The following is a 57,671-nucleotide window of genomic DNA, read 5'->3' as shown; positions in this document are numbered from 1 at the left end:
TGCGAAAAATGCGGCGCCACCTACGCCCCGACCGAGCTGAAGAACCCCAAGTCGGCAATCTCCGGCGCCACCCCGGTGCTGCGTGACTCGCAGCACTTCTTCTTCAAGCTGCCCGACTTCCAGGCGATGCTGCAACAGTGGACCCGCAGCGGCACCCTGCAGGACGCCGTGGCCAACAAGCTCGCCGAGTGGCTGGACTCCGGCCTGCAGGAGTGGGACATCTCCCGCGACGCCCCGTACTTCGGTTTCGAGATCCCGGGCGAGCCTGGCAAGTACTTCTACGTCTGGCTGGACGCGCCGATCGGTTACATGGCCAGCTTCAAGAACCTCTGCGCGCGCCGGCCGGAACTGGACTTCGACGCGTTCTGGAAAGAAGACTCCACGGCCGAGCTGTACCACTTCATCGGCAAGGACATCGTCAACTTCCACGCCCTGTTCTGGCCGGCCATGCTCGAAGGCGCGGGCCTGCGCAAACCGACCGCGGTCAACGTGCACGGCTACCTGACCGTCAACGGCGCGAAGATGTCCAAGTCGCGCGGCACCTTCATCAAGGCGCGCACCTATCTCGACCATCTGCAGCCGGAGTACCTGCGCTACTACTACGCAGCCAAACTGGGCCGCGGCGTCGACGACCTCGACCTGAACCTCGAGGACTTCGTGCAGAAGGTCAACTCCGACCTGGTCGGCAAGGTGGTCAACATCGCCAGCCGCTGCGCCGGCTTCATCCACAAGGGCAATGACGGCGTGATGGTCGCCGGTGATGCCGCGCCAGAGCTGACCGAAGCCTTCCTCGCGGCCGCCCCGTCGATTGCCGAGGCCTATGAAGCCCGTGACTTCGGGCGCGCCATGCGCGAGATCATGGCCCTGGCGGATCGCGCCAACGCCTGGATCGCCGACAAGGCCCCGTGGTCGCTGGCCAAGCAGGAAGGCAAGCAGGACGAGGTGCAGGCCATCTGCGCCCAGGGCGTCAACCTGTTCCGCCAGTTGGTGATCTTCCTCAAGCCGGTACTGCCGCTGCTGGCAGCAGACGCCGAGGCCTTCCTCAATATCGCGCCGCTGACCTGGAACGACCACCAGTCGCGCCTGGAAAACCACCCGCTCAACCCGTTCAAGGCGTTGATGAGCCGCATCGAACCGGCCAAGGTCGAAGCCATGATCGCCGCCAGCAAGGAAGACCTGCTGGCCGCCGAGGCCAAGACCGCCCCGGCGGGCAATGGCGAGCTGGCCAAGGACCCGCTGTCGGCCGAGATCGAGTTCGACACCTTCGCCGCAGTCGACCTGCGCGTGGCGCTGATCGTCAAGGCCGAAGCCGTGCCGGGTGCCGACAAGCTGCTGCAATTGACCCTGGACATCGGTGACGAGCGTCGCAATGTGTTCTCGGGCATCAAGTCGGCCTACCCGGATCCGGCCCAGCTGGAAGGCCGCCTGACCATGATGGTGGCCAACCTCAAGCCACGGAAGATGCGCTTCGGCGTTTCCGAGGGCATGGTCATGGCCGCCGGCCCTGGCGGTGAAGAGATCTACCTGCTCAGCCCTGACAGCGGTGCCAAGCCAGGCCAGCGCATCAAGTAACCGCCTCAAGTAACTACCATGCCCCGGCCCATTGGCCGGGGCATTTGCATCTGCCGCCCGCTGCCCGATAATGAGGGCATCCTCCCGCTTTCGACATTGCCATGAGTGACTACGTCCTGATCCTGGTCTGCGCCGCGCTGGTCAATCACCTGGCCTTGCAGGCCGAGCCGGTCGAGCGCGCGCGCCTGCATGCATTGGGCCTGTGCTGCGCGCTGTTGATCCTTGTGGCATTGCCTATCGGTATCGGGCTGCGACAACACCTGCTACTCCCCCTGGGGTTGCAGGACCTGCAACTGTTCATTTTCCTGCCCTTGCTGGCGGCATTGGCCTGGACACTGCCAAACCTGCTCCGACGCTTTCGGCCAGACTGGCCCGTGCACGAACTGCCACCTCTGCTGAGCGCAAACGCCGTGGTGCTAGGCTTGCTGTTACAGCTTGCCAACGACGGTGTGGACGGTTGGGCAATGCTGGCGTGGGCCATCGTTGCCGGGTTGGGGTTCTGGCTGGCCCTGGTGCTGTATGCCGACCTTGACGCCCGCTGCCGCCATGCCGAGATACCCGCAGCCCTGCGCGGCCTGCCTGTCCAGTTGATCGGCGCCGGGGTGATGGCCATGGCGTTTTCGGGATTCAACGGACTCTTCACCCAATGAACCTGACTCTACCCATGGACGTCCTGCCCCGGTCAGCGCAAGCCATTGCCGTGCAGCACCTCGAGGACCTGCAAGCCCATGCCGACCACTGATCCACGCCTGCGCAGCACCATGCAACTGGTGCTGTTGGCCTGCACTCCTGGCCTGCTGGTGCTGTTGTGGCTACATGGCTGGGGGGTGCTGATCAACCTGCTGTTGAGCAGTTGCGCAGCACTGGCCACTGAGGCAGCGCTGCTGCGCTGGCGGAGAATGCCGGTCGCCTGCGCCCTTGGCGACGGCAGTGCGCTGGTCACCGCCGTGCTGCTGGCCGCGGCCCTGCCCAGTCAGGCGCCCTGGTGGCTGCCCGTGATGGCGGCCTGCGTCGCCATCGGCCTTGGCAAACAGGCCTTCGGCGGGGTCGGGCGCAACCTGTTCAACCCCGCCATGGTCGGTTATGTGTTCGTCCTGCTGAGCTTCCCTTTACAGATGAACCACTGGCCCGGCCAGGCACCCGGGCTCGTGGAAAGTCTGAGCCTGAGCTTCGGCGCCAGCGAGCGGATCGACGCCTGGGCCAGCCCTACGGTGCTCGATGTCCTGCGTCACAACCGCAGCCTGACCATCGACGAACTGTTCGCCAGCCACCCGGCGTTCGGCCATCTGGGTGGGCGTGGCACCGAGTGGGTCAACCTCGCCTTCCTGCTCGGCGGGGTGCTCCTGCTGCAGCGCAAGGTCTTCGGCTGGCAGGTCCCCGTCGGTCTGCTCGGCGCCTTGTTCCTGTCCAGCCTGCTGGGCTGGAATGGCTCCGGCTCCGACTCCAATGGCTCGCCACTGCTGCACCTGCTGTCCGGCTCGACCATGCTGGCCGCCTTCTTCATCGCCACCGAACCGGTGTCCGGTTGCAAGCAACCGCTGGCCCGCCTGCTGTTTGGTATCGGCACCGGCCTGCTGATCTACCTGATCCGCACCTGGGGCAGCTTCGCCGACGGCACGGCGTTCGCCGTCCTGCTGATGAACCTCGCCGCCCCCACCCTCGATCGCTGGGCGGACCGCCGCCAACAGGCCTGCCCATGACTGCCCGCTGGCGCAGTGCCACAACGCTGCTACTGGTGGCAGGCCTGGCGATTGCCGCGACGCTGGTCTGGCATCGCTTCACCGCCGGGCCGATTGCCGAGGCCTCGCGCCAGTGGCAGGAGCAGCAATGGCTCAAGGTGCTGCCACCGGGCAGCTACGACAACCGGCCACTGCAATCCCCTGTGGCCCTGAAGGATGCCAAGCTGAGCCATAGCCACCTGCTGGCCGCCTACCGCGCCAAGCTGGCGGGCGCCACCAGCGCTGTGCTGCTGCACAGCCGCGTCCAAGGCTACGGCGGAGCCATCGAACTGCTGATCGCCATCGCCCCCCAGGGTCGACTGGTGGGCGTACGCGTGCTCGAACAGCAGGAAAGCCCCGGCCTGGGCGATCAACTGGTCGACCCGGCGCGCCATTGGCTGGACCAGTTCATCGGCAGGACACTCCGCGATACGCCGGAGCAGGCCTGGGCGATCAAACGTGACCAGGGTGCGTTCGACCAACTGGCCGGGGCGACAGTAACCTCGCGGGCAGTCATCGAGGCGATCCAGGATGCGCTGCGCTATTTCGACCAGCATCGCCCCTCACTGCTTGGGGAAACGCCCCCATGAACCGTTCCTGGCTCCTGCCCATCAGCCTGGTGCCATTGCTCGGCGCGACCGGCACCCTCGTCCAGGCACTCGCGATCAGCCTTTGCACAGCGCTGCTGATAGGCCTGCACCAGGCCTTGATGACCCCTCTGCGCCGTCACCTGGAACAAGGCCCACGCCTGTGGGCGAGCACTTTGTTTGCCGCAGCCCTGGCGACTTGCCTGCACCTCGGCCTGCAAGCCTGGGCAATGCCCCTGGCCCATCAGCTTGCCCTCTATCCACTGCTGCTGGCCCTGCCCTGTTTGGGCAGCGAGACACTGCCAGCACAGCCTGGCCGAAATCGTCACTTGGGGCTTGGCTTGCTCGGTTTCCTGGCTGCCGCCCTGGCCTTGGGCAGCTGCCGCCAACTGCTGGTCGATGGCCTCGGTCTGCACCTTGCCGCGCTGGCCCCTGGCGCACTGGTACTGCTCGGCCTGCTGCTGGGTCTGTACAATCACCTGCGTCCATCGAATACCGCCTCACGCCGTCAAGGAACCCGTTGACCCCATGAATGCCGCCAAACGCCTGGAGATCTTTCGCAGGCTGCATGAAGACAACCCCGAACCCAAGACCGAACTGGCCTACTCCACTTCCTTCGAACTGTTGATCGCGGTGATCCTCTCGGCCCAGGCGACCGACATCGGCGTCAACAAGGCTACCGCGCGCCTGTTCCCGGTCGCCAACACGCCGCAGGCCATCCACGCCCTGGGTGTCGAAGGCCTGAGCGAATACATCAAGACCATCGGGCTGTACAACAGCAAGGCCAAGAATGTCATCGAGACCTGCCGCCTGCTGGTCGAATTGCACGGTGGTGAAGTCCCGCAGAGCCGCGAAGCACTGGAAGCCCTGCCCGGCGTCGGCCGCAAGACCGCCAACGTGGTGCTCAACACCGCCTTTCGCCAACTGGCCATGGCCGTCGACACGCATATCTTCCGGGTCAGCAACCGCACGGGTATCGCGCCGGGCAAGACCGTTCTGGAAGTCGAAAAGAAATTGCTCAAGTTCGTGCCAAAGGACTATCTGCTCGATGCCCACCACTGGCTGATCCTGCATGGCCGCTACGTTTGCCAAGCCCGAAAACCCCGCTGTGGCAGCTGCCGAATCGAGGACCTGTGCGAATACAAGCTCAAGACCTCGGACGATTGAAGCAATAGCTGACAACAGCACAAGGCGATTGAAAAAATCTTTTTTACCCGCTCTGCGATTCCCGTTATAAGGACGGCCAATGGCCCTTTGGCTTGGAGTGACGCATGAGCACCGATAAAGAAGACCTGGCGAACGACGACGACTTCCAAAGTACGGACGACGACGTGGAGCCGCAGGCCGAACCGGCCAAGACCAACCTGAGCAAGCGCCGCACCATCGACAACATGCTCGAGGAGCGACGCCTGAAAAAACAATTGGCCGACTTCGACTACGATCTGTAGCGCAGACATGCGAAAGCCTCCTGAACGGAGGCTTTTCAATAGGGCTCAGGCCAGCCCATGGCGCTGGGCAAGTTCGATCAGGTCCACCAACGAGCGGGCATTCAATTTGAGGAGCAAGCGAGTCTTGTAGGTACTGACCGTCTTGTTGCTGAGGAACATGCTGTCGGCGATCTCCTTGTTGCTCTTGCCCCGTGCCAGTTGCTGCAGCACCATCATCTCTCGGCCGGAAAGCCGCTCGACCATCTCCATTTCCGTGGCGCCTCCCGTGCCCGAGCGCCCCTTGTGCAAAGCCTGATTAGGGAAATAGCTGTAGCCGGACAGCACGGCCTTGATGGCACTGAGCAGCTCGGTCAACTCCTGTTGCTTGCAGACATAACCTGCCGCCCCCGCTTGCATGCAGCGCATCGAGAAGTGCCCCGGGGCCTGTGAAGTCAGTACCAGCACCTTGCTCGCCGGGCTCACCAACGTCATCCGCGCGATTACTTCAAGCCCATCCAGTTTGGGGATCCCGATATCCAGAATGACAATATCCGGCAGATACTCCCGCGTCAGTTGCAGGGCATCCACACCATTGTCACTCTCCGCCACCACTTCGTAGCCATGCCGTTCCATCAGCATGCGTACGGCCAGGCGAATGACCGGGTGATCATCCACGATCAGCACTTTATTCATGCGATTCCCATTGATACGTTATTTTTAGTTCGATAGACCACCACACCCGAGCATAACGATTATTTATGCAGCGGTTTCCCTGGTAAATTCACCGAAAGAAGCGGCCTACAATTAATGGAGATTCTTCCTACACACTGCCACTTTCACAAAATGTAATAGATATAGGTTCGTCGCAACGATTCAGAAAGTAACAGCCGACAGAATTGGATCCAAGTGTCATTGAGTCACACTTCATGCGGGAAAATTCGACTGTACACACTGGATAAAGGTAGGCATCGAGCACTGCGACTTGCCCAGGGAGGGAAACAAGGCACGCTTAATACGCTGGGTAAACCACGCTACAGATGGGCAAAGCATCACCAGGCCCTCATCATGAACCGCGACCCCATCAGTCCATTGACCCTTATCGCTGTCTTTGCCGGCGTAATCGAAGCGTCTGCCCTGGCATCACTCCCGTTCCTCAGCGAAGACAGCCAGACCCTGTACACCTGGTTCCTGGTGGGCTTCCCGTTCTTCCTTACCGTGCTGTTCTTTCTCACCCTCAACTTCAACACTCGCTCGCTGTTTGCACCGGACAGGGATCCCAGCTGCGCCCGCAAGCCTGTACACACATCTGTCTCAGGGAGCAAAGGCGCGATGATCATCGCCATTTCCGGAGCCGACAGTCAGAAGATCATCGAAAATCATGTCCTGCGAATGCTCGACCGACCCCACGGTCGACAGCGACGCTGGGTGCTGTACAACCTGGATACGCGCACCTGCATCCATCTCTCAGCCGCGCCCATGCAGGATGACGAGAGCCCGCCCACCACCCAGGCAGAATCCCAGGCATGAAAAAACCCGGCCTAGGCCGGGTTTCTTCTTACGCTCAAGAAAGCTTACAGCAGCGAACGGCCTTTGTTGGCCGCGATACGCATACGCAACGCATTGAGCTTGATGAAGCCTGCGGCATCGGCCTGGTTGTAAGCCCCGCCGTCTTCCTCGAAGGTCGCGATATTGGCATCGAACAGCGAATCGTCCGACTTGCGGCCCACGACAGTGACGTTGCCCTTGTACAGCTTCAGGCGGACAACACCATTCACGTTGACCTGGGAGGCGTCGATCATCTGCTGCAGCATCAGACGCTCCGGGCTCCACCAGTAGCCGGTGTAGATCAGGCTGGCATACTTGGGCATCAGCTCATCCTTCAGGTGAGCGACTTCGCGGTCCAGGGTGATCGACTCGATGGCGCGGTGAGCCTTGAGCATGATGGTGCCGCCCGGGGTCTCGTAGCAGCCACGCGACTTCATGCCGACATAGCGGTTCTCGACGATGTCCAGGCGACCGATGCCGTTGGCGCCGCCAATGCGGTTGAGGTCGGCCAGCACGGTGGCCGGGGTCTTCTCGACGCCGTCGATGGCGACGATGTCACCGTTGCGGTAGGTCAGCTCGAGATAGGTGGCCTGGTCCGGTGCGTTCTCCGGGGAGACGCTCCATTTCCACATGTCTTCCTCGTGCTCGGTCCAGGTATCTTCCAGGACACCACCTTCGTAGGAGATGTGCAGCAGGTTGGCGTCCATCGAGTACGGCGACTTCTTCTTGCCGTGGCGCTCGATCGGGATACCGTGCTTCTCGGCGTAGTCCATCAGCTTCTCGCGGGACAGCAGGTCCCACTCACGCCATGGCGCGATGACCTTGACGCCAGGCTTGAGCGCGTAGGCACCCAGCTCGAAACGCACCTGGTCGTTGCCCTTGCCGGTGGCACCGTGGGAAATGGCGTCGGCGCCGGTTTCGTTGGCGATCTCGATCAGGCGCTTGGCGATCAGCGGGCGGGCGATGGAAGTACCCAGCAGGTACTCGCCTTCGTAGACGGTGTTGGCGCGGAACATCGGGAAGACGAAATCACGCACGAACTCTTCGCGCAGGTCGTCGATGTAGATTTCTTTCACGCCCATCGCCTGGGCCTTGGCGCGGGCCGGCTCGACCTCCTCGCCCTGGCCGAGGTCAGCGGTGAAGGTCACCACTTCACAGTTGTAGGTGTCCTGCAGCCACTTGAGAATCACCGAAGTATCAAGGCCGCCGGAATACGCCAATACGACCTTTTTTACGTCCGCCATGCCATCACTCCACGGGGTTGTACGGAAAGCCGATGATTCTACCGGCCTTGCCGAAAAATTTACAATGGGGCGACAGCTTGTGACGACAAAGCGACAGGAATTGTCGAGAGCGCGACCCGCTGTCGCACTCAGGATTTCGCTGGGGCGGGCTGAGCGACAGCGGCCGCTGGCGTCGCAGGCGCAGGTGTGGTGGCCGCGGGTGCCGGGGCCGCCGGCGCAACCGGTGGCGCCGGTTTCTCCAGCGGCTTCTCGACCGGCGTCACGCGCTCGAGCTGGATGTTCACCCGGCGGTTGCGCGCCCGGTTGGCGGCAGAGTTGTTCTTGGCCAGCGGATAGCGCTCGCCGTGGAAGCGCACGGTGATCTGCTCTTCCGGCACACCATGGGCCTTGAGGTAATCGGCAACCGCCAGCGCCCGTCGGCGCGAGGTGTCGCGGTTGGTCAGGCGATTGCCGCTGTTGTCGGAGTGACCGTTGAGCTCGATGTGATTGACCGTCGGATCGGCCTTCAAATAGTCCAGCAGCACATCCAGGCGAGCACGCGCCGAGCTGTCAAGTTCGATCCCGCCACCCGGGAAACCGACCTGGGTCTGGCGGATCTGGTCATAGTTCATCGGCAGCAGCTTGGCGGCGCACAGCTGGTAGTCACTGTAGGCCTTGGCAAAACTGACCGGCATCACATGCACTTCCATCGGTCGGCCACCTTCGCCCCGGTAGTTGCGCACCACGGTGCTACGACCATCGAGCAGGCCATTGATCAGGCGGCTGGCCTGGCCCTGGCTGGAGGTGAACAGCACGCCGTTACGGGCCATGTGCACCGCGCCGAGGTTGATGTCGCCGCGCCCGGGCTGCCAGGGGGCTGCAGCGGCCAGCAAGGTGGCTGACCCTGCGCCGAGGACGTTGCTGTCCGAGCGCAGCTGGAACGTCGGTTGTTCGCCGGCACGGCGCACGAACTCGCCGCTGCCGAAACCGTCGATCGGCTGGATCAGGCGACATTCGAACTGATCACCCTCGACTTTCCAGGCGACGTTCTCCACGCGAGTCTGGAAGGTCATGGCCCCGGCCGGCAGGCTGGCGACAAGGGTGAACAGGGCTAGGTAACGCTGGCGCACGGGAGGCTCCACTGATTCTGACGGCTTACCTGAATGCTATCGGACGCCTGTCGGAAAACTTGATAGCCGTGCTCGAACAGGGGTTTTCCGGTAGCATTGGCTTCTGAGTTCGACCCGCCTGGAATCTCCAATGTCCGATCGCCTGACCCTCCTGCGCCCCGATGACTGGCACATCCATCTGCGCGATGGTGCCGTCCTGCCCCACACTGTCGGTGACGTGGCGCGCACCTTCGCCCGCGCCATCATCATGCCCAACCTGGTTCCGCCGGTGCGCAACGCCGTCGAGGCCGATGCCTACCGCGCCCGCATCCTTGCCGCACGCCCCGCCGGCAGCCGTTTCGAGCCACTGATGGTGCTGTATCTTACCGACCGCACCAGCCCGGAAGACATCCGCGCCGCCAAGGCCAGTGGGATCGTGTACGCCGCCAAGCTGTACCCGGCCGGCGCCACCACCAACTCCGATTCGGGCGTGACCAGCATCGACAACATCTTCCCGGCCATCGAGGCCCTGGCCGAAACCGGCATGCCCCTGCTGGTGCACGGTGAGGTCACGCGCAGTGAAATCGACGTGTTCGACCGCGAAAAACGCTTCATCGACGAGCACATGCGCCGCCTCGTCGAGCGCTTCCCGACCCTGAAAGTGGTGTTCGAGCACATCACCACCAGCGACGCCGCGCAGTTCGTCACCGAGGCGCCGGCCAATGTCGGTGCCACCATCACCGCCCAGCACCTGCTGTACAACCGCAACCACATGCTGGTCGGCGGTATCCGCCCGCACTTCTATTGCCTGCCGATCCTCAAGCGCAACACCCACCAGGTGGCGCTGCTGGATGCCGCCACCAGCGGCAACCCGAAGTTCTTCCTCGGTACCGACTCGGCGCCGCACGCCAAGCATGCCAAGGAAGCAGCCTGCGGCTGCGCCGGCTGCTACACCGCCTACGCCGCCATCGAGCTCTACGCCGAGGCGTTCGAACAGCGCAACGCGCTGGACAAGCTCGAAGGCTTCGCCAGCAAGCACGGCCCGGACTTCTACGGCCTGGCGCGCAACACCGATACCATCACCCTGGTGCGTGAGGAATGGACCGCGCCGGACAGCCTGCCGTTCGGCGACAACACCGTGATCCCCCTGCGCGCCGGCGAGAAGCTGCGCTGGCGCCTGCTGGAGGACAACGCATGAGCGAAGACCTCTACGAAGACGACCAGGACAGCCAGGTCAGCAGCGGCTCGCGCCACCCGATGGCCGAGCGTTTCCGCGGCTACCTGCCGGTGGTGGTGGATGTCGAGACCGGTGGTTTCAACAGTGCCACCGACGCGCTGCTGGAGATTGCCGCCGTCACCATCGGCATGGATGAAAAGGGCTTCCTGTTCCCCGAGCACACCTACTTCCATCGGGTCGAACCGTTCGAAGGGGCCAATATCGAGGCCGCCGCGCTGGAGTTCACCGGCATCAAGCTGGACCACCCGCTGCGCATGGCAGTGAGCGAGGAAAGCGCGCTGACCGATATCTTCCGCGGCGTGCGCAAGGCGCTGAAGGCCAATGGCTGCAAGCGGGCGATCCTGGTCGGGCACAACAGCAGCTTCGACCTGGGCTTCCTCAATGCGGCAGTGGCGCGCAACGATATCAAGCGCAACCCGTTCCACCCGTTCTCCAGCTTCGACACCGCCACCCTCGCCGGCCTCGCCTACGGCCAGACCGTGCTGGCCCGAGCCTGCCAGAGCGCGGACATCGACTTCGACGGCCGTGAAGCGCATTCGGCGCGTTACGACACCGAGAAGACTGCCGAGCTGTTCTGCGGCATCGTCAATCGCTGGAAAGAGATGGGCGGCTGGCGCGATTTCAACGACTGATCGCATGCTTGAAGCATAAAAAAACCGGCCACCAGGGCCGGTTTTTCATGCGCTTGGCAAATTACAGCTTGCCAGCGTTTTCGCTCAGGTAAGCCGCGACACCTTCCGGCGAAGCGTTCATGCCCTTGTCGCCTTTCTTCCAGTTGGCCGGGCAGACTTCGCCGTGCTCTTCGTGGAATTGCAGGGCGTCAACCAGGCGCAGCAGCTCGTCCATGTTGCGGCCCAGTGGCAGGTCGTTGACGATCTGCGAGCGGACAACACCGTTGGTGTCGATCAGGAAGGCGCCACGGAAGGCCACGCCGCCTTCGGACTCGACGTCGTAGGCCTTGCAGATTTCGTGGGTCATGTCGGCTGCCAGGGTGTACTTGACCTGACCGATGCCGCCATTGTTGACCGGGGTGTTGCGCCAGGCGTTGTGGGTGAAGTGCGAGTCGATCGACACGCCGATCACTTCAACGTTGCGCGCCTGGAAGTCAGGGATGCGGTTGTCCAGGGCGATCAGCTCGGACGGGCAGACGAAGGTGAAGTCCAGCGGGTAGAAGAACACCAGGCCGTACTTGCCCTTGATGGCCGAGGCCAGGTTGAAGCTGTCAACGATCTCGCCGTTGCCCAGCACGGCTGGAACGGTGAAGTCCGGGGCTTTTTTGCCAACGAGTACGCTCATTCGATCTCTCCTGATGAGGGGTGAAAAACCTTGCCCGGGCGGAACGCGTCCCCCGGATCCAGCAAAGGCCGACCATCATACACAGCTTTGCGTGACAGGCCGAATCTCAACCGCCGGTCGCTCTGCAACGCACCTTACACAAAGTGTTTTGACAAGCATTCTCATTACCATTACTCTCCAACGCATCGACTCAACCCGCGATGGTCAGCCTTTATGTATGTGTGTCTTTGTGTCGGTGTCACCGACGGACAGATCCGCGATGCGATCTACGAAGGATGCTGCAGCTACAAGGAAGTTCGAGCCGCCACCAATGTCGCCAGCCAGTGCGGCAAGTGCGCCTGCCTCGCCAAGCAGGTGGTGCGCGAGACCCTCACCGAGCTGCAACTGAGCCAGCAGGCCGCCCTGCCCTACCCCGTTGAATTCAACGCGGCGTAATTTCCCCGAATTCGAAGAACCGGACCCAGTGTCCGGTTTTTTTATGCCCGTAATTCAATAAGTTAGCGCTCGAACGCAGTTCAAAAACATTCTTATTCCGATTAATTTTCACTTATTATTCAATAACTTAGGTTTGACATAGATAGTTGCGGGGCTCAAACTTGTTTGCATTGGCTCAACTTCTACAGGGCAGACCCCATCATGAAAGGCGACGTAAGCGTCATCCAGCATCTCAACAAGATCCTCGGAAACGAGCTGGTCGCTATCAACCAGTACTTCCTGCATGCGCGCATGTACGAAGATTGGGGCCTGAACAAGATCGGCAAACTCGAGTACAAAGAGTCCATCCAGGCGATGAAGGATGCTGACAAGCTGATCAAGCGCATCCTCTTCCTCGAAGGCATCCCCAACGTCCAGGACCTGGGCAAGCTCATGATCGGCGAGCACACCAAGGAGATGCTCGACTGCGACCTGAAGCTTGAGAAAAAGGCCCACGCCGACCTGAAAGCTGCCATCGCCCATTGCGAAACCGCTGGCGACTTCGGTTCGCGCGACGTGCTCGAGGACATTCTCGAAGACCAGGAAGAACACATAGACTGGCTGGAAACCCAGCTGGGCCTGATCGACAAGATCACTATCGAGAACTACCTGCAGTCGCAGATGGGCGAAGAGTAACTGCAACGCCCAGTCAGGAAGCCCCGCCAATGCGGGGCTTTTTTGTGGGCGTGATACTTGCTCGATCGGCAAAAAAAAGCCCCGCACTAGCGGGGCTTTTTGCAGGCTGGCGCGAAGACCTGAATCAGGCCTCGGAAGCCTTGGCCTTGGCGGCCGCATCCTTGATCAGGGTCTGCAGCTCACCATTTTCGAACATCTCGATCATGATGTCGCTGCCGCCGACCAGTTCACCCGCCACCCACAGTTGCGGGAAGGTAGGCCAGTTGGCGTATTTGGGCAGGTTGGCGCGGATTTCCGGGTTCTGCAGGATGTCGACGTAGGCGAACTTCTCGCCACAACCCATGACCGCTTGCGATGCCTTGGCCGAGAAGCCGCACTGCGGGGCATTCGGCGAACCTTTCATGTAAAGCAGAATGGTGTTGTTGGCGATCTGCTCTTTGATTGTATCGATGATATCCATGAAGCACCTCGGCTGAACTTTGCGACTTGATCGTCGCCACGGTGGCGCATTGTATCGGAAAGCCGAGCAACGTGCTCGGCCTTGCCGTGCTTCATGCGGCCTCGACCTGCACCGGTACGCCATTGAGCGCAGCATTGCCGGAAACACCATCGCGCAGGTGCTCGTCGGTGAGGTCGTTGGCACTCACCCCCGGCTGCGCAGCGGCCACCTGCAAGCGTGCACCCTGGCGTCCATGGCCATAGCCATGGGGCAGGCTGACCACCCCCGGCATCATCTCCTCGCTGGCCTGCACCGCCACCTCGATGACCCCGGTACGCGAACGGACCCGCACCATCTGGCCATCATGCAACTGGCGCCGGCTCAGGTCGTCCGGATGCATCAGCAACTGGTGGCGCGGCTTGCCTTTGACCAGTCGATGGTAGTTGTGCATCCACGAATTGTTGCTGCGCACATGGCGACGGCCGATGAGCAGCAGTTGATCGTCCGTGGGCGCGGACACACCGGCGAGGCGCCGCAGGTCCTCGAGTAGAACCGCCGGGGCCACCTCGACCTTGCCGCTGGCCGTGCGCAAGCGTGTAGCCAGGTTGGCGCGCAGGGGGCCGAGATCGAGGCCGTGGGGATGCGCGTCGAGCGCCTGTAGCGAGAGCTTCCAGGGCGAGTTCTCGCCATAAGGCCCCTTGCACAGGGCGAAGTCGATCATCTGTGCCGGGGGCAAGGTTGCCTTGAGCTCGACCTGCGCGAGCTCGGCGAAGGCCCTGGCCAGGCCCACGAAGATCTCCCAGTCGTGCAGCGCGCCTTCGGGTTTGGGCAGGATCGCCCGGTTGAAACGGGTGACGTTACGCACTGCCAGCAGGTTGAAGGTGGAGTCGTAGTGATCGTTCTCCAGCGCCGAGGTCGATGGCAGGATCAGGTCGGCATGGCGCGTAGTCTCGTTGATGTACAGGTCGATGCTGAGCATGAAATCCAGGCCGGCCAGTGCATCGTCCAGGCGTCGCCCGTTGGGCGTGGACAGCACCGGGTTGCCCGCCACGGTCACCAGCGCCCGCACCTGCCCGTCGCCGGGTTCGAGGATCTCCTCGGCCAATGCCGAGACCGGCAACTCGCCGCCATACTCGGGCAAGCCCGAGACGCGGCTACGCCACTGGTCGAAATGCCCGCCGGAAGTGCTGGCGACCAGGTCGACCGCAGGCGCCGTGCACAGCGCGCCACCCTCGCGATCAAGATTGCCGGTGACCAGGTTGATCAATTGCACCAGCCAGTGGCACAGCGAACCGAAGGCCTGGGTCGATACCCCCATCCGGCCATAGCACACCGCCTTGTCGGCAGCGGCGAAATCCCGCGCCAGCTGGCGGATTGCCTGCGCCGGGATACCGCAAAGCGCGCTCATGGCGCACGCATCGAACGGCTGGATGGCTTCACGCACCTGCTCCAGCCCCGCGACCGGCAGGTGCGAGCCCCGGGCCAGGTTTTCGCTGAACAGCGTGTGCAGCAAGCCACACAACAGCGCCGCGTCGCCACCGGGGCGGATGAACAGGTGCCGATCGGCCAGTAACGCCGTCTCGCTGCGCCGCGGATCCACCACCACCAACTGCCCGCCTCTGGCCTTGAGGGCCTTCAGGCGTTTTTCCACGTCGGGGACGGTCATGATGCTGCCATTGGAAGCCAGGGGGTTGCCGCCAAGAATCAGCATGAACTGCGTGTGGTCGATGTCCGGAATGGGCAGCAACAGGCCATGGCCGTACATCAGGTGGCTGGTCAGGTGCTGCGGCAGCTGGTCCACCGAGGTGGCCGAGAAGCGGTTGCGGGTCTTGAGCAGGCCGAGGAAGTAGTTGCTGTGGGTCATCAAGCCATAGTTGTGCACGCTGGGGTTGCCTTGGTAAACCGCCACTGCATTGCGCCCATGGGCCTGTTGTACCGCCCACAGCCGCTCTGCGGCGAAGGCGAAGGCCTCATCCCAGCCAATCGCCTGCCACTGGTCACCGATGCGCCGATGAGGCTGGCGCAGGCGGTCAGGGTCCTCCTGGATGTCCTGCAGGGCGACCGCCTTGGGGCAGATGTGGCCGCGGCTGAACGGATCCTGCGGATCGCCCTTGATCGAGCTGATCCGCGGCGGCCCTTCTGCCGCATGGGTAACTTCGATGTTCAGGCCACAAATGGCCTCGCACAAGTGACAGGCTCGGTGATGCAGGGTCTTGGTCATGGCCGCCTCTGCCTTGTTGTTCGCAAGGCTCGACTATGCGCCCGTCAACCGGTGCCCGCCAGCGAGGTTCGCGGCGTGAATCGGGCGACATCAGGCAGACGGTTCACGACAACAGGTTTGCCAAACGCGCATCGAGCCGTGTACAACCGCTGTAGCAAATAAAAAACAGCTACTCGCCAACGGCTTACGACACCCTTTGACACAGAGGCGCTGTTTCCCCTCTTGGTTTCAGGCGACATTTAATTATAGTATTGCGCCTTTCCCTATTCCGTCCGCCCCGTGCGGCTTACGCCGCAGGTCACTCCCGTTGTCAACAAAACCCATACGGTCGACCTGCAAAACGTTGCAGATAAGGTAGTCAATCATGAGCGCTAGGCACTTTCTCTCCCTGCTGGATTTCACCGCTGACGAATTGCTCGGCGTGATCCGTCGCGGCATCGAGCTGAAGGACCTGCGTAAACGAGGCGTGCTGTTCGAGCCGTTGAAGAACCGCGTGCTGGGGATGATCTTCGAGAAATCCTCGACTCGTACCCGAGTGTCCTTCGAAGCGGGCATGATCCAGCTTGGCGGCCAGGCGATCTTCCTCTCGCCGCGCGACACCCAGCTGGGCAGGGGCGAGCCGATCGCCGACAGCGCCATCGTGCTGTCGAGCATGGTCGACGCGGTGATGATCCGGACCCACGCCCACAGCACCCTCACTGAATTCGCCGCGAACTCGAAGGTGCCGGTCATCAACGGCCTGTCCGACGAATCGCACCCCTGCCAGTTGCTGGCCGACATACAGACCTTCTTCGAACACCGTGGCGCGATCCAGGGCAAGACCGTGGCCTGGGTCGGCGACGGCTTCAACATGTGCAACTCCTATATCGAAGCTGCCGTGCAGTTCGATTTCCAACTGCGCATCACTTGCCCTGAAGGCTACGAGCCCGATTCGCGCTTCCTGCAACTGGGTGGCGAGCGCGTGCAGATCATCCGTGATCCGAAGGAAGCCGTGCGCGGCGCCCACCTGGTAACCACGGATGTCTGGACTTCCATGGGCCAGGAAGAGGAAACTGCACGGCGCCTGGCGCATTTCGCGCCTTACCAGGTCACCCGCGAACTGCTCGACCTGGCGGCACCCGACGCCCTGTTCATGCATTGCCTGCCCGCCCACCGTGGCGAGGAAATCAGCCAGGACCTGCTCGACGACCCCCGTTCGGTCGCCTGGGACGAAGCTGAGAACCGCCTGCATGCGCAGAAGGCCCTTCTGGAATTCCTTGTAGAACCGGCTTACCACCACGCATGAGTCAACAGCTACTGCTCAACCTGCGCGACCTGGCCTGCGGCTATGGCGACCAGCGCATCGTCCAGAACCTCAACCTGCACCTCAACGCAGGCGACATTGGTTGCCTGCTTGGGTCTTCCGGTTGCGGCAAGACCACCACGCTGCGCGCCATTGCCGGCTTCGAGCCGGTGCACGAAGGCGAGATCCAGCTGGGCGGCGAGGTCATCTCCCGCGCCGGGTTCACCCTGGCGCCGGAGAAACGGCGGATCGGCATGGTGTTCCAGGACTACGCGCTGTTCCCCCACCTGACCGTCGCGCAGAACATCGCCTTCGGCATCGGCAAACACCCGCGCCAGGCGGCGGTGGTCGAGGAGATGCTCGAGCTGGTCAAGCTGGCCGGCCTCGGCGGGCGTTACCCGCACGAGTTGTCGGGCGGCCAGCAGCAACGCGTGGCCCTGGCCCGGGCGCTTGCACCGGAGCCACAGCTGCTGTTGCTTGACGAGCCGTTCTCCAACCTCGACGTGGAGCTGCGCCGACGCTTGAGCCATGAGGTCCGCGACATCCTCAAGAGCCGCGGCACCAGCGCCATCCTGGTCACCCACGACCAGGAGGAAGCCTTTGCCGTCAGCGATCATGTGGGGGTATTCAAGGAGGGCCGCCTGGAGCAGTGGGACACGCCCTACAACCTCTACCACGAGCCGCAGACCCCGTTTGTCGCCAGCTTCATCGGCCAGGGTTACTTCATTCGTGGCCAGATGAGCAGCCACGAAGCAGTGACCACCGAACTCGGCGAGCTGCGCGGCAACCGGGCCTATACCATGGCGCCCGGAAGCTCGGTGGACGTGCTGTTGCGCCCCGACGACATTATCCATGCCCCTGACAGCACGCTACGGGCACAGGTCATCGGCAAAAGCTTCCTCGGCGCTTCGACCTTGTATCGTCTGCAGCTTCCCACCGGCAGCCAGCTCGAGGCGATCTTCCCCAGCCACAACGACCACTCGCTCGGCCAGGACGTCGGCATCGCCGTCGCCGCCGATCATCTCGTGCTGTTCCCGGTACCCGGTAGCGTTGCCGCTCAGCTACCGCGCCAGGAGAACGGTGTGCGTCGCATCAGCTCGGCGCTCTGAAGTTCGACAGCAGCGCGGAGCAAGCCCGCCTCCACGTCCTGTAAACAGGTGTGGGGCGGGCTCGCCCGATCACTTTGAATCAGACCATCAAAGTACCAGAGGCCACCAAACGGGCCTGTCCACCGATCTTCACCCTCTCCCCCTCCAGCCGACAGAACAGCTCGCCACCGCGTGCCGAGCGCTGGTACGCGTGCAACTGTGACTTGCCAAGGCGTGCCGCCCAGTAAGGAATAAGCGAGCAGTGAATGGAACCCGTGACTGGATCCTCCGGGATCCCGATACTCGGTGCAAAATAGCGCGACACGAAATCGTGCTCTTCACCCGGCGCGGTTACGATCACGCCCAAACCCGGCAGTCTCGCCAACGCCACCATGTCTGGCGCGCAGGCACGCACGGCTTGCTCAGATGCCAGTACCACCAACAGCTCCTTGGTCTGGTAAACCTCCTGTACCTCGCACCCCAGCGCCTCGGCCACGGCCGCCGGCTCAGCCAAGGGCTGCGGATCGATGCGTGGGAAATCGAGCCACAGGCGGCCCTCTTCACGCGTCACGCTCAACGGCCCGGACAGGCTTTGAAAGTGCAGACGGGGTTTCTGCGCGCCATAGACCTCGAACAGCACATGGGCACTGGCGAGGGTGGCATGACCGCACAGCGGCACTTCGGTTGCGGGGGTGAACCAGCGAATCCGGTAGCCCTCTCCTTCAGCGACGACGAACGCAGTTTCGGCGAGGTTGTGCTCGGCGGCGATCTGCTGCATCAGCGCATCGTCGAGCCACTGCTCCAGGTGGTAGACCATGGCCGAATTGCCGGCAAAGGGCCGGTCACTGAACGCATCGACCTGGTGAAAATGCAGGTGCATGCCACGACTCCTGTGTAGGGCGGAAAAGGCCTCGAGCATGGAGCAAGGCGCCTGGACCGAACAGTGACAGAGTCGTGGAATTTGAACCAGTACAGATGATCAGCCGCGACCGATCTCGGCGAACTGTGCCTGGGTATGGGCAGCGAGCACTACAGCGGCGAGCTCCACTTCCAGACCGCGGCGGCCAGCGCTCACATGAATCGTTTCATGTTGTTGCGCGGATTGGTCAATGAAAGTGCGCAGGCGCTTCTTCTGTCCCAGCGGGCTGATTCCGCCAACCAGGTAGCCCGTGGCGCGCTGGGCGGCTTGCGGGTCGGCCATTTCGCATTTCTTCACGCCGGCCGCGTGCGCCAGCGCCTTCAGATCGAGCGTCCCGCCCACCGGCACCACCGCCACCAGCAGCTCACCTTTTTCGCTGCTGGCGAGCAGCGTCTTGAACACGCGCAACGGGTCAAGGCCGAGCTTTTCCGCAGCCTCCAGACCGTACGATGCGGATTTCGGATCATGTTCGTAGCTGTGCACGCGGTGCTCGGCACGCGCCTTTTTCAACAGGTCCAGGGCGGGGGTCATCAACGGCTCCAGGCGATCACAAGTCGCCCGGTACTTTAGGGTAAATCCGCCGGGGCAGCCAGCGCAGGACCCAGGCTAGAGCAGCGGCCATGGATTCACCGCACGGCACGGCAGTCAGAATGTGGCTGAGCGTTCATTTTCGACCTTTGACATCAGCGTTTCTTGTCTATATTTTTTCGTTTATGAATAAATGGTGCACCTATAAGGTGCGCTTCCTGTACCCGCCCGGCGTCAATGGGGATCGACTCCGGGCTTTTTGCTGTCGAGCGCCCAGCGCCTCACAACAACAAGAACCGAGGTCATACATGACGACTGCTCTACGACAACCCACGCTATCCGCCCAGTGCCTGGCCGAATTTCTCGGCACTGCCCTGCTCATCTTCTTCGGTACCGGCTGTGTCGCTGCGCTCAAGGTCGCCGGTGCCAGCTTCGGCCTGTGGGAAATAAGCATCATCTGGGGGGTCGGCGTGAGCATGGCGATTTACCTCACCGCCGGTGTGTCCGGCGCGCACCTGAACCCGGCGGTCAGTATCGCGCTGGCCGTGTTCGCCGGCTTCGACAAGCGCAAGCTGCCGTTCTACATGCTCGCCCAAGTGTGCGGCGCATTCTGCGGCGCCGCGTTGGTGTACTTCCTGTACAGCAACCTGTTCTTCGATTTCGAACAAAGCCACGCCATGCTGCGTGGCAGCCAGGCGAGCCTCGAACTGGCCTCGGTGTTCTCCACCTATCCGCACCCGGCGCTGTCCACCGGCCAGGCGTTCCTGGTCGAAGTGATCATCACCGCCATCCTGATGGCCGTGATCATGGCCCTGACCGACGACAACAACGGCCTGCCCCGCGGTGCCACGGCGCCCCTGCTGATCGGCCTGTTGATCGCCGTGATCGGCAGCGCGATGGGCCCGCTGACCGGCTTTGCGATGAACCCGGCGCGCGATTTCGGGCCTAAACTGATGACCTTCCTGGCCGGTTGGGGCGAAATTGCCTTCACTGGCGGGCGCGATATTCCGTATTTCCTGGTGCCGGTGTTCGCGCCGATCCTCGGTGCCAGCCTGGGCGCGGCCCTGTACCGCGGGCTGATCGCCCGCAATTTGCCGACAACACAAGCCGCGACCCAACAGACAGACGATAATCCTCAGGGCGACACCCAGGTTTCCTGATGCCAACGCCGGGCCCGGGCTGACACCCGGCGCCCGCCACGCCCTGAACTACCCCCTATTCGTGCAAGGCCACCGACATGACCGATACCCTGGACAAGAACTACATCATCGCCCTGGACCAGGGCACCACCAGTTCGCGCGCCATCATCTTCGATCGCGACGCCAACGTGGTGGGCACCTCACAGCGTGAGTTCGCCCAGCACTACCCGCAGGCGGGCTGGGTCGAGCACGACCCGATGGAAATCTTCGCCACCCAGAGCGCGACCATGGTCGAGGCCCTGGCCCAGGCCGGCATCAGCCACGCCCAGGTCGCCGCCATCGGCATCACCAACCAGCGCGAGACCACCGTCGTCTGGGACAAGGAAACCGGGCGCCCGGTGTACAACGCCATCGTCTGGCAATGCCGGCGCAGCACCGAGATCTGCGCCCAGCTCAAGCGCGACGGCCATGAGCAGTACATCCGCGAGGCAACTGGCCTGGTCACCGACCCGTACTTCTCCGGCACCAAGCTCAAGTGGATCCTCGATAACGTCGAAGGCGTGCGCGAGCGCGCCGAGCGTGGCGAGTTGCTGTTCGGCACCATCGATACCTGGCTGATCTGGAAATTCTCCGGTGGCAAGGTGCATGTCACCGACTACACCAACGCCTCGCGCACGCTGATGTTCAACATCCATAGCCTGCAATGGGACGAAAAGCTCCTCGACATTCTCGGCATCCCAAGCCAGATGCTGCCCGAGGTTCGCCCGTCGTCCGAAGTCTATGGCCATACCAAAAGCGGCATTGCCATCGCCGGTATCGCCGGTGACCAGCAATCGGCGCTGTTCGGCCAGATGTGCGTGGAGCCCGGCCAGGCCAAGAACACCTACGGCACCGGCTGTTTCCTGCTGATGAACACCGGCGACAAGGCGGTGCAATCATCCCACGGCCTGCTCACCACCATCGCCTGCGGCCCGCGTGGCGAAGTGGCCTACGCCCTTGAGGGCGCGGTCTTCAACGGTGGTTCCACCGTGCAGTGGCTGCGCGACGAACTGAAGATCGTCAACGATGCCTACGACACCGAGTACTTTGCCAGCAAGGTCAAGGACAGCAACGGCGTTTACCTGGTGCCGGCCTTCACCGGCCTGGGTGCGCCCTACTGGGACCCTTACGCCCGCGGCGCACTGTTCGGCCTGACCCGTGGCGTCAAGGTCGATCACATCATCCGTGCCGCCCTGGAGTCGATTGCCTACCAGACCCGCGACGTGCTCGACGCCATGCAGCAGGACTGCGGCCAGCGCCTGTCCGAACTGCGCGTGGACGGTGGCGCAGTGGCCAACAACTTCCTCATGCAGTTCCAGTCCGACATTCTCGGCACTTGCGTCGAGCGTCCGAAAATGCGCGAAACCACAGCGCTGGGCGCCGCCTACCTGGCGGGCCTGGCCTGTGGTTTCTGGAGCGGCCTGGACGAGCTGCGCGACAAGGCGATCATCGAGCGCGAATTCAGCCCGCAGCTGGACGAAGCGGCCAAGGAGAAGCTGTACAAGGGCTGGCGCAAGGCTGTCGATCGCACCCGCGACTGGGAAGACCACGACGCCTGATAGCGAAAGCATCGCGGGGCGAGCCCTCTACCACGCCCCGCGATGATCCTTTACGCATCAACCAGACTGGTCCTACATCACGACCTACGGCATCATTGCAGAATTTGTCCGGCTGCCCCAAAGGACCGCCCATGAATCTGCCTCCACGCCAACAACAAATCCTCGAGCTCGTCCGCGAACGCGGCTATGTCAGCATCGAGGAAATGGCGCAGCTGTTCGTCGTCACCCCGCAGACCATCCGCCGCGATATCAACCAGCTCGCCGAAGCCAACCTGTTGCGCCGCTACCATGGTGGTGCCGCCTACGACTCGAGCATCGAAAACACCGCCTACGCCATGCGCGCCGACCAGATGCGCGACGAGAAGCAACGCATCGCCGACGCCGTGGCCCGGCAGATTCCCGACCACGCCTCGCTGTTCATCAACATCGGTACCACCACCGAATCCATCGCCCGCGCCCTGCTCAACCACAATCACCTGAAAGTCATCACCAACAACCTGCACGTGGCGGCAATCCTGGCAGCCAAGGACGACTTCGAAGTGCTGGTGGCCGGCGGCACGGTACGCCGCGACGGAGGTGTGGTGGGCCAGGCGAGCGTCGACTTCATCAACCAGTTCAAGGTCGATTTCGCCGTGGTCGGCATCAGCGGCATTGACGAGGACGGTAGCCTGCTGGACTTCGACTACCAGGAAGTACGGGTGTCCCAGGCAATCATCGCCAATGCCCGCCAGGTGCTGCTGGCCGCGGACTCGAGCAAGTTCGGCCGTAACGCCATGGTTCGCCTGGGCTCGATCAGCCTGGTCGACTGCCTGGTGACCGACCAGGCGCCTTCCCCTGCACTGACCCAACTGCTCAACCAGTACAAGATCCGCCTCGACGTGGTTTGAGACGGAGGGCGTGGGGTGCAGGACTCACCCCTTGTGTCGCCCATGAGATCGAGCGCCGCCCGCACGGCGCTCGATCTTGGCCCCCCTGAAAATCTGCAACCGTTCACCTCCGCTTTTCGCAAATGTTCATTTCCCTGTCATCCGATCAGTTTTTTCTATAAAGACTGACTGGCAGCCGCCTGTTCATTACGCTAATATTTTCGGAAACGAACATTGATGTTCACATTCGCTGTGAACAGCCCCAGGAGGCCTTGCCCGTGTCCCAGCCCGTTTCGTCCCAGCCACCCCTCCAAGACTGCTACGACCTCGCCGTTATCGGCGGTGGCATCAATGGCGTGGGCATTGCTGCCGATGCCGCGGGGCGCGGCCTCAAGGTGTTCCTTTGTGAAAAGGATGACCTGGCGCAGCACACCTCCTCGGCCAGTAGCAAGCTGATCCACGGCGGCCTGCGCTATCTCGAGCACTACGAATTCCGCCTGGTACGCGAAGCCCTGGCCGAGCGCGAAGTGCTGCTGGCCAAGGCGCCGCACATCGTCAAGCCCATGCGCTTCGTGCTGCCGCACCGCCCGCACCTGCGCCCGGCCTGGATGATTCGCGCAGGCTTGTTCCTCTACGATCACCTCGGCAAGCGCAAGCGCCTGGGCGCCTCGCGCAGCCTGCGTTTCGGGCCGGGCTACCCGCTCAAGCCGGCGATCACCCGCGGCTTCGAATACGCCGACTGCGCCGTGGACGATGCCCGCCTGGTCGTGCTGAACGCCATGGCAGCCCGGGAAAAAGGCGCTGACATCCGCACCCGTACCCGTTGCCTACGCGCCGAGCGCATCGACGGCCTGTGGCAGGTGGAACTGCAACACGCCGACGGCAGCCTGCAGACCATCCGCGCCCGCGCCCTGGTCAACGCGGCTGGCCCGTGGGTGGCCAGCTTCATCAAGGATGACCTCAAGCTCGATGCGCCGTACGGCATCCGCCTGATCCAGGGCAGCCACCTGATCGTGCCGCGCCTGTACGAGGGCGAACATGCCTACATCCTGCAGAACGAAGACCAGCGCATCGTCTTCTGTATTCCCTACCTTGATCGTTTCACCTTGATTGGTACCACCGACCGCGAGTACAGCGGCGACCCGGCCAAGGTGGCGATTACCGAGCAGGAGACCGACTACCTGCTGCAGGTGGTCAACCAGCACTTCAACCACCAGCTCAGCCGCAGCGACATCCTGCACACCTACTCCGGCGTGCGCCCGCTGTGCAACGACGAGTCGGACAACCCTTCGGCGGTCACCCGCGACTACACCCTGGCGCTGTCGGCTAGCGAGGGGCAGGCGCCGCTGCTGTCGGTATTCGGAGGCAAGCTCACCACCTACCGCAAGCTGGCCGAGTCGGCCATGGCCGAACTGAAGCCATTCTTCACCCAGATGCGTGGCAGCTGGACTGCCGACGCGACCCTGCCCGGCGGTGAGGACATGACTTCGGCGCAAGCGCTGGTGGATGCGCTGCTGGCCCGCCACGATTGGCTACCGGTAGACATGGCCAAGCGCTGGGCCACTACCTATGGCAGCCGTGTGTGGCAGTTGCTCGAGGGCGTACAAGGGCCGGAAGACCTGGGCCTGCCAATTGGCGGTGGGCTGTTCAGTCATGAAGTCGACTATCTCTGCCGCCAGGAATGGGCATGTGACGCCGACGATATCCTCTGGCGCCGCACCAAGCTGGGGCTGTTCACCAGTGTTGGCGAACAGCAAGTGCTGCGGGACTACCTGCAACAGCGCGTGCAGCGTCAAGCCGGCTTCGAAGCAGCCTGATCACCGCCCCCCCTGGGCGCCAGCTCTTGCGGGGCATAGCGCGAGCGCGCCCAGACCTGCGTGGTTAATTGACGCATCAGCGCAGACTCTTCCGCCTCATGCTGATGCATCAGTACACGCGCACGCGCATCATAATCACCTTCCTGACCAGTTACCGCCTGCTCTTCAAGACTGGCCAGGCGCTCATGGAAGGGCGCGCCCAGTGCTTCGAAGCGCTCCGGGAAGGTTTCGCGCAAGTAGTTCTGCCAATAGGGACGCGCGACCAGCGCGTCCAGCATCGCCACAGATGTATCAGCCCGCAGGACCTCCAGCTCGGCACGACTCAGGTCGGCTACGCTCACATGGGCAAATGACGGAAAGTGCATTTCTTCGGGTGGCACTGGCAAATCGAGAGCACCCGCCAGCTTCAACCGGTAGTAGAGACGCACCTCGATCTCGTCGACCCTGTGTACCCCTTCGGTACGCATGCTCTGCACATGCCGGTTGGCGATGTCATCGAGCAGATCCAGGCGATGCAACTGCCGCCCCAGGCGCAGCAAGCGCTGCTCTCTCATTGCCACAGGCAGGCCATCAACGCCCTGGTGAACGAGGATACCCACCTCCATCTGATTGAGCATCAGCAACAGGCGGTCTTCACAACTACGTGGCGCATCGGCTTCCCGAAACAACAGTTCGCGAAGTGTTTCGTTGTGTTCGCAGGCATCGAGAATGTGCCATATGCGCCGCCGATAATGACGCGGATGCAACTCGAAGTCTTCGCTTTCGGCAAAATCGGCGAGAAACCTGAACAGCCCAGCCGAGCCTGGTTCCGCTACCAGCCAATCCCAGCTTGCCGTTCGTTGCGCACTCAGCTGCTCATTGCTGGAAGCCACCCAAGTTGCCCGGGTATGCCCATCGACCCGATGATGGACATGCGAGGCACTACCTCTTGCTCCTGAGGTCGTGACACCGCGCGCTTCATCCAGGTACTGCATGCTGCTTGCATTCAAGTCATTGTCATGCAAGTTCAGCCGCTGCAGGCGCAAACGCAGGCCACGCATTTCCCGCTGCAACTCACTGATGCGGTTGTCTCGCAAGTCGACATGGGCTCGCAACGACAGGCTTTCATGGAGCAGCCGAATGTCGTCCTGCCCAGTGCTGCGCAGGCGTACATCGCGAACATTCGGCAAGGCGGACAGGTCCGGCAAACCGTTCAGCGGGTTGTAACTCAGAATCAACGTATCGAGCCGTTGCAACCGGGCCAGACGCTGGCTCCCCACTTGATCCATCACGATTTCATTGTTGCTCAAATCTACCCGCCTGAGTTGAGTCAGGTGCTCGATCCCTTCAGGGATCTGAGCAAGGCGATTACCACCCAGATCAAGGTCGACCAGGTTAGGGAACAACCTGAGAAACTCAGCATCGAGGGCCTCCAGGCGCATGTTGCGCAACACCAACCGGCGCACGTGCACAAAGTCGACACCCGCAGGCAAAGAGGGCAACTCCCCAACGTGCTCGCCGTCGATGGTCAGCTCATATTGGTCATTGCCATCCACCAGCTTGCGTCGCCAGCTACGACGCAGCGTATCGGCGACCCGGCGGCGACGGATAGCATCAACGGGCGTCTGCCAGTTGCCCTGCCATTGCCGCAACACTTCGCGTAACTCAGCGAGCTGGCGTTGCAGCATCTGATAGTGATCCCACAGGTTCTCGCCACGCTGGCGCACAGCGTCTATATAGGCATCGAGCTGCAGCTCGCTGAGGGTCGGGAAAATCTGATGAATACCCCGCCTGATAGCCTGTCGGCTGCTTTCACCACCGCCGCTGAACGAATAGGCCAGGCGTCCATCGGCGAAGCGGCGCGGCGGACGCACGCCAGCGCCCTGCGGAGCAAGCCCAATCAGCCTGGCGGCTTGCTGACGCTCCTGTGCAGCGCTCTCAAGCAGCGTGTCCCGTAATTGCGTCACGTTCAGGTTGGCGTTACCCAGTGCTACTTTCTGATCGTCTTCAAGGCACTGCAACACCACATTCAGCAAGGACCCGGAGCTGCCTGTCGATTCGCCAGCCAACGCGTAGGTCTGGTCATGCTTGATGATCACCCTCGTCTCGCTTGCAGCCTCGGCCTGGCTTGCGAACAACAAAAGACCTTCTGAACTACCCGAACGCAATTCGACACGCACCGAACCAGGCCAAGGCGCCTTGTGCTCGACCAACCCCAATAGCAGCTTTTCGCCATCGGCATTGAGCATGTTCGGCAACCGAATACCCAGGCAGGCCCGGTCAACCCGGCTGTCGCGGACGGACCAGCGCGCGCGTTCTGCCATCGCAAGCGGCACCTTCGGTCCGGCAAGCAATTGCTGCTGCAGCTCGGAGCTGCTGTGGTCGATGATTTCCTGTGCGCCCCTGGGCGTCAGATCAGGGAAAGCCGCCATCAGTTTGGTTTGCCCAGGTCCAGTTGGCTGGCGTATCTGCTGCAGCGCCTGCTCCAGTGCCAGGCCCCGCAGACCGGGTTGCGTTGCCTGCAGTTCAAGACACTCGTACATGTCCAGCAGCCGGGCTGGCGCTGCACCACGCTCAAGGTTCAAGCGCCGCAGTTGGTCGGTCTTCAGGCCGGTCGCATCCATCAGCACACGGCTCCTGGACGAAAGCAAATGTTCGAAATGGCCGCCCGGCAAATCCTGGAACAGCACCAACGGGTTGTCTTCGATGGGCGGATAGTGAGCATTGCGCGTCAGCCTCAGCCCGCCTCCCGGCACCACCTTCGGCTCCAACGCGTCCACCCACGACAAACGCTTGATGCCGTGAAGCACGCCAGCGGTGGCGCCCGCCAGCAGCACCCCCTGGATAACGTTGAACAGATGATCCAGTGCTCCCTGACGATCACCCAGTCGCCAGTCCTGGTAACCTTCGTACACCTCATCGAGCAGCTGCACAGCGCTCACCACCAAAAGCAACTCACCCAGTACCGGCACGACGAACGCCGCCAAGCCCAGGAGTTCCAGCCCTGCCGACTGCATCACCTGCAAACGTTTGTGCCTGCTCAAGCGGTCTTCTGCTTCGGTAGGCACCGCGATGAAACGGGCATCATCGTAAATCCTGGCTTGTACCTGCGCTTGCGCATGGGCAAACACCTCGCCGTCAACCGGCAGGTTGCGCCCATCCAGCTCCATCGGCTCTCCCGCCACGGCACGCGTCCGCGCGCGCGACAGTGCCGCCTCGAAGCGCTGTCGATCCTGGGCCTTGACGAAGCGGCGGATGAAGCGCTGGAACGACTTGTTTTTCAGGCGCGTCCCCAAATCGGCATACAGCGCTCCCCAGGAGTCGTAATGCCGCAGGCTTTTCTCCGGGTCGCCAGGTATCCAGGCGATCACTTCGTCGACGGCCGCATCCGGTGCAGGTCGCCATTGCAGAGTGATGATCCCGACCATGCAGCTGCCCAGCACATACAATTGGCGCGGGGCCAGGGTACCGCCCTGGTAGGCCGGCAGTGGCGGGCGCTCCAGCACCGGCAGCAGACGCTGCAAGTCCCGCTCGTCCAACTGGCCCTTGATCCTTCCCTCGTACAGCGCCGCCTTCATCTGTGTGCGCAGGCCGTCCTGGAACAGCCGGTCGATGACCTTGCGTGCCTGATCCGCCGGTTGGCCACGGCCCGCCTTGGGCTGCAGCACGGTCTTGAGCAGCGCCTGGTACTGCCCGCCGATGTTCAGCGTGCGGCACAGTTCGACAAAACGCTCGTAAGTCATCTCCACGGGCGCCTTTTTGGCATCGACAAGCCGGGCCTTGCGCAGAAACCAGGGTTTGGCCTCTTGCGCTTCGAAATTGTGCATGGCTGATGCAAGCAGCGACTGGCGGGTGGTGTAGGTAATGGTCGGCCGATAGATCTTTTCCGACGCCGAGGGGAGAAGGAACTCTTCAGTGACCACTGTGAACGTCCGCCGCGAATCGACATGACCTAGCCCTGCCTCGGCCAGGGCCTTTTCCAGCAACGGCGCAGCGAAGCCCTCGAGGCTCGGTATGCGGCTCAACACATGGCGCAACTGGTCGGCAACCTGCTGTTGTGCATTCAACGCCTTTCGATAGGGCTCGAGATGTCGCGTCTCAGCCTCGCTCAGCCAAGGGGGCAACTGACGGGCTATCAGATGATCGACCGACGTGCACGGGAAAGGATTGGCAGGCGGCATAGCGGTATCTCCTGGCTTGAAAAAACGCCAGGACATCACGCACCTCGTCGGCAACGGTGGTAGTTATTACGGGAGGGCGGTGCCTGATCACTCATTCGGATTTCCGAACGATAAAAATCATCTCGTTCGGAAACCCGTAAACTTTTAGTTACGTAGAAATAGACATGAAAGATGGATACCCCGTATTTTCACGGCGTTATGATCGGTATCAGGGCTTGGCACGAGTCATGCTCTACACTTGGTAGCCGAATGCACCACGCTTCATGCTGTATTCGTTGAACGAAAGAGTCCGCCAACGGCTCCATAAAAAAAACAAACACGTCGAGGAAATTTTGATGCGCATCGTTCGTCAATTGCTGGGCGCCGCCATCGCGGCCGCTGTCATCGCATCGCCGGTCATGGCCGAAGAGCTCACCGGTACCCTGAAGAAGATCAAGGACTCGGGCACCATCACCCTGGGCCACCGCGACTCTTCCATCCCGTTCTCCTACCTGGCCGGCAGCACCGCACCGGTTGGTTACTCCCACGACATCCAGCTGGCCGTCGTCGAAGCCCTGAAAAAGCAACTGGGCACCGACATCAAGGTCAAGTACAACCTGGTCACCTCGCAAACCCGCATCCCGCTGGTGCAGAACGGCACCGTGGACCTTGAGTGCGGCTCCACCACCAACAACGTCGAACGCCAGCAGCAGGTCGGCTTCTCGGTGGGCATCTTCGAAGTCGGTACCCGCCTGCTGACCAAGGTCAAGGATGGCCAGCCTTCCTACAAGGACTTCCCGGACCTGGCCGGCAAGAACGTGGTGACCACCGCCGGCACCACCTCCGAGCGCATCCTCAAGGCGATGAACGCCGACAAGCAGATGAAGATGAACGTGATCTCCGCCAAGGACCACGGTGAAGCCTTCAACATGCTCGAAAGCGGCCGCGCCGTGGCCTTCATGATGGACGACGCCCTCCTGGCCGGTGAAATGGCCAAGGCGCGCAAGCCGTCTGACTGGGTCATCACCGGCACCCCGCAGTCGTACGAGATCTACGGCTGCATGGTGCGCAACGGCGACCCTGCCTTCAAGAAAGCCGTCGATGACGCCATCGTTGCTTATTACAAGTCCGGTGAAGTCAACAAGAGCTACGACAAGTGGTTCCAGCAGCCGATCCCGCCAAAGGGCCTGAACCTTCAGTTCCCGATGAGCGACGAGCTGAAGAAGCTGATCGCCGAGCCGACCGACAAGGCCGCGGACGAGAAGAAGTCCTGACCCCAGGCAGTGGCCTGGCGCACATCCGTGCGAATCCATCCAACAGGCCACTTAGTTAGTGTCTAACCTTTACATCCGAGGGCGTCGAACGCCCCCGGATGTATCGAGGTGCCCGTGAAACAACCGTCTGAGGGGAAATCCCGATGAATTACAACTGGGACTGGGGCGTGTTCTTCAAGTCCACCGGCGTGGGCAGCGAAACCTATCTGGACTGGTACATCACCGGTCTGGGCTGGACCATCGCCATTGCCATCACCGCCTGGATCATCGCGTTGCTGCTGGGGTCCATCCTCGGCGTGATGCGTACCGTGCCCAACCGTCTGGTGTCAGGGATTGCCACCGCCTACGTCGAACTGTTCCGCAACGTGCCGCTGCTGGTGCAGCTGTTCATCTGGTACTTCCTGGTACCGGACCTGCTGCCCGAAGGCTTGCAGGAATGGTTCAAGCAGGACCTCAACCCGACCACGTCGGCGCTGATCAGCGTGGTCATCTGCCTGGGCCTGTTCACCGCTGCCCGGGTCTGCGAACAAGTGCGCACCGGCATCCAGGCGCTACCCCGCGGCCAAGAAGCTGCCGCCCGCGCCATGGGCTTCAGCCTGCCGCAGATCTACACCAACGTACTGCTGCCCCAGGCCTACCGGATCATCATTCCGCCGCTTACCTCGGAATTCCTGAACGTATTCAAGAACTCTTCGGTGGCCTCGCTGATCGGCCTGATGGAGCTGCTGGCGCAGACCAAGCAGACCGCCGAGTTTTCCGCCAATCTGTTCGAGGCGTTCACCCTGGCCACGCTGATCTACTTCACCCTGAACATGGGCCTGATGCTGCTCATGCGCATGGTCGAGAAGAAAGTCGCCGTGCCTGGCCTGATTTCCGTGGGGGGCAAGTAAATGGAAATGGATTTCAGCGAAATCATCCCCGCGCTGCCCGCCCTGTGGGACGGCATGCTGCTGACCCTGCAACTGATGGTCATGGGCGTGGTGGGCGGTATCGCCCTGGGTACCGTCCTGGCCCTCATGCGGCTGTCGTCGAGCAAGCTGCTGGCCAACGTCGCCGGCGCCTATGTCAACTACTTCCGCTCCATCCCACTGCTGCTGGTGATCACCTGGTTCTACCTGGCGGTGCCTTTCGTGCTGCGCTGGATTACCGGTGAAGACACCCCCGTGGGCGCGTTCACCTCTTGCGTGGTGGCGTTCATGATGTTCGAGGCGGCGTACTTCTGCGAAATCGTCCGCGCCGGCGTGCAGTCGATCTCCAAAGGCCAGATGGGCGCGGCGCAGGCACTGGGCATGACCTATGGCCAGACCATGCGCCTGATCATCCTGCCCCAGGCGTTTCGCAAGATGACCCCGCTGCTGCTGCAGCAGAGCATCATCCTGTTCCAGGACACCTCGCTGGTCTACACCGTGGGCCTGGTCGACTTCCTCAACTCGGCTCGCGCCAACGGCGACATCATCGGACGCTCCCATGAGTTCCTGATCTTCGCCGGTGTCGTCTACTTCCTCGTCAGCTTCTCCGCTTCCTGGCTGGTCAAGCGCCTGCAAAAAAGGATCACCGTATGATTTCCATCAAGAACGTCAACAAGTGGTACGGGGACTTCCAGGTACTGACCGACTGCAGCACCGAGGTCAAGAAGGGTGAAGTGGTGGTGGTCTGCGGCCCGTCCGGCTCGGGCAAGTCGACCCTGATCAAGTGCGTCAACGCCCTTGAACCGTTCCAGAAAGGTGACATCGTGGTCGACGGCACCTCCATCGCCGACCCGAAGACCAACCTGCCCAAGCTGCGCTCGCGGGTGGGCATGGTATTCCAGCACTTCGAGCTGTTCCCGCACCTGTCGATCACCGAGAACCTGACCATCGCCCAGCGCAAGGTGCTTGGCCGTAGCGAGGCGGAAGCCACCAAGAAAGGCCTGGCCCTGCTCGACCGCGTCGGCCTTGGCGCCCACGCCAAGAAGCACCCCGGCCAGCTGTCGGGCGGCCAGCAGCAGCGCGTGGCGATCGCCCGCGCCTTGTCGATGGACCCGATCGTCATGCTGTTCGACGAACCGACCTCGGCGCTGGACCCGGAAATGGTCAACGAAGTGCTCGACGTGATGGTCGAGCTGGCCCACGAAGGCATGACCATGATGTGCGTGACCCACGAAATGGGCTTTGCGCGCAAGGTCGCCAACCGGGTGATCTTCATGGACAAAGGCAACATCATCGAGGACTGCCAGAAGGAAGACTTCTTCGGCAACCCCGAAGGCCGCCACGAGCGGACTCAGCACTTCCTCAGCAAGATCCTGCAACACTAAGTCGGCCACAGTGACGCTGCCCGGCCACTTGCCGGGCAGCGGAAGCTGGTCGTGACAAGGCCACTGTGATGAAATGCGACCCTTCGCTCCTTCGCCCCGCCCAGCCCACCGTGAAAACCCGCCTGATTCGCCAATTGCTCGTCCCGCCCCTGGTCATTCTGCTGATGGTCGGATTAGGGATGTCTGGCTTCCTGATCAGCGAAAGCAACGGCATCCGCACCCTCAGCGAAAACGGCGAGCGCCAGCTGGAGCTGCATGCGCGCACCGTCGAAAGCGAAATCAGCAAGTACACCTACCTGCCCAGCCTGCTGGAGCTGGAAGACAGCGTCTCGCGCCTGCTCACCGACCCTGACGCCGGTGACCGCCAGGCCGTCAACGAATACCTCGAAGGCCTGAACCGGCGCAGCCGCAGCCGGGCGATCTTCGTCCTCGATACCAATGGTCGGGTCCAGGCCACAAGCAACTGGCGCGACGCCGACTCTTTCCTCGGCGAGGACCTGGCGTTCCGCGCCTACTTCCAGGTCGCCGTGCGCGGCGAGCCAGGGCGCTTCTACGGCATCGGCAGCACTACCGGCGAGGCCGGCTACTACCTGGCCCATGGGCTGGAAGAGCACGGCAAGATCATCGGCGTAGCGGTGATCAAGGTACGCCTCGATACCCTCGAGGAGCGCTGGCAGCGTGCCCGCCTGGAGGCCTTCGTCAGCGACGAGAACGGCATCATCATCCTTTCCAGCGACCCGTCCCGGCGCCTGAAGTCGGTGCGCCCGCTGAACCCACAGATCAAGGAGCGCCTGGCGCGCAGCCTGCAGTACTACTGGTGGCCGCTCAACGAGCTGCAACCGCTGGCGCGGGAAACCCTGGCCGATGGCGTGGAAAAGCTGACTTTCCCGGCCAACAGCGAGACCGAGCATGGCAAGCAGCGCGACGTCTCCTACCTGGCCCAGACCCGGCGGCTGGCCGACACGCCCTGGCATTTCACCCTGCTCACCCCCCTGCAGGATCTGCGCCGCGAGTCGATGGTGCAGGGCATCCTGGTCGGGGTGGCCTTCGCCCTGCTGGCGATCCTGGCCATCGCCTGGAATGAGCGACGCAAGGTGATCGCCACCCGCCTGGCGGCCCGCGAGGCACTGGAAGAGGCCAACAGCCAGCTGGAGCGCAAGATCACCGAGCGCACCGCCGACCTGCGCGCCAGCAATGAACGCCTCAAAGGCCAGATCCGCGAACGCCGCCACGCCGAACAGACCTTGCGCCACGCCCAGGACGAACTGGTCCAGGCCGGCAAGCTGGCGGCCATCGGCCAGATGTCCACCAGCATCGCCCACGAACTCAACCAGCCACTGGCGGCGTTGCGCACCCTGTCCGGCAACACGGTACGCTTCCTCGAACGCGGCGCGCTGGAAACCGCCAGCGCCAACCTGCGCACCATGAACGACCTGATCGATCGCATGGGCCGCATCACCGCGAGCCTGCGCTCGTTCGCCCGACGTGGCGACGACAGCGGCCAGGCCTCGCTGGAAAAAGCGGTGGAGGCCACTTTGCAAGTGCTGGCCAACCGCATCAGTGCCTGCCACCTGCAACTGCACAGGCAGTTCGACGACCCGTTGCTGGCCATCGACCAGACCCGCCTGGAGCAGATCCTGGTCAACCTGATCGGCAACGCCCTCGACGCCATGGCCACCCAGCCCTTGCCGCAACTGTGGCTCGAAGGCGAAACACAGGGCGACAAGTACCGCCTGCGAGTGCTCGACAATGGCCACGGCATCGACGCCGAAGCGCGCAAGCACCTGTTCGAACCCTTCTTCACCACCAAACCGGGTGAGCACGGCCTGGGCCTGGGCCTGACCTTGTCGGCGAGCCTTGCCACCGCGGCCAAGGGTACACTGAGCGTCGAACACCCCAGCGGTGGCGGCACTGCTTTCGTCCTCGCCCTGCCCCTGGTCACGCCCCCTAGCGAATTGGCTGAGCCTCTATGAATCAAGCACCTCTCACCGTCCTGATCGTCGAAGACGACCCGCACGTGCTGCTCGGCTGCCAGCAGGCGCTGGCCCTGGAAGATATCGCCTGTGAAGGCGTCGGCAGCGCCGAGCAGGCCCTCGATCGCATCGGCGACGACTTCGCCGGCATCGTCGTCAGCGATATCCGCCTGCCGGGCATCGATGGCCTGGAGCTGCTCAACCGCCTCAAGGCCCGCGACCGCAGCCTGCCGGTGGTGCTGATCACCGGCCACGGCGATATCGACATGGCCGTCGGCGCCATGCGCAACGGCGCCTACGATTTCATGGAAAAGCCCTTCTCGCCGGAGCGCCTGGTCGATGTGGTACGCCGCGCCCTGGAGCAACGCGGGCTGTCCCGCGAGGTGCTCGCGCTGCGCCGCCAGCTGGCCGAACAGAGCAGCCTGGAAGGCCGCATCATCGGCCGCTCGCCGGCCATGGAACATCTGCGCGAGCTGATCGCCAACGTCGGCGACACCTCGGCCAACGTGCTGATCGAAGGTGAAACCGGCACCGGCAAGGAACTGGTCGCCCGCTGCCTGCACGATTTCAGCCGACGCCAGGGCCAACCATTCGTGGCGTTGAACTGCGGCGGCCTGCCGGAGAACCTGTTCGAAAGCGAGATCTTCGGCCACGAAGCCAACGCTTTCACCGGCGCGGGCAAACGCCGCATCGGCAAGATCGAGCACGCCAACGGCGGCACGCTGTTCCTCGACGAGGTCGAGAGCATGCCGATCAACCTGCAGATCAAGTTGCTGCGCGTGCTGCAGGAGCGCACTCTGGAGCGCCTGGGCTCGAACCAGAGCATCCCGGTGGACTGCCGGGTGATCGCCGCGACCAAGTCCGACCTCGCCGTGCTGGGCCAGAGCGGGCAGTTCCGCAGCGACCTGTACTACCGCCTCAACGTCGTCACCCTGGAACTGCCGCCGCTGCGTGAGCGCCGCGAAGACATCCTGCAACTGTTCGAGCACTTCCTGCAGCAATCGGCCCTGCGCTTTGACCGTGAGGCGCCGGTGCTGGACAGCCAGACCCTGTCGCGGCTGATGGCCCACGACTGGCCAGGCAACGTGCGCGAGCTGCGCAACGTCGCCGAGCGCCATGCCCTGGGCCTGCCCGCGTTCAAAAAGGGCCCCAGCGGCGGCGCCAGCCAAGGCCTGGGCTTTGCTGAGGCGGTGGAGGCGTTCGAGCGCAACCTGCTCAGCGACGCCCTGCAGCGCACCGGCGGCAACCTCAGCCAGGCCAGCCAGGAGCTGGGCATGGCCAAGACCACGCTGTTCGACAAAGTGAAGAAGTACGGCCTCGGCTGATCGGCAACCTTACCCTGGAAGTTCAACGTGGACCTGGTATTCAAAGCGGCCCTGGGCGCCGGCGTGGTGGTGCTCCTGGCAATCCTGTCGAAGACCCGCAACTACTATATTGCCGGCCTGGTGCCGCTGTTTCCCACCTTTGCCCTCATCGCCCACTATATCGTCGGCAAGGGACGATCGCTGGAGGACCTGAAGACCACCATCCTATTCGGGATGTGGTCGATCATTCCCTATTTCGTGTACCTGGCGACGCTGTACCTGCTGGTCGAGCGCATGCGCCTGGAGGCCTCGCTGGCCCTGGCCACGGTGGCCTGGCTGGTGGCAGCGACCGTGCTGGTAAGCATTTGGGTGCGGATGCATTGAAGCAATCGCGGGGCAAGCCCGCTCCCACGAATGGTGCACAGGGCAACCGTGGGAGCGGGCTTGCCCCGCGATTCGATCTAGAGCCGGGCGATATGCGTGACATCCTGCCGATGCGCCTGCAAGTAGGGTAGGACCGCCCCCAGCAATGGCGCCTTGAACGGCTCCTGGAAACGATGCGCCAGCCCTGGAATCAGGCGCAACTGGCTGCCCTGGATATGCGCTGCCAGATGCACCCCGTGCATCACCGGCAGCAACGGATCGGCGGTGCCGTGCACCACCAGCGTCGGCACTCGCAGCTGGTTGAGCAGCTCGACCCGACTGGGCTCGGCGAGGATCGCCATGATCTGGCGCTTGACCCCTTCCGGATTGAACGCCCGGTCATAAGCCACGGCGGCCTGTTCGAGCAGCGCGGCACGGTCGTCCCGTACCTCGGGGCTGCCCAGCGCGGCCAGCAGGTCGGCCTGCTGCTCGATGGCCACCTCGCGGCTCGGCGCGCTGCGCCGCGCCAGCAACTGCACCAGTGCCGGATCCGGCGCCGGCAGGCCGGCGGCGCCCGAGCTGGACATCACCAGGGTCAGGCTGCTCACCCGCTCCGGGGCCATCGCCGCCATGTGCTGGGCGATCATGCCGCCCATGCTCACCCCCAGCACATGGAACTGACGGATCCCCAAGGCATCCATCAGGCGCAGGCCGTCACCGGCCATGTCAATAAGGGTGTAAGGCGCCGACACCGGCAGGCCCAGCTTGTAGCGCAGCAACTCGACGGTCAGGTTGGCCGAAGCCGGCAGCTGGTTCCAGCGCGACAGGCCGACATCGCGGTTGTCGTAGCGGATCACCCGAAAGCCTTGGCGGCACAGGGCCTCGACCACGTCGTCCGGCCAGTGGATAAGCTGCCCACCCAGGCCCATGACCAGCAGCAACGCCGGATCGCGAGGCGCGCCGACACTCTGGTAGACCAGGCTCAGCTCACCCAGCTCGGCCCTTTGCACCGGCACATGAACATTACAGCGGCCCTCGGCGAAGCTCGCCGGCACGCTGACCGTCAGAAGGAAGAAAAGAAAAAAAGCCCGCATGAAAGAAACACCAGAATGCAGATCCCCAGTAGAACGCGAGTCTGATGAAATCCATTCGGTTGCGCTGCCACAAAACCATGACAGTTTCGTGAAGGCTGCCGAGCGGTCATGCATTACCGGAGTACCTCAACCAGCACTGCGCGAGGCTGTTCAATGGCCGGGGCATCCCATAGACGAGGCCCGCCATGAGCACTCAGCAAGACAACTACCTGCCTTTTGCCCTGCTAACACACATGCCAGCGTCCTCGCTGGCGGACACACCGACAACACGCTGGGCCATCGCGCACTGGCGGCAAGCGCGCCAGACCTTCAACCAGTTGCTCAGCCTCGCGCCCGGCGCGAGGCAGGCCATCGACGACCTGTTGCGCGACACGTTCGTCAGCGATCCGCAGCACACCGGGCTGCTGTTCAACCTGGACAACACCTCCCACTTCGTCAACCTGACCCAGCTTTGCATCTTCACCCAGCACCATCCCGTCCCGCCCGGCGACCTGGATCGCCGCACCAGGGTGCAGGGCAAGCCGGGCGCCAATCCTAAGGTGATCGAGCTTCGCCCCCGTGAGTTGTATGTGCGCCTGGCCGCCCTGGACCCGGCCGCGGCCATCCGCCGTCGCTGGCTGGACTACTGGAAGGCACGGGCCAAGGGCACTGCGCTAAGCAAACGGGAACATGCCCGTCGACAGTACCGTTCACACTTCATGGCCACGTTGGAAATTGCACTGGACCAGGGCAAGCTGACGCCGGCCGAGCAACGACCGGTGCTTGGCCTGCTGGAAAATTCGGAATGGCGAGTATTCGACGCCAAACAGGTGCAGATAGATGCCCCCTCGTACCTGCCTGGCGCTCTGATCATCAGCCTCGAAGGCGAGCCGATACAGCTGCTCTATGCCCCCGCGCAACCACAAGCGTTCAGCGGCTACGCCACACGCGCGGCGCTCGAAACCGCGCTGGCTGGCGACAGGCAGGATCCCCCCACCTACACCGCCCTCGACACTATCGAAGCAGGATTCGAAGCGCTGCTCGAGCAACTGCAGAACACTTTGCTGGATACCCTCGCCCATGCCCCTGGTGCCATCCTCGAACACGATGCCAGCAGCAGCCTGAACCAAGTCGACCTGTTGGAGCAAAGCTGGCGCAACAGTCAGGTGTTCGCCGAAGCCCCCGCCGACGCGTTCATCATCGATCCGGATGACAGCCGCCCCACCCTGTTCGATTTCGGCAGTCTGGGGCAGGACCTGGCGCCAACTTTGCGTAGACAAATGATCAGCAGGCAACTCGAGCTGTTGGATAATCTGCCCGCGCACAAACGCCAGCAGCGTGATCAGTACCTGGCGACCCTCGCTCAAGCCCGGCAAACGGCCACAGCAGGGGTTGCCCGACTGAGTGCCTCCGCCAAATGGCACTCCGACGCAATCCCCACTGCCGCCAATACCGCTCTGACCCAGGCTCACACCGACGGATTGCTGGCCCATGCCCGCCTTCTGCGGCTACTGGAACAACTAGATGATGAGCAACTGGGCTGGGTCGAGTCAGTCGTCGATGGCCGCGACAGTGAAGCAGTCGTGGCTCAGGTCGAACTGCTGCCGGCCGAGGACGAAACGCAGGCAGTGAAGTCGATCCTGCCAGGCGCACTGGTGATCACCTCGAAAGCCGACCTGGCATCGCCCGATGCGCCCCAGAGCCTGTTGTTCTACTGGATAGGCGAACACGGGGGGCTGCTGCGCTGCGCCAGCCGCCAGCAACTCGAACAGTGCCTGGGGACGGGCCACGCGGTACAGTTGCATACGATCCCGACAGGCGCCATTGGTCAGGCACTGAACGCTCTGATCCAGGCCAGTCGTCAGGAAAAGGACACGCTGCAAGCCAGCGAGGGCATCGAAGCAGTTGCTGCAGTCTTGCCGCGTCTGCGCGAAACGCTTGCCCTGCGCCTGCAGGTGCCACGCCACGCCGCACGCGAAGCTGCACTGCAGCTGCATGCTGGCCAGGCGGCTGTCATTACCCGAACCGGCGCATTAATCAGTGACCTGGAAAAAATACCTACCCACGAACGACAAGCGTTGCGCACGCTGGTCAATGACTACCTTGAGGCGCTGCGCAAGGCTCATGCGCTGATTCAGCGTGACCTTCCAGACCGTCAGGCATTCTGCCTGCGCCTGATCAATCGGCGCTTCAGGCAGGATTTCGACGGATTCGACAACGATTCGATCCGCCTCGATCTTCCCCTCAGCACAGCTCACACCGGCAGGGATCTGGTCGCTGGCAGCGGTGCTCCGGGAACGCCGCTAAAAGCCCTGCTCGAACCCAGCAAGGCGCGCGAAACATTGCCCATCGAAACGCTGTTGCTGGAACACATAGACGACACGATGTACAACCGGTTGCGCTTCATGCAACTGCTCCCCGGCAGTGCCGACACCGCCCTGCGCCAGAGGCTGCAGGAAGGTATCGATGCCGATTATCTACGCGCTTTAGCCAATGAACTGGACCTTGCCCAGGGCTATGAGGCCAGTATCATCAATGCCTTCATGGGTATCGACGAAAGCGACTTCATGCAGGCGTTCAGACGCGAAAGCCTGGTCGAGCCCCATCGTTTGATTCTTCAGCTGCAAAACCTGCTGTTCCATGCCTGCGGCCATCTGGACAGCACCAGCCAGGCGATGCTCGCTCAGGTGATCGATGCACGCAGCAAAGCCGACTACCAGGCCAATGGTCGCGACCTGCGGTTGCTTTGTGCCCATCTGACCAGTGGCGGACCTGATACCAACGAACAACCAACAACACTTACTGGCATCACCTTCATCGAGGATCGAATCGGCAAGACCACCGTACTTTATCGACCCGACCACCCCACCAACCCGCTGCGCCAGTTCCCGGACCTGGAATCCGCGCGCCTGAGCCTGTTCGAGGACAGCATCGACAGCCGCGAGTGCGACTACCTGGCCAACCGGGCACTGCAAGGCAAACCAGCCGCTCATCGCTCGCGCCTGAACCAAGCGCACGATCATCATTTCGACGGCATCATCGGCATTGGCATCGAATGGCCGGCCACCAAGTCGCTTGCCGAGCTGCAACTGGACAGCCACATGGGGCAGTTACTGCAGGCCCATCGCAATACCTCGCGCTCCAACCTCGACCTGCACCTCGAAAACCTCGCCGCGCAGGCCGGCAAACTACTGCTCGGATTCAAGGTCGCCCTGGGCGTGATACCTGTCCTGGGGCTGCCGGTGAGCCTTTATGATCTCTACGATGCCTCTGCTGAACTGGTCAAAACCATTTCCGAAGGCGGCACCCGCGACGTGCTCGATGCACTGCAGACTGTGCTGGCAAGTGTGATCGACGTCGGCATGGACTTGCTCGGTGGCGGTGCTGGTATCAGTACTGCCGGGTTGCGTAAGGCGGCGACACGCTACCAACTGCGACAGCCCCTGCCGCTCGACCTGAAAAATGCCCGGGGGCGCTTGCTGGGATTAGGCGGCTATCAGATGAACGAGCCCATTTCTCTCGATGGGCTGCCCGTCGCCAGCGAAGGCCCTTATCGAGGTGTCTATCGCACCCCCCAAGGCACGGTCATCCAGTCCCATGGCCAACCGTACAAGGTGCAATGGGATGAAACCAGCCGCACCTGGGAGCTTTCAGGCAACACCGCAAACCGCTTCAGACGGGCCATAGCCCTGGACGAAAATGGCAATTGGGATACCCACTTCGCCCTGTACGGCGTGCACCGTCTAGGCGGCGGATCGGGCGGCGGCCAGGCGCTGGGGCAGCTGGCCGATAGCCTTGACCCTCTCTGGCCCGCCGCAGTGAGGGAGCGCCTGCCACGTTGGTGGAGGGACCAGGCCTATCGCCGACACAATCGGTTGCGCGACAGCATCGCCGGCGACATGCCCGTACTCAAGCATAGAAGCGACACCCTCAACGCACGCATGAAGCGCTCGTTCAGCGTTGAGGATGCGAACGACCCCAGCCTGACCGTCGAATTGCAAGGCTGCCTCAGCGATGCCAAACGTATCCACGCAGCCTGCATGGCTTTCAGCCAGGCGTCGTCCGGCCGACTCAGACACAATGCCCTGGCCCAGGCCAATGACCTGGCCATGCTGACCTGCGACAGCCACAACCGCCTCGGCCAGATGGCACAGCTGCGCCTCGATGCAGCCCTGGCCGATGTAGACAAGCTCCGGCACCTGGCCCACGGCAAATCGCTGGAACTGCTAGCAGGCATCGGCAACGCACGCTTCACGGCCGTTACCGAGGAAATACTTGCCCTGCGCGCCAGAATGGCAAGGACCCGTGCCCAGGCGCTGAAGGAAGTCGACGACATTCGCCAGCAAGTCGAGGGGATGCGTGAATGGCGCCGCAAGGTCAAGCAGACCGGCGAGCGTCGTGAGGTGTTCAAACACATCGACAGTGAACTGGGGACCTTCACCGATCACGTGCTGGACTATCTGGAAATCGGCCAGTTGATAGGGTTGTTGACCAAGCCGGTGCGCTCACTGGACGGAGGCTGGATCAACCTGCAACACCTCATGCGCAGCCCTCGAGCCGATCTGGACAGAGCGCTCTATGCCCTGCATCAGTTGGCCAACGCCCGGGCCAGCACCCGGCAACGCAGTGCCATCCTGACCGGTTCGTTCGAACAGATTCAGCAGTTCAGGAACCGACTGCGCTATTGGCAGGCAAGTTATGCCGAGCAGTTCGACCTACCCTCGGTAGGCCGGTTCGAAAACGCTCTGGCCTCTTATGAGCACTACTTCAAAGGCCTCCGGCAGAATGCTCCGCCACCCGCCGCAGTGAGCAGGAAGGGCAAGAGCCAGCCACGGGTGTTCGAGACCTCGGAGCATCGGTTCCTGATCGGCGAACCTGATCTGCAGCAGAGCAACACCTACCGCATCACTGGCGTCAACGGACGCACCGAGATCTACCGGCAGGATGCCTCAGGCAAGTTCAACCTGACCAACCCCGATACCGGTGGCCAGCCCCTGATACGCCAGGCAACCGTGGCGGAGCTGCAAACTGAAGCCCAGCGGCATCTGGATGATATCGATGCGTTCACCCGCAAGATCGAACGTTACGCAGGTCAGGGCATGGACGGCGCCAGTCTGGAAGACCTGATGCAATTCAAGGCCAGCGACCTGGGGGGCATCGCCACCCGGATCGGCCGTGAGCGCCCCCAGGATCCCTTGCTGCCAAGGTTGCGCAGCGCCGCGGCGCAGTTGCTCGAACGCGGCAGGCAAATACGCATCGACCACATCATGCAGACCCGCGAGCCCAACGGCGGACAACTGGAATACCTGGCAGCGCAGGATGCCGTGAGCATCGAGAAACACGGTGCACTGGTCGAACTCAGACGCACCGCTGAAGGCCGCCGTGACTTCCTCCAGGAGTTCATCGTGCGTGACAAGCGCCAACTGCCCGCGCACACCCTGTGGTACGCCCATGTGCACTTCAACAAAGAAGCGCCAACGTTCGAGGACTTCGTCAAGGCGCACCTCAAGACCCCCAGCCAACGCTACCTAGGTCGCGAATGGCAGGACAGCCACGTCGAAGTTGTCTGGCGTGGCGACCTGACCCGGCCACAGGCAGTGAAACACCTTTCGGCACACTTCTAAGCCGCATTCGGGCACCCTCCGGGGTGCCCTTGCGCCGTCTGCGCATCTCAGCGTCGACAGGCCCCTCAACATGAGGGAAACTCAACAGTAATTCACGCCAACCCCGTTATTGCTCACGGAGCCTTTCGTGCTGGAAATTCGCCACCTGAAAACCCTTCATGCCCTGCGCGAAGCCGACAGCCTCGTGGAGGCCGCCGAACGCCTGCACCTCACGCAGTCAGCGTTGTCGCACCAGTTCAAGGAGCTGGAAGAGCGCCTGGGCCTGCCGCTGTTCGCGCGCAAGACCAAGCCAATCCGCTTCACCAGCGCCGGCCTGCGCCTGCTGCAACTGGCCGACGCCACCCTGCCGCTGCTGCGCGGCGCCGAACGCGACATCGCGCGCCTGGCCGGTGGCACCGCCGGGCGCCTGCACATGGCCATCGAATGCCACAGCTGCTTCCAGTGGCTGATGCCGACCATCGACCAGTTCCGCGACGCCTGGCCGGAAGTGGAGCTGGACCTGGCCTCGGGCTTCGCCTTCGCCCCGCTGCCGGCCCTGGCCCGTGGCGACCTCGACCTGGTGGTGACCTCCGACCCAGTGGACCTGGCCGGCATCACCTACGTGCCACTGTTCACCTACGAAGCCATGCTCGCCGTGGCCAACCAGCACGCGCTGGCCAGCAAGCCGTACATCGTGCCCGAGGACCTGCTTGACCAGACCCTGATCACCTACCCGGTGGAACGCGACCGCCTGGACATCTTCACCCGCTTCCTGGAGCCGGCCGACATCGAGCCGGCCGCGGTGCGCACCTCGGAACTGACGGTGATGATGATGCAACTGGTGGCCAGCGGCCGCGGCGTGTGCGGCATGCCGCACTGGGCGCTGCACGAGTACAGCTCGCGGGGTTATGTGAAGGGCAAGCGACTGGGCGACAAAGGGTTGTTCGCCACCCTGTATGCGGCAGTGCGCACCGACATGCTCGATGCGCCGTACATGCGTGACTTCCTGCTGACCGCCAAGGACACCTCGTTCGCCACCCTCGACGGGGTCAGCGCGGTGCGTTGAGGCCTGCGCGCCACAGCGGCAGGATCAGGTCGCGGGTCAGCGGCGCCAGGTTCAGCGTGTTTGCCTGGTCGACGGCCAGCCAGATCACCTCTTCGATTTCCGCCGCCGGGACCACGGCCTCGTGGCACTCGACACGGAACAGTTCGGCCTGGACCTCGAAGCCCGGCTCGTTGGCAGCCGGGGCACTGAAACGGCCCAGGTAGATGGCCGCGGCGGGATCGACGCGCAGCCCCAGTTCCTCGTGCAGCTCACGCACCAGCGCCTGCGCCGGCGACTCGCCCGGATCGATCTTGCCACCCGGCTGCATGAAGGCCAGGGTATCGCGCTTGCGTACCAGCAGGGTCCGCCTCTGGGAGTCGATAAGCAGGGCGGCAGCGATGCGGATGGTCTTGGGCATGATGGACACTCGGTTTACTGAGGTTGCGCAGGATACCTGACAGGGTCCTGTCGCGGGACAAGTCGCAGCGGCGAACCGCCGCTCCCACAGCAACGCAACAGGGCCAGAACAGGCAGACGAACGGCCCCTTGCCATTCCCCTGCTTACCCGCCATAACCAACCCATGAACCTGCCCGCCCAGCTCCACCCGGTGCTCGACCTGTTCCACCCCGCCGTCGCCACCTGGTTCCGCCAACGCTTTGCCACGGTCACCGAAGCCCAGGCCGGCGCCTGGCCGCTGATCCATGCCGGCCAGTCGATGCTGCTGGCGGCGCCGACCGGCTCGGGCAAGACCCTCAGCGCCTTCCTCGCGGTGCTCGACGAATTGTTCCACCAAGGATTGCAACAGGGCGGCGAGCTGCCCGCGCAAACCCAGGTGGTCTATGTGTCGCCGCTCAAGGCGCTGTCCAATGACATTCGCCTCAACCTCGACGTCCCGCTCGCGGGCATTGACCAGCAGCTCGCACAGCTCGGTCTCGAGGCCCCGCACATCACCACCGCCGTGCGCACCGGCGACACGCCCCAGAAGGAGCGCGCCGCCATGCGCAAGCTGGCGCCGCACATCCTGGTGACCACGCCGGAATCACTGTATGTACTGATGGGCTCGGCCTCCGGTCGCCAGGGGCTGGCCAGTGTGCACACGGTGATCGTCGACGAGATCCACGCCCTGGCCGGCAACAAGCGTGGCTGCCACCTGGCACTGACCCTGGAACGCCTGCAGGCCCTCGCTGGCCGCCCCTTGAGACGTATCGGCCTGTCCGCGACCCAGCGGCCGGTGGAGCGCGTGGCGCAGTTTCTGGTTGGCCACGGACGGCCCTGCGCCATCGTTGATATCGGCCATGTCCGCCAACGCGACCTGGCGCTGGAAGTACCGCCTGTGCCACTGGGCGCGGTGATGGCCACTGATGTCTGGAGCCTGGTCTACGACCGCCTCGCTGCGCTCGCCCGCGAGCACCGCACCACGCTGGTGTTCGTCAACACCCGACGTCTGGCCGAGCGTCTGACGCGTCACCTGGGCGAGCGCCTGGGCAACCACGCGGTCGCCGCCCATCACGGCAGCCTGGCCAAGGAGCATCGCCTGGTCGCCGAGCAGCGGCTCAAGGCCGGCGAACTGCAGGTGCTGGTGGCCACCGCGTCGCTGGAGCTGGGCATCGATATCGGCGATGTCGACCTGGTCTGCCAGATCGCTTCTCCCGGTTCGATTGCCGCGTTCCTGCAGCGGGTCGGACGCTCCGGCCACCAGGTCGAGGGCATCCCCAAGGGCCGCCTGTTCCCCACCTCGCGGGACGACCTGATCGAATGCGTGGCGTTGCTCGACTGCGTGCGCCAGGGCGAGCTGGATGCCTTGCACATCCCTCACGCACCGCTCGACGTGCTGGCCCAGCAGATCGTCGCCGAGGTCAGCAACCAGCCGTGGGCCGAGCGCGCCCTGTTCGACCTGCTGCGCCAGGCCACGCCTTATGCCGAACTGGACGAGAGCCATTACCAGGCCTTGCTGCGCATGCTCGCCGAGGGCTACAACGGCCCCCAGGGCATGCGTGGCGCCTACCTGCACCGCGATGCGGTGAACGGCACCCTGCGCGGGCGTCGCGGCAGCCAGCTGACCGCGTTGACCAGCGGCGGCACCATTCCCGAAACGGCCGACTACGCCGTGCTGCTCGAACCCCAGGCGCTGAATATCGGCAGCGTCAACGAAGACTTCGCCGTCGAGAGCATTGCCGGCGATATCTTCCAGCTGGGCAACGCGTCGTACCGCATCCTGCGTGTCGAGGCTGGGCGGGTGCGGGTCGAGGACGCCCATGGCTTGCCACCGACCATTCCGTTCTGGCTCGGCGAGGCGCCTGGGCGCAGTGACGAGCTGTCTGCAGCGGTGGCCCGGCTGCAGCAGCGTATCGACCAGCAAATGCGAGCGGGCGATACTCAACAGGTGCAGGCCTGGCTCCAGGCGACTTATGAACTGGACGAAGCCTGCGCCAGCCAACTGCTGGACTACCTCGGCCGTACCTGGCAGGTACTCGGCGCCCTGCCCTCGCAGCAGACGCTGGTGATGGAGCGCTTTTTCGACGAGTCCGGCGGCACCCAGCTGATCATCCACTCGCCCTTTGGCAGCCGTATCAACCGCGCCTGGGGCCTGGCCCTGCGCAAGCGCTTCTGCCGCACTTTCAACTTCGAACTGCAGGCGGCGGCCAGCGAGGACGCCATCGTGCTGTCACTGTCCACCAGCCACAGTTTCGAGCTGGACGAAGTGTGGCGCTACCTGAACAGCCGAAGTGCCGAAGCGATCCTGGTCCAGGCTTTGCTCGACGCTCCGCTGTTCGGCGTGCGCTGGCGCTGGAATGCCGCGGTGGCCATGGCCCTGCCGCGTTACGTGGGCGGTCGCAAGGTGGCGCCGCAGATCCAGCGCATGAAAAGCGAGGATCTGGTGGCCTCGGTGTTCCCCGACCAGCTCGCCTGCCTGGAGAACATCGTCGGCGAGCGGCAGATCCCCGATCATCCATTGGTCGAGCAGACCCTCGATGACTGCCTGCACGAGGCCATGGACAGCGAAGGCTGGCTGGCGCTGCTGCGGCGTATGGAGCGCGGTGAAGTAGACCTGCTCAGCCGCGACCTGCCGGCTCCCTCGCCGCTGGCCTCGGCGATTCTCAATGCCCGCCCCTACACCTTCCTCGACGACGCGCCGCTGGAAGAGCGGCGCACCCAGGCCGTGCTCAACCGACGCTGGAGCGATGTGCACAGCGCCGACGACCTGGGCGCGCTGGACGCCGACGCCATTGCCGCGGTGCAGGCCGAAGCCTGGCCCCAGGCTCGCAACGCCGACGAAATGCATGAAGCACTGATGAGCCTGGGGGCCGTGACCGACCACGAGCTGGAAGCCAACAGTGCCTGGCGCGACCTGTTGCAGCAATTGGCCAAGGCGGGCCGGGCCTGTCGCCTGGATACGGGCGAACACCGTCTGTGGCTGGCCCGCGAGCGCCAGCAGGCGCTGTTGACGCTGTATCCGGATGCCCGCCTGGAACCGGACATGCCGGTATTGCCGGGCTTCGACGCCCCCGTCGACAGCGATACCGCCCTCACGGAACTGCTGCGCTGCCGCCTCGATGGCTTTGGTCCGATGACGCGGGAGCAGATCGCAACCCCTCTGGCGCTGAAGCCCGGCGACTGCGAACAGGCCCTGGCCCGCCTGGAAAGCCAGGGCCACGTGATGCGGGGCCATTTCAGCCCCGGCCAGACGCGCCTGCAATGGTGCGAACGGCACCTGCTGGCGCGCATTCATCGCTACACGGTCAAACGCCTGCGCCAAGAGATCGACCCGGTCAGCCTGCAGGACTACCTGCGCTTCCTGTTCGACTGGCAGCACGTGAGCGGCGAAACCCGCCTGCGTGGGCCGCAGGCGGTGCCCGAGGTGCTCGCCCAGCTGCAAGGTTTTCCCGCCGCCGCCGGGGCCTGGGAAAGCGACCTGCTGCCGGCACGGATCAAGGACTACAGCCCCCACTGGCTTGATGATGCCTGCCGCAGCGGCCAGTGGGCCTGGAGTCGGCTGGCGGCGACGCTATCGACCAGCACCCTGGCCAGCACGCCCCTGGTGCTGCTGCCGCGCGAGCACCTGGGGCTGTGGCGCAGCCTCACCCCCGCGCCCGACCTCGAACAGCTGGGCGCCCGTGCACAGCGGGTCCTGCAGACCTTGCAGGAGCAAGGCGCGCTGTTCTTCGACGAACTGGCCCATGAAGCCCACCTGCTGCCCAGCGAACTGGAAGCGGCGCTGCAGGAACTGGTGGGCTCGGGCCTGGCCAGCGCCGACGGCTTCAGCGGCCTGCGCAGCCTCATCAGCCCAGCGGCCAGGCGTAGGCCGCGCACCAGCCGGCGCGGGCACCCAGTGCTGTCGAGCAGCATGGTCCATGCCGGGCGCTGGGCCCTGCTGCGCCGCTCGTCCGCCACGGTCGACAGCGACCAGCGCCTGGAACACGTGGCCCGCAGCCTGCTGCGTCGTTATGGCGTGGTGTGCTGGCGCTTGCTGGAGCGCGAGAGCGATGTGCTACCCCCGTGGCGCGCACTGCTGCGCTGCTATCAGCGTCTTGAGGCGCGCGGCGAGATCCGCGGGGGGCGCTTCATCGCCGGGCTGGCGGGCGAGCAGTTCGCCCTGCCCGAAGCGGTAGGGTTGCTGCGCCAGGTGCGCAACCGCACGCTGGTCGGGGAACTGGTGGTGGTCAGCGGCTGCGATCCCCTGAACATGGTCGGCACACTGCTGCCGGGAACGAAAGTGCCGGCGGTGGCAGGCAATCGGTTGCTGTACCGCGACGGGGTGCCGGTCGCCAGTCGCGTGGCAGGGAAGTACCTGTTTGCGGTCGAGGCATCGGCCAGCGAACAGGATCACTGGCGCCAGCTTCTGTTGCGCGATACCGCAAGCTAGTGTGGTGTTTCACAAATAACGACCATAACTCGCGGCGCTTTTTGCGCTCATGCGGCGTTGTCGCTCCTCGCCGTAGCTGGGCTACGACTCGTCGCGACGCCTTGCCTGAGCGCAAAAATCGCTCGCGAGTTATTGGTCGTATTTGCAAAACACCACACTAGAGAACCGCAGAGTACCGCCGCTGCCGCAGGTTCAGCCCTTGGCCTGGAACCCGGCGAAGCGCTTGTTGAATCCGGCCACCCGCCCTTCCACCGTGGTCTTGCGCTGCTGCCCGGTGTACACCGGATGCGAGGCGCTGGACACATCCAGCGCGACGTAGGGGTAGGTGTGGCCATCGCTGTACATCTGGGTGCGTTCGGTAGCCACCGTGGAACCGATCAGGAAGTACACATCGGCAGCCGTATCGTGGAACAGCACCGGGCGATAGTCGGGATGGATGCCAGCTTTCATGACGCAATCTCCTGGGAGGCAATATTGATACTTTATAACATATCACGATGCGAATGATTTTCGATACCCGAGTTTTCATTTTTCTGCGGCCCGGTACGCTGGCAAAACGCCGCCCAACCGGGCTATGGTCGGTCTTTGCCCAGGCCCCTGAGCCTGACCGAGCCATCCGCAAGGACCCCGTATGAGCCTGTCACTTCTCAGCCGTTACGCCTTCTTCGCCGCCTGCGTGCTGTTCACCCTCGCCAGCCTGCCGTTCCTCGCCCACGATTGGCTGTGGCCGTTCGCCCTGACCACCGGCGTCCTGAGCCTGATCGGCGTGTTCGACCTGCTGCAGCAACGCCACGCGGTACGCCGCAACTATCCGATCCTCGGCAATATCCGCTATCTGGTCGAGGGCATCCGCCCGGAGATCCGCCAGTACCTGCTGGAGTCCGACAGCGATGCGCTGCCCTTCTCCCGCGCCCAGCGCTCGCTGGTCTATGCCCGGGCCAAGAACGAGGCCTCGGACAAACCCTTCGGGACCTTGATCGATGTGTACGAGTCGGGCTTCGAATTCATTGGCCATTCCATGCGCCCCGCGCCGCTGGCCGACCCGGCCGCCTTTCGCGTCGTGGTTGGCGGCCCGCAATGCACGCAGCCCTACTGCGCGTCGATCTTCAACATCTCGGCCATGAGCTTCGGCTCGCTCAGTGCCAACGCCATCCGCGCCCTGAACCAGGGCGCCAAGCTGGGCAACTTCCACCACGATACCGGCGAAGGCAGCATCAGCCCTTACCATCGCGAGCACGGCGGCGACCTGGTGTGGGAGCTGGGCAGTGGCTACTTCGGCTGCCGCACCGCGGATGGCCGCTTCGACCCCGAGCGCTTCGCCGCCCAGGCGCAGAGCCCGCAGGTGCGGATGATCGAGATCAAGATGAGCCAGGGCGCCAAGCCCGGCCACGGCGGCATCCTGCCCAAGCACAAGGTGACCAGGGAGATCGCCGAGACCCGCGGCATCCTGATGGGCGAGGACTGCATTTCGCCGTCGCGTCACAGCGCCTTCTCCACGCCGATCGAAATGATGCAGTTCATCGCCCAACTGCGTGAGCTGTCCGGCGGCAAGCCGGTGGGCTTCAAGTTCTGCCTCGGCCACCCTTGGGAGTTCATGGGCATTGCCAAAGCGATGCTGGAAACCGGCATCCTGCCCGACTTCATCGTCGTCGATGGCAAGGAAGGCGGTACCGGCGCCGCCCCGGTGGAGTTCACCGACCATATCGGCGTGCCGCTGCGCGAAGGCCTGCTGTTCGTGCATAACACCCTGGTGGGCCTGAACCTGCGCGACAAGATCAAGCTCGGCGCCAGCGGCAAGATCGTCAGCGCTTTCGACATCGCCAGCGTGCTGGCCATCGGCGCCGACTGGGCCAACTCGGCACGCGGTTTCATGTTCGCCATCGGCTGCATCCAGTCGCAGAGCTGCCACACCAACAAGTGCCCGACCGGCGTGGCCACCCAGGACGCGCTGCGCCAGCGCGCGCTGGTGGTGCCGGACAAAGCCCAGCGAGTGCTGAACTTCCATCACAACACCCTGCGCGCCCTGGCCGAGATGCTTGCCGCCGCAGGGCTGGAGCACCCAGCGCAACTGGAGGCCAAGCACCTGGTGCGGCGTATCTCGGCTACCGAGATCAAGCTGTTCTCGCAGATGCACGTGTTCCTCAAGCCAGGCGAGTTGCTCACCGGCGAGGTTAATGGGCAGTTCTATTCGCGGATGTGGCAGCTGGCCCGGGCGGACAGCTTCGAGCCACAAGCGGCCTGAAGCCGGCCACTCGATTTTCGATGGTCTTTGCGCAACACCGCACCACCTTGGGCTGGTCAAGGCACCGTATAAAGCTCTGCCTTGAACGAGCCCTTGGTGAACTCATCAACTTTTACCCAGCCATCGGTCGGCATGTCGGGCGTGTATGCGGATGATGGCTCGGTCACCCGCCAAAGCCGCTTGAAGCGCTTGGCAAGCACCTGTGGATTGGCGATGTAGAGTTCATTCGAGCGCTGGTAGAACAACGTCAATGTACCGTAGGTCTTTGCTGCCTGACCGCTCGTATCGGGTTGAATCTTCGTGTAGAAAAACGCCGGACGGCCGGTGGCATTGTAGTACTCGATCGACAAGTACGACCTCCTGCGATCACCCAGCAGTGCATCCCCCGGACGCCATTGTTCATTCACGTGCGCCATAACGGTGCCCAGGTCACCGCCCGGCTTGGCCTGATAATCGTAAAAAACTGCCAAGCTGAGCAGTTCGAGAGACAGACAGGCAGCGACCGATAGGAGCAACGTCCGCTTCCGCAGAGTGTCCATGGCGATCGCCAGGACCAGCGGTAGTCCCAAGAACGAAAAATATAGATAACGATTGATATATAACGGCATGCCATACGAAGCCAGCCAAAGCACAAGTATGGGGACAAAGCAGTAACTGAGCAGCAGGATACTCGGCTGACCAGGTTTCATGACACAACGTAGGATCCGGAGCGAGGCCAAGACAATGAAAAGCGCCAGCACGACGCTGAAAACATCGGAATATCGAGTGACGACGCTAAGCGTGAAAGCTCTCCAGAACGATTGCGGTATGCTCATGACCGAGGTGGGGTAATTGACAATCCAACCTACCAGCTCGCGATGGCCCAGTTGCTGATACAACACCGGCAGCCAGGGCAGATAAGCAATGACCATCAGCAAATGCCCCACCCACCATGCGCGGGACAACACCAGCGTCCGTCCCTGAACGTCTTTGCCCAACGACAGATAAAGCCAGTTGGCCAACGCACACAACGCTGAAAAATAATGGGTATACATGGCGGCGACCATTAACAGGCAGTAAGCCAGCAGGTAGATATTTTTCTGTCTGCTTACCCATTGCCAGAGCATGTACAGGGCCGTTAGCAGCAACAGCCCCAGTAACGCGTACATCCGCACTTCCTGGCTATAACGCACCCCTATCGGAAACAGCGCCAACAGCAACCCTGCTATTACCGTGGCCCGCCAAGACGCCAATTGCCGGGTTAATAACATGCCGATACCGACCGTAGCGACGCCCGCGCAAACGCTGAGGCTGCGAACCGCCAGGGGTTCACTACCGAACCACTGCATCCAGTAATGCAGCATCAGATAATAAAAAGGTGGGTGAACATCCCGGGCGGTGTGAAACAGAATCTGCTCAGGCGCCAAGCGGCTGAGTAACACACTGAACGCTTCATCCAGCCAGATGACCGGCACCGTAAGCTGATGCAGTCGTACCACCGTACCTATCAGCAAAATCGCCAGGACCACACAGGTCTTTGCGGCGCCGTGCCAGTGTAGTGAAATAGTCATGATTTGTTCTTGCCCACTCCCAGGCCCCGCACGGGCTGGATCAACCAAGCAGGACCTTAACCAGAACAGGAAGAATTTTCTGCTGACAGAAATGCCAGTTGCCAAGCGGCCTGCGCAGCGATACCCCACAAAAACAAAGCCCCGGCACTGGCCGGGGCTTCGTTCATCAGGAGGCGGTACTCACCGCGCCCTGCGCCTCTTTAGGCGCCAGGCGGAAGGTGTAGTACAGCGCCGTCAACAGCACCAGGAACGCCGGGCCGATGTACAGCGCCACGCGGGTATCCGGGAAGTACGCCATCAGGCCGACCACCAGCACCAGGAACGCCAGCGCCAGGTACGAGCTCAGCGGCCACAGCCACATGCGGTACTTCAGCGCGTTGCGCTCGGCAGTGGTGAGCCCGGCGCGGAACTTCAGCTGCGCCAGCAGGATCATCACCCAGGTCCAGATCGCGCCGAAGGTGGCGATCGAGGTCACCCAGACGAACACTTTCTCCGGCACCAGGTAGTTGGCCAGCACGCCCAGCAGCAGCGCGCCGATCGACAGCAGCAGGGCGTTGCGCGGCACGCCGTTCTTCGAGGTGCGGGCGAAGGTGGCCGGGGCCTGGCCATTCTGCGCCAGGCTGTAGAGCATGCGCCCGGTGCTGAAGATACCGCCGTTGCACGACGACAGGGCGGCGGTGATGACCACGAAGTTGATGATGCCGGCGGCGGTCTTGATGCCTAAGCGCTCGAAGGTCATCACGAACGGGCTGCCCTGGCTGCCGATCTCGTTCCACGGGTAGATCGACAGGATCACGAACAGCGCGCCCACGTAGAACAGCAGGATGCGCCAGAACACCGAGCCGATGGCCTGGGGGATGGTCTTCTGCGGGTTGCGCGCTTCGCCGGCAGTCAGGCCGATCATCTCCACGCCCAGGTAGGCGAACATCACCATCTGCAGCGACATCAGCACGCCGGTCACGCCATTGGGCATGAAACCGCCGTTGCTCCACAGGTTGGAGACACCCATGGCCACACCGTCGTTGCCGAAGCCGAAGGCGATGATGCCGATGCCACCGAGCACCATGGCGATGATGGTGACGATCTTGATCAGGGCGAACCAGAACTCGAACTCACCGAATGCCTTGACCGCGATCAGATTGATCGCGCCCATGCTGCCCAGGGCCATGAGCGCCCAGATCCAGCGCGGCACGTCGGGGAACCAGATGCCCATGTAGATGGCCACCGCGGTGATCTCGGCGACGCAGGTCACCAGCCACAGGAACCAGTAGTTCCAGCCGGTCAAAAAACCCGCCAGCGGGCCGAGGTAGTCTTGGGCGTAGCGGCTGAACGACCCGGCGACCGGGTTGTGCACGGCCATTTCACCAAGGGCGCGCATGATCACCAGGATGGCCAGGCCACCGATGATGTAGGACAGCATGATGGCGGGGCCGGCCATTTCGATGGCCTTGGCCGAACCGAGGAACAGGCCGACGCCGATACAGGCGCCGAGGGCCATCAGACGGATGTGCCGTTCGCCCAGCTCGCGCTTGAGCGGGCCGCCCTGGGCGGACTCGCCTTGGGCAGGGTGGTTGCCGACTGGCATAGCAATACAACCTCATTTTGTTATTGGATTTGACCTTCGTGCAGCACCGGCCGCGCCGATAGGCGGGGCGTCGTCTCGCCAGGCCGCCTTGTGGGCGGGCCTGTCCACCGGGCACACAGCACCGGCGGTTCGAAGGGGGCGAGCAGTATAGGAAGCCACTTGCAGGGCTTTTCACTATATACAGTGGGAAATTTGGCGAGAATTCTCGGCCAAATCCCCTTCACCGGAGGGGCATCCTGGCCTCGCTCCGCCCATGCACAGGAATGGGGCAGCTACCTTAGCAACATTGCCGAAGAATGGAAGCCGCACCAAAGGCGCATGTTCATACGTGGCTCACCGAAGCTTCTTACAAATTTTTCACCAAACCCGGCCACCGTCTAAGCTTCAGACAAGCAACGCGAAAACACCTGGCCGGACTTAAGACTATGGGCGCACTGTGGCAATCGGAACCAACCAGAACGGAAGCACCCAAAGAAGCTCAGGCTGAAGCCCCCTTGTCCAAGACTCCACGTCAGCGCCGCCTGTGGTGGCGCCTGATCCTGCTTATCCTGCTGGTTGCACTGGTGGCGGTAGGTCTGGCCGCCTACGACGAATTCCAGACCTCACGCCTGCAATCCCGTGAATTCAGCCGCCTGGCCGGCACCCTGACCTATGCCCTGGAGCCCGGCCCGAGCGATGCCATCGTCTACCCAGGCGACGGCCCGTTCGACAAACGCCTGGGCTACAGCGCCCTGGGCGAGTTCCTGCCACGGCTGCTCAAGCGCGACTACCTGATCAACCAGCAGGTGCGCTTCTCCCCGGCGTTGATGAACTACGTCGAGCATGGCCTGTTCGTGCCCTTCGTGGAGAAGATCCAGGCCGGCCTGTCGATCACCGACTGTCGCGGCGACATGCTCTACCAGTACAACTACCCGCAGCACCTGTACCCGAACTTCGCCGCGATCCCGCCGGTGATGGTCAACAGCCTGCTGTTCATCGAGAACCGCGACCTGCTCGACCCGAAGGACCCGCAGAACAACCCGGCGGTGGATTGGCCGCGCTTCGCCAAGGCGGCCTACAGTCAGATTGCCAAGTACCTGGCCCTGCCCGGCCAGTCAGCCGGTGGCAGCACCCTGGCCACCCAACTTGAGAAGTATCGCCACTCGCCGGACGGGCTGACCGTCTCCGGCGCCGAGAAGATCCGCCAGATGATTTCCGCCAGCGTACGTGCCTACCAGGGCGGCCCCGACACCACCGAGGCCCGCGAACGCATCGTGCGCGACTACCTCAACAGCGTGCCGCTGTCGGCGGTCCCCGGCCACGGTGAGGTGCACGGCATGGCCGAAGGCTTGCGAGTGTGGTACGGCGCCGACTTCGATCAGGTCAACCAGGCCCTCACCTCCACGGCCACCGATGAAAAGAGCATGGCCGAGCGCGGCCTGGCCCTGCGCCAGGTGCTATCGCTGATGATTGCCCAACGCCGGCCTTCGCATTACCTGTCCAAAGGCCGCATCGAACTGGCGGAACTGACCGATTCGCACATCCGGGTACTCGCCGCCAACGCTGTCGTCGACCGCCCACTGGCCGACGCCGCCCTCGCCAGCAAGGCGGTGTACCGCGACTGGGTGGCCCAACCGACCATCGTGCCGATCATCACCAACAAGGGCATCAGCCTGGCCCGCAACCGCCTCGCGGCGATGCTCAACCGCCCGCTGTACGACCTCGACCGGCTCGACCTGTCGGCCACCAGCACCCTGCAGGCCGACCTGCAAGTGCAGGTCAGCCAGTACCTGAAGAACCTCGCCGACCCGGCGTTCGCCGCACAGCTCGGCCTGATCGGTGAACGCCTGCTGACCAGCAAGACCACCGACCAGGTCAGCTACAGCTTCACCCTGTTCGAACGCACCGCCGACGGCTCGCGGGTACGGGTGCAGACCGACAGCACCAACCAGCCCTTCGACATCAACGAAGGCAGCAAGCTGGAGCTGGGCTCCACCGCCAAGCTGCGGGTGCTTACCACCTACCTGGAAATCGTTGCCGAGCTGCACGACAAGTACGCCGGCAAACCCGCCGCGGAACTGAAGAAAGTCCCGGTGGCCGAACTCGACCGCATCAGCCAGTGGTCACTGGAATGGCTGATGCAGAACGGCAAGAACCAGAGCCTGGACGCCATGCTCGACGCAGCCCTTGAGCGCAAGTACTCGGCCAACACCGGCGAGGCCTTCTTCACCGGTGGCGGCATGCACGTGTTCAACAACTTCCGCAAGGAAGACAACAACCGCAACCCGACCCTCAAGGATGCCCTGCGCGAATCGATCAACCTGCCGTTCATCCGCCTGATGCGCGACATCGTGCGCTACGTCACCTACCAGCAGCCGTTCAATCGCGAGCCGCTGCTCAGGGACGACAGCGACCCGCGCCGCCAGGAATACCTGGCGCGTTTCGCCGACCGCGAAGGCTCCAACTACACCATGCGGTTCTGGAAGAAGTACCAGCGCAAGACCTCACAGCAGCGCCTGGACACCTTTCTCGACAGCATGCGCGTGACCCCGCAGCGCCTGGCCGCGGTGCACCGCTACCTGTTCCCCGAGGCCGGCCAGGAAACCTTCAACGCCTTCGTCCGCGCCCACAGCAAGGACGACAAGAAGGCCATGGCCAAGCTCACCGACGGCCGCCTGGTGGAGATGTACGAGGCCTATGGCCCGGGCAAGTACGACCTTCCCGACCAGGGCTATATTGCCAAGGTCCACCCTTTGGACCTGTGGCTGCTCGGCTACCTGCTGAAAAACCCCGGTGCCTCGCTCAAGGACGCCCTCAACGCCAGCCGCTTCGAACGCCAGGAGGTCTACAGCTGGCTGTTCAAGAGCCGCCACCAGGGCGCCCGCGACAGCCGCATCCGCACCATGGTCGAGATCGAGGCGTTCACCGACATCCACCAACGCTGGAAGCGCGTGGGTTATCCGTTCGACCACCTGGTGCCGTCGCTGGCCACCGCCATCGGCAGCTCCGGCGACCGCCCAGCCGCCCTCTCCGAACTGGTCGGGATCATCCAGAACGATGGCGTACGCCTGCCGACCCTGCGCATCGACACCTTGCACTTCGCCCAGAACACCCCGTACGAGACACAACTGATCAGCGACCCGGACCGCGGTCAGCGGATCTTGCCCGTCGAGGTCGCCCGGGCGCTCAAGGGCGCCATGTCGCAGGTGGTCGATGCCGGTACCGCGCGGCGCATCTCCGGCAGCTTCAAACTGCACGACGGCACGCCGCTGGTGATGGGCGGCAAGACCGGTACTGGCGACAACCGTATCGAAAGCTTCGGCGCTGGCGGCCGGCTGATCGGCTCGCGCTCGCTGAACCGTACTGCCACCTTCGTGTTCTTCCTCGGCGACAACCACTTCGGCACCCTCACCGCGTTCGTTCCGGGGCGCACGGCCGAGGCCTTCACCTTCACCTCGGCACTGCCGGTGCAGGTGCTCAAGGGCATGGCGCCGATCCTCATGCCGTACCTGGAACCAGGCAACCCAACCGCCTGCAAGGCGCCGCAGGTGGCAGGCCAGTCGTGAATCATCAAAAAACCAGATGATAATCATCTGCATTTGAAGGCTTGTCTTTAGATATATCTTGAGTAATATCTTGCGATATATCTAAACAGACGGAGC

Annotated in this window: 44 protein-coding genes (1 of these 44 only partly in view); 30 read left to right on the top strand and 14 right to left on the bottom strand. The window is 63.1% G+C overall.

What is annotated here, in order from left to right:
• The 7 genes from metG to ABZO33_RS19610 all read left to right on the top strand — a co-directional run.
• Positions 1–1,572, top strand: partial view of a methionine--tRNA ligase gene (gene metG, locus ABZO33_RS19640; RefSeq protein WP_414537344.1) — the 3' portion only. The gene continues 471 nt to the left of window position 1, outside the view; 1,572 of the gene's 2,043 nt are visible here — the last part of the coding sequence; its start codon lies beyond the left edge, outside the window; its stop codon occupies positions 1,570–1,572.
• A 101-nt stretch (positions 1,573–1,673) separates the two neighbouring features.
• Positions 1,674–2,222, top strand: a complete 549-nt coding sequence (locus ABZO33_RS19635) for an Rnf-Nqr domain containing protein (protein WP_414537343.1) — start codon at positions 1,674–1,676, stop codon at positions 2,220–2,222.
• 78 nt (positions 2,223–2,300) lie between these two features.
• Positions 2,301–3,272: an RnfABCDGE type electron transport complex subunit D gene (locus ABZO33_RS19630; protein ID WP_414537342.1), complete on the top strand. Its 972-nt coding sequence runs from the start codon at positions 2,301–2,303 to the stop codon at positions 3,270–3,272.
• Positions 3,269–3,880, top strand: coding sequence for an RnfABCDGE type electron transport complex subunit G (locus tag ABZO33_RS19625; RefSeq protein WP_414537341.1), 612 nt, complete (start codon positions 3,269–3,271; stop codon positions 3,878–3,880). Before ABZO33_RS19630 ends, ABZO33_RS19625 begins: the two co-directional genes overlap by 4 nt.
• Entirely contained in the window at positions 3,877–4,401 is a 525-nt protein-coding gene (locus tag ABZO33_RS19620; RefSeq protein WP_414537340.1) for an Rnf-Nqr domain containing protein, read from the top strand. Before ABZO33_RS19625 ends, ABZO33_RS19620 begins: the two co-directional genes overlap by 4 nt.
• 4 nt (positions 4,402–4,405) lie before the next feature.
• The gene (nth, locus tag ABZO33_RS19615) at positions 4,406–5,044 is read left to right on the top strand and encodes an endonuclease III (protein ID WP_414537339.1); all 639 of its coding nucleotides are present in this window, start codon (positions 4,406–4,408) and stop codon (positions 5,042–5,044) included.
• A 104-nt stretch (positions 5,045–5,148) separates the two neighbouring features.
• A complete protein-coding gene (locus tag ABZO33_RS19610; protein ID WP_414537338.1) occupies positions 5,149–5,325 on the top strand; it encodes a PA3496 family putative envelope integrity protein in 177 nt (58 codons plus the stop codon).
• 45 nt (positions 5,326–5,370) lie between these two features.
• On the opposite strand, the gene ABZO33_RS19605 is transcribed toward ABZO33_RS19610, so the two are convergent.
• The gene (locus ABZO33_RS19605) at positions 5,371–5,997 is read right to left on the bottom strand and encodes a response regulator transcription factor (RefSeq protein WP_046854458.1); all 627 of its coding nucleotides are present in this window, start codon (positions 5,995–5,997) and stop codon (positions 5,371–5,373) included.
• A 372-nt stretch (positions 5,998–6,369) separates the two neighbouring features.
• On the opposite strand from ABZO33_RS19605, the gene ABZO33_RS19600 reads away from it, so the two are divergent.
• Complete coding sequence (locus ABZO33_RS19600; RefSeq protein WP_414537337.1) at positions 6,370–6,831, top strand: hypothetical protein; 462 nt, start codon at positions 6,370–6,372, stop codon at positions 6,829–6,831.
• Between the two features lie 44 nt (positions 6,832–6,875).
• On the opposite strand, the gene ABZO33_RS19595 is transcribed toward ABZO33_RS19600, so the two are convergent.
• Entirely contained in the window at positions 6,876–8,093 is a 1,218-nt protein-coding gene (locus ABZO33_RS19595; RefSeq protein ID WP_110738802.1) for an argininosuccinate synthase, read from the bottom strand.
• 128 nt (positions 8,094–8,221) lie between these two features.
• The gene (locus tag ABZO33_RS19590) at positions 8,222–9,202 is read right to left on the bottom strand and encodes a flagellar protein MotY (protein ID WP_414537336.1); all 981 of its coding nucleotides are present in this window, start codon (positions 9,200–9,202) and stop codon (positions 8,222–8,224) included.
• Between the two features lie 130 nt (positions 9,203–9,332).
• Here ABZO33_RS19590 and pyrC point away from each other — a divergent pair, with 130 nt between their 5' ends.
• Both pyrC and rnt read left to right on the top strand, forming a co-directional pair.
• On the top strand, positions 9,333–10,379 hold the full coding sequence (gene pyrC, locus ABZO33_RS19585) for a dihydroorotase (RefSeq protein WP_414537335.1): 1,047 nt from the start codon (positions 9,333–9,335) through the stop codon (positions 10,377–10,379).
• On the top strand, positions 10,376–11,050 hold the full coding sequence (gene rnt / locus ABZO33_RS19580) for a ribonuclease T (RefSeq protein WP_028690079.1): 675 nt from the start codon (positions 10,376–10,378) through the stop codon (positions 11,048–11,050). Before pyrC ends, rnt begins: the two co-directional genes overlap by 4 nt.
• A gap of 61 nt (positions 11,051–11,111) precedes the next feature.
• Here the strand turns inward: rnt and ABZO33_RS19575 are convergent, their stop codons facing one another.
• On the bottom strand, positions 11,112–11,714 hold the full coding sequence (locus ABZO33_RS19575; protein WP_003254945.1) for a peroxiredoxin: 603 nt from the start codon (positions 11,712–11,714) through the stop codon (positions 11,112–11,114).
• 213 nt (positions 11,715–11,927) lie between these two features.
• Here ABZO33_RS19575 and ABZO33_RS19570 point away from each other — a divergent pair, with 213 nt between their 5' ends.
• On the top strand, positions 11,928–12,149 hold the full coding sequence (locus ABZO33_RS19570) for a bacterioferritin-associated ferredoxin (RefSeq protein WP_046854452.1): 222 nt from the start codon (positions 11,928–11,930) through the stop codon (positions 12,147–12,149).
• A 201-nt stretch (positions 12,150–12,350) separates the two neighbouring features.
• Positions 12,351–12,824 (top strand): bacterioferritin, encoded by a 474-nt coding sequence (gene bfr / locus ABZO33_RS19565; RefSeq protein ID WP_414537334.1) that lies wholly within the window; start codon positions 12,351–12,353, stop codon positions 12,822–12,824.
• 124 nt (positions 12,825–12,948) lie between these two features.
• On the opposite strand, the gene grxD is transcribed toward bfr, so the two are convergent.
• Both grxD and ABZO33_RS19555 read right to left on the bottom strand, forming a co-directional pair.
• Positions 12,949–13,284: a Grx4 family monothiol glutaredoxin gene (grxD, locus tag ABZO33_RS19560; protein ID WP_031314504.1), complete on the bottom strand. Its 336-nt coding sequence runs from the start codon at positions 13,282–13,284 to the stop codon at positions 12,949–12,951.
• 91 nt (positions 13,285–13,375) lie between these two features.
• Positions 13,376–15,484: a molybdopterin oxidoreductase family protein gene (locus ABZO33_RS19555; protein ID WP_414537333.1), complete on the bottom strand. Its 2,109-nt coding sequence runs from the start codon at positions 15,482–15,484 to the stop codon at positions 13,376–13,378.
• Between the two features lie 364 nt (positions 15,485–15,848).
• On the opposite strand from ABZO33_RS19555, the gene argF reads away from it, so the two are divergent.
• Positions 15,849–16,769: an ornithine carbamoyltransferase gene (gene argF, locus ABZO33_RS19550; RefSeq protein ID WP_414537332.1), complete on the top strand. Its 921-nt coding sequence runs from the start codon at positions 15,849–15,851 to the stop codon at positions 16,767–16,769.
• A complete protein-coding gene (locus ABZO33_RS19545; RefSeq protein ID WP_414537331.1) occupies positions 16,766–17,875 on the top strand; it encodes an ABC transporter ATP-binding protein in 1,110 nt (369 codons plus the stop codon). Before argF ends, ABZO33_RS19545 begins: the two co-directional genes overlap by 4 nt.
• A gap of 79 nt (positions 17,876–17,954) precedes the next feature.
• Here ABZO33_RS19545 and ABZO33_RS19540 read toward each other — a convergent pair whose 3' ends face one another.
• Positions 17,955–18,734, bottom strand: a complete 780-nt coding sequence (locus ABZO33_RS19540) for a PhzF family phenazine biosynthesis protein (RefSeq protein WP_414537330.1) — start codon at positions 18,732–18,734, stop codon at positions 17,955–17,957.
• 99 nt (positions 18,735–18,833) lie between these two features.
• Positions 18,834–19,304 (bottom strand): Cys-tRNA(Pro) deacylase, encoded by a 471-nt coding sequence (ybaK, locus tag ABZO33_RS19535; protein WP_110701961.1) that lies wholly within the window; start codon positions 19,302–19,304, stop codon positions 18,834–18,836.
• 305 nt (positions 19,305–19,609) lie between these two features.
• Here ybaK and ABZO33_RS19530 point away from each other — a divergent pair, with 305 nt between their 5' ends.
• The 4 genes from ABZO33_RS19530 to glpD all read left to right on the top strand — a co-directional run bounded on the left by ABZO33_RS19530 (position 19,610) and on the right by glpD (position 24,721).
• On the top strand, positions 19,610–20,461 hold the full coding sequence (locus tag ABZO33_RS19530) for an MIP/aquaporin family protein (protein ID WP_414537329.1): 852 nt from the start codon (positions 19,610–19,612) through the stop codon (positions 20,459–20,461).
• Between the two features lie 77 nt (positions 20,462–20,538).
• Positions 20,539–22,038 (top strand): glycerol kinase GlpK, encoded by a 1,500-nt coding sequence (gene glpK, locus ABZO33_RS19525; RefSeq protein ID WP_414537328.1) that lies wholly within the window; start codon positions 20,539–20,541, stop codon positions 22,036–22,038.
• A gap of 131 nt (positions 22,039–22,169) precedes the next feature.
• Complete coding sequence (gene glpR / locus ABZO33_RS19520; RefSeq protein ID WP_023629017.1) at positions 22,170–22,925, top strand: DNA-binding transcriptional repressor GlpR; 756 nt, start codon at positions 22,170–22,172, stop codon at positions 22,923–22,925.
• 257 nt (positions 22,926–23,182) lie between these two features.
• Entirely contained in the window at positions 23,183–24,721 is a 1,539-nt protein-coding gene (gene glpD, locus ABZO33_RS19515; RefSeq protein WP_414537327.1) for a glycerol-3-phosphate dehydrogenase, read from the top strand.
• Here the strand turns inward: glpD and ABZO33_RS19510 are convergent.
• The gene (locus ABZO33_RS19510; protein ID WP_414537326.1) at positions 24,697–28,917 is read right to left on the bottom strand and encodes an NEL-type E3 ubiquitin ligase domain-containing protein; all 4,221 of its coding nucleotides are present in this window, start codon (positions 28,915–28,917) and stop codon (positions 24,697–24,699) included. The genes glpD and ABZO33_RS19510 overlap by 25 nt on opposite strands.
• A 299-nt stretch (positions 28,918–29,216) precedes the next feature.
• On the opposite strand from ABZO33_RS19510, the gene ABZO33_RS19505 reads away from it, so the two are divergent.
• From ABZO33_RS19505 to ABZO33_RS19475, 7 genes are all read left to right on the top strand, one after another.
• On the top strand, positions 29,217–30,134 hold the full coding sequence (locus tag ABZO33_RS19505) for a glutamate/aspartate ABC transporter substrate-binding protein (RefSeq protein WP_414537325.1): 918 nt from the start codon (positions 29,217–29,219) through the stop codon (positions 30,132–30,134).
• A gap of 143 nt (positions 30,135–30,277) precedes the next feature.
• Positions 30,278–31,024 (top strand): amino acid ABC transporter permease, encoded by a 747-nt coding sequence (locus tag ABZO33_RS19500; protein WP_414537324.1) that lies wholly within the window; start codon positions 30,278–30,280, stop codon positions 31,022–31,024.
• Complete coding sequence (locus ABZO33_RS19495) at positions 31,025–31,696, top strand: amino acid ABC transporter permease (RefSeq protein WP_414537323.1); 672 nt, start codon at positions 31,025–31,027, stop codon at positions 31,694–31,696.
• The gene (locus ABZO33_RS19490) at positions 31,693–32,427 is read left to right on the top strand and encodes an amino acid ABC transporter ATP-binding protein (protein ID WP_038706667.1); all 735 of its coding nucleotides are present in this window, start codon (positions 31,693–31,695) and stop codon (positions 32,425–32,427) included. Before ABZO33_RS19495 ends, ABZO33_RS19490 begins: the two co-directional genes overlap by 4 nt.
• A 68-nt stretch (positions 32,428–32,495) precedes the next feature.
• On the top strand, positions 32,496–34,400 hold the full coding sequence (locus tag ABZO33_RS19485; RefSeq protein ID WP_414537322.1) for a sensor histidine kinase: 1,905 nt from the start codon (positions 32,496–32,498) through the stop codon (positions 34,398–34,400).
• Positions 34,397–35,725 carry a sigma-54-dependent transcriptional regulator gene (locus ABZO33_RS19480; RefSeq protein WP_414537321.1) on the top strand — a complete coding sequence of 443 codons (1,329 nt, stop codon included), beginning with the start codon at positions 34,397–34,399 and terminating at the stop codon, positions 35,723–35,725. The genes ABZO33_RS19485 and ABZO33_RS19480 overlap by 4 nt, the downstream gene beginning before the upstream one ends.
• Positions 35,726–35,752: 27 nt before the next feature.
• Complete coding sequence (locus ABZO33_RS19475; protein WP_414537320.1) at positions 35,753–36,088, top strand: GlpM family protein; 336 nt, start codon at positions 35,753–35,755, stop codon at positions 36,086–36,088.
• Between the two features lie 77 nt (positions 36,089–36,165).
• On the opposite strand, the gene ABZO33_RS19470 is transcribed toward ABZO33_RS19475, so the two are convergent.
• Positions 36,166–37,161 (bottom strand): alpha/beta fold hydrolase, encoded by a 996-nt coding sequence (locus ABZO33_RS19470; RefSeq protein ID WP_414537319.1) that lies wholly within the window; start codon positions 37,159–37,161, stop codon positions 36,166–36,168.
• A 185-nt stretch (positions 37,162–37,346) separates the two neighbouring features.
• Between ABZO33_RS19470 and ABZO33_RS19465 the strand changes: the two genes are divergently transcribed.
• Both ABZO33_RS19465 and metR read left to right on the top strand, forming a co-directional pair.
• The gene (locus ABZO33_RS19465; RefSeq protein WP_414537318.1) at positions 37,347–42,764 is read left to right on the top strand and encodes a dermonecrotic toxin domain-containing protein; all 5,418 of its coding nucleotides are present in this window, start codon (positions 37,347–37,349) and stop codon (positions 42,762–42,764) included.
• Positions 42,765–42,891: 127 nt separating this feature from the next.
• Positions 42,892–43,809, top strand: a complete 918-nt coding sequence (metR, locus tag ABZO33_RS19460; protein ID WP_414537317.1) for a transcriptional regulator MetR — start codon at positions 42,892–42,894, stop codon at positions 43,807–43,809.
• On the opposite strand, the gene ABZO33_RS19455 is transcribed toward metR, so the two are convergent.
• Positions 43,793–44,206 carry an NUDIX hydrolase gene (locus ABZO33_RS19455; RefSeq protein WP_414537316.1) on the bottom strand — a complete coding sequence of 138 codons (414 nt, stop codon included), beginning with the start codon at positions 44,204–44,206 and terminating at the stop codon, positions 43,793–43,795. The two genes, metR and ABZO33_RS19455, sit on opposite strands and share 17 nt — an antisense overlap.
• A 163-nt stretch (positions 44,207–44,369) precedes the next feature.
• Here ABZO33_RS19455 and ABZO33_RS19450 point away from each other — a divergent pair, with 163 nt between their 5' ends.
• Positions 44,370–48,653 (top strand): DEAD/DEAH box helicase, encoded by a 4,284-nt coding sequence (locus ABZO33_RS19450; protein ID WP_414537315.1) that lies wholly within the window; start codon positions 44,370–44,372, stop codon positions 48,651–48,653.
• A gap of 192 nt (positions 48,654–48,845) precedes the next feature.
• Here the strand turns inward: ABZO33_RS19450 and ABZO33_RS19445 are convergent, their stop codons facing one another.
• Positions 48,846–49,103: a type B 50S ribosomal protein L31 gene (locus tag ABZO33_RS19445; RefSeq protein ID WP_414537313.1), complete on the bottom strand. Its 258-nt coding sequence runs from the start codon at positions 49,101–49,103 to the stop codon at positions 48,846–48,848.
• A gap of 181 nt (positions 49,104–49,284) precedes the next feature.
• Between ABZO33_RS19445 and ABZO33_RS19440 the strand changes: the two genes are divergently transcribed.
• A complete protein-coding gene (locus ABZO33_RS19440; protein ID WP_414537312.1) occupies positions 49,285–50,895 on the top strand; it encodes an FMN-binding glutamate synthase family protein in 1,611 nt (536 codons plus the stop codon).
• Between the two features lie 56 nt (positions 50,896–50,951).
• On the opposite strand, the gene ABZO33_RS19435 is transcribed toward ABZO33_RS19440, so the two are convergent.
• Together ABZO33_RS19435 and ABZO33_RS19430 are read right to left on the bottom strand one after the other, a co-directional pair.
• Positions 50,952–52,445 carry a glycosyltransferase family 39 protein gene (locus ABZO33_RS19435; protein WP_414537311.1) on the bottom strand — a complete coding sequence of 498 codons (1,494 nt, stop codon included), beginning with the start codon at positions 52,443–52,445 and terminating at the stop codon, positions 50,952–50,954.
• 166 nt (positions 52,446–52,611) lie between these two features.
• Positions 52,612–54,030 (bottom strand): amino acid permease, encoded by a 1,419-nt coding sequence (locus ABZO33_RS19430; protein WP_414537310.1) that lies wholly within the window; start codon positions 54,028–54,030, stop codon positions 52,612–52,614.
• Between the two features lie 425 nt (positions 54,031–54,455).
• On the opposite strand from ABZO33_RS19430, the gene ABZO33_RS19425 reads away from it, so the two are divergent.
• Positions 54,456–57,575: a transglycosylase domain-containing protein gene (locus tag ABZO33_RS19425; protein ID WP_414537309.1), complete on the top strand. Its 3,120-nt coding sequence runs from the start codon at positions 54,456–54,458 to the stop codon at positions 57,573–57,575.
• Positions 57,576–57,671 lie beyond the last annotated feature (96 nt).

The sequence above is a fragment of the Pseudomonas sp. CAM1A genome (genome assembly GCF_047501685.1).
Classification (GTDB): Bacteria; Pseudomonadota; Gammaproteobacteria; order Pseudomonadales; family Pseudomonadaceae; genus Aquipseudomonas.
This window is presented reverse-complemented; position numbering and strand designations above follow the sequence as displayed.

Excerpts from the sequence above, each read along its gene's own strand:
- ABZO33_RS19555 (WP_414537333.1), bottom strand. The coding sequence starts at position 15,484 with ATGACCAAGACCCTGCATCACCGAGCCTGTCACTTGTGCGAGGCCATT.
- ABZO33_RS19570 (WP_046854452.1), top strand. The coding sequence starts at position 11,928 with ATGTATGTGTGTCTTTGTGTCGGTGTCACCGACGGACAGATCCGCGAT.
- ABZO33_RS19545 (WP_414537331.1), top strand. The coding sequence starts at position 16,766 with ATGAGTCAACAGCTACTGCTCAACCTGCGCGACCTGGCCTGCGGCTAT.
- ABZO33_RS19435 (WP_414537311.1), bottom strand. The coding sequence starts at position 52,445 with ATGACTATTTCACTACACTGGCACGGCGCCGCAAAGACCTGTGTGGTC.
- ABZO33_RS19610 (WP_414537338.1), top strand. The coding sequence starts at position 5,149 with ATGAGCACCGATAAAGAAGACCTGGCGAACGACGACGACTTCCAAAGT.
- ABZO33_RS19595 (WP_110738802.1), bottom strand. The coding sequence starts at position 8,093 with ATGGCGGACGTAAAAAAGGTCGTATTGGCGTATTCCGGCGGCCTTGAT.
- argF (WP_414537332.1), top strand. The coding sequence starts at position 15,849 with ATGAGCGCTAGGCACTTTCTCTCCCTGCTGGATTTCACCGCTGACGAA.
- ABZO33_RS19485 (WP_414537322.1), top strand. The coding sequence starts at position 32,496 with ATGAAATGCGACCCTTCGCTCCTTCGCCCCGCCCAGCCCACCGTGAAA.
- ABZO33_RS19480 (WP_414537321.1), top strand. The coding sequence starts at position 34,397 with ATGAATCAAGCACCTCTCACCGTCCTGATCGTCGAAGACGACCCGCAC.
- ABZO33_RS19575 (WP_003254945.1), bottom strand. The coding sequence starts at position 11,714 with ATGAGCGTACTCGTTGGCAAAAAAGCCCCGGACTTCACCGTTCCAGCC.
- ABZO33_RS19630 (WP_414537342.1), top strand. The coding sequence starts at position 2,301 with ATGCCGACCACTGATCCACGCCTGCGCAGCACCATGCAACTGGTGCTG.
- ybaK (WP_110701961.1), bottom strand. The coding sequence starts at position 19,304 with ATGACCCCCGCCCTGGACCTGTTGAAAAAGGCGCGTGCCGAGCACCGC.
- ABZO33_RS19625 (WP_414537341.1), top strand. The coding sequence starts at position 3,269 with ATGACTGCCCGCTGGCGCAGTGCCACAACGCTGCTACTGGTGGCAGGC.
- ABZO33_RS19620 (WP_414537340.1), top strand. The coding sequence starts at position 3,877 with ATGAACCGTTCCTGGCTCCTGCCCATCAGCCTGGTGCCATTGCTCGGC.
- ABZO33_RS19455 (WP_414537316.1), bottom strand. The coding sequence starts at position 44,206 with ATGCCCAAGACCATCCGCATCGCTGCCGCCCTGCTTATCGACTCCCAG.
- pyrC (WP_414537335.1), top strand. The coding sequence starts at position 9,333 with ATGTCCGATCGCCTGACCCTCCTGCGCCCCGATGACTGGCACATCCAT.
- ABZO33_RS19495 (WP_414537323.1), top strand. The coding sequence starts at position 31,025 with ATGGAAATGGATTTCAGCGAAATCATCCCCGCGCTGCCCGCCCTGTGG.
- ABZO33_RS19540 (WP_414537330.1), bottom strand. The coding sequence starts at position 18,734 with ATGCACCTGCATTTTCACCAGGTCGATGCGTTCAGTGACCGGCCCTTT.
- glpR (WP_023629017.1), top strand. The coding sequence starts at position 22,170 with ATGAATCTGCCTCCACGCCAACAACAAATCCTCGAGCTCGTCCGCGAA.
- ABZO33_RS19635 (WP_414537343.1), top strand. The coding sequence starts at position 1,674 with ATGAGTGACTACGTCCTGATCCTGGTCTGCGCCGCGCTGGTCAATCAC.
- grxD (WP_031314504.1), bottom strand. The coding sequence starts at position 13,284 with ATGGATATCATCGATACAATCAAAGAGCAGATCGCCAACAACACCATT.
- bfr (WP_414537334.1), top strand. The coding sequence starts at position 12,351 with ATGAAAGGCGACGTAAGCGTCATCCAGCATCTCAACAAGATCCTCGGA.
- rnt (WP_028690079.1), top strand. The coding sequence starts at position 10,376 with ATGAGCGAAGACCTCTACGAAGACGACCAGGACAGCCAGGTCAGCAGC.
- ABZO33_RS19600 (WP_414537337.1), top strand. The coding sequence starts at position 6,370 with ATGAACCGCGACCCCATCAGTCCATTGACCCTTATCGCTGTCTTTGCC.
- ABZO33_RS19605 (WP_046854458.1), bottom strand. The coding sequence starts at position 5,997 with ATGAATAAAGTGCTGATCGTGGATGATCACCCGGTCATTCGCCTGGCC.
- ABZO33_RS19450 (WP_414537315.1), top strand. The coding sequence starts at position 44,370 with ATGAACCTGCCCGCCCAGCTCCACCCGGTGCTCGACCTGTTCCACCCC.
- ABZO33_RS19505 (WP_414537325.1), top strand. The coding sequence starts at position 29,217 with ATGCGCATCGTTCGTCAATTGCTGGGCGCCGCCATCGCGGCCGCTGTC.
- ABZO33_RS19440 (WP_414537312.1), top strand. The coding sequence starts at position 49,285 with ATGAGCCTGTCACTTCTCAGCCGTTACGCCTTCTTCGCCGCCTGCGTG.
- ABZO33_RS19490 (WP_038706667.1), top strand. The coding sequence starts at position 31,693 with ATGATTTCCATCAAGAACGTCAACAAGTGGTACGGGGACTTCCAGGTA.
- nth (WP_414537339.1), top strand. The coding sequence starts at position 4,406 with ATGAATGCCGCCAAACGCCTGGAGATCTTTCGCAGGCTGCATGAAGAC.
- ABZO33_RS19445 (WP_414537313.1), bottom strand. The coding sequence starts at position 49,103 with ATGAAAGCTGGCATCCATCCCGACTATCGCCCGGTGCTGTTCCACGAT.
- ABZO33_RS19530 (WP_414537329.1), top strand. The coding sequence starts at position 19,610 with ATGACGACTGCTCTACGACAACCCACGCTATCCGCCCAGTGCCTGGCC.
- ABZO33_RS19500 (WP_414537324.1), top strand. The coding sequence starts at position 30,278 with ATGAATTACAACTGGGACTGGGGCGTGTTCTTCAAGTCCACCGGCGTG.
- glpK (WP_414537328.1), top strand. The coding sequence starts at position 20,539 with ATGACCGATACCCTGGACAAGAACTACATCATCGCCCTGGACCAGGGC.
- ABZO33_RS19430 (WP_414537310.1), bottom strand. The coding sequence starts at position 54,030 with ATGCCAGTCGGCAACCACCCTGCCCAAGGCGAGTCCGCCCAGGGCGGC.
- ABZO33_RS19510 (WP_414537326.1), bottom strand. The coding sequence starts at position 28,917 with ATGTCCTGGCGTTTTTTCAAGCCAGGAGATACCGCTATGCCGCCTGCC.
- ABZO33_RS19425 (WP_414537309.1), top strand. The coding sequence starts at position 54,456 with ATGGGCGCACTGTGGCAATCGGAACCAACCAGAACGGAAGCACCCAAA.
- ABZO33_RS19470 (WP_414537319.1), bottom strand. The coding sequence starts at position 37,161 with ATGCGGGCTTTTTTTCTTTTCTTCCTTCTGACGGTCAGCGTGCCGGCG.
- ABZO33_RS19465 (WP_414537318.1), top strand. The coding sequence starts at position 37,347 with ATGAGCACTCAGCAAGACAACTACCTGCCTTTTGCCCTGCTAACACAC.